The organism is Microcoleus sp. F10-B2 (assembly GCF_036704965.1).
Lineage (GTDB): Bacteria > Cyanobacteriota > Cyanobacteriia > Cyanobacteriales > Microcoleaceae > Microcoleus.
The window spans coordinates 1-48,820 of record NZ_JAUBTB010000027.1; the positions used below are offsets into that span (position 1 = coordinate 1).

39 protein-coding genes are annotated in these 48,820 nt (G+C 44.9%); 17 read left to right on the forward strand and 22 right to left on the reverse strand.

All coding sequences use genetic code 11. The annotated features are described in order from the left end of the window. Positions 1-58: 58 nt before the first annotated feature. From QUA99_RS12745 to QUA99_RS12765, 5 genes are all read right to left on the reverse strand, one after another. A complete protein-coding gene (locus tag QUA99_RS12745) occupies positions 59-373 on the reverse strand; it encodes a hypothetical protein (RefSeq protein WP_333237106.1) in 315 nt (104 codons plus the stop codon). 117 nt (positions 374-490) lie between these two features. Continuing rightward, complete coding sequence (gene ilvN / locus QUA99_RS12750) at positions 491-1,009, reverse strand: acetolactate synthase small subunit (RefSeq protein WP_041622928.1); 519 nt, start codon at positions 1,007-1,009, stop codon at positions 491-493. Positions 1,010-1,460: 451 nt separating this feature from the next. Next, the gene (locus QUA99_RS12755) at positions 1,461-2,273 is read right to left on the reverse strand and encodes a carbon-nitrogen hydrolase family protein (protein ID WP_333219919.1); all 813 of its coding nucleotides are present in this window, start codon (positions 2,271-2,273) and stop codon (positions 1,461-1,463) included. 243 nt (positions 2,274-2,516) lie between these two features. After that, positions 2,517-2,645, reverse strand: coding sequence for a photosystem I reaction center subunit IX (psaJ, locus tag QUA99_RS12760; RefSeq protein ID WP_015174876.1), 129 nt, complete (start codon positions 2,643-2,645; stop codon positions 2,517-2,519). 117 nt (positions 2,646-2,762) lie between these two features. Then, on the reverse strand, positions 2,763-3,251 hold the full coding sequence (locus tag QUA99_RS12765) for a Photosystem I reaction center subunit III (RefSeq protein WP_333237104.1): 489 nt from the start codon (positions 3,249-3,251) through the stop codon (positions 2,763-2,765). 330 nt (positions 3,252-3,581) lie between these two features. Between QUA99_RS12765 and tsaD the strand changes: the two genes are divergently transcribed. After that, on the forward strand, positions 3,582-4,658 hold the full coding sequence (gene tsaD / locus QUA99_RS12770; RefSeq protein WP_333237102.1) for a tRNA (adenosine(37)-N6)-threonylcarbamoyltransferase complex transferase subunit TsaD: 1,077 nt from the start codon (positions 3,582-3,584) through the stop codon (positions 4,656-4,658). Positions 4,659-4,732: 74 nt separating this feature from the next. Continuing rightward, positions 4,733-5,224, forward strand: a complete 492-nt coding sequence (locus QUA99_RS12775; protein WP_333237101.1) for an N-acetyltransferase family protein — start codon at positions 4,733-4,735, stop codon at positions 5,222-5,224. A 101-nt stretch (positions 5,225-5,325) separates the two neighbouring features. Here QUA99_RS12775 and QUA99_RS12780 read toward each other — a convergent pair whose 3' ends face one another. The 6 genes from QUA99_RS12780 to rfbF all read right to left on the reverse strand — a co-directional run bounded on the left by QUA99_RS12780 (position 5,326) and on the right by rfbF (position 11,545). Beyond that, positions 5,326-6,066: an HAD family hydrolase gene (locus tag QUA99_RS12780; RefSeq protein ID WP_333237099.1), complete on the reverse strand. Its 741-nt coding sequence runs from the start codon at positions 6,064-6,066 to the stop codon at positions 5,326-5,328. Between the two features lie 596 nt (positions 6,067-6,662). Beyond that, complete coding sequence (locus tag QUA99_RS12785) at positions 6,663-7,433, reverse strand: metallophosphoesterase family protein (RefSeq protein ID WP_333237097.1); 771 nt, start codon at positions 7,431-7,433, stop codon at positions 6,663-6,665. A gap of 295 nt (positions 7,434-7,728) precedes the next feature. Further along, positions 7,729-8,475 (reverse strand): DUF1995 family protein, encoded by a 747-nt coding sequence (locus QUA99_RS12790; RefSeq protein WP_333237095.1) that lies wholly within the window; start codon positions 8,473-8,475, stop codon positions 7,729-7,731. Positions 8,476-8,652: 177 nt separating this feature from the next. Further along, positions 8,653-9,384 carry a cyclase family protein gene (locus QUA99_RS12795; RefSeq protein ID WP_333237093.1) on the reverse strand — a complete coding sequence of 244 codons (732 nt, stop codon included), beginning with the start codon at positions 9,382-9,384 and terminating at the stop codon, positions 8,653-8,655. A gap of 84 nt (positions 9,385-9,468) precedes the next feature. Next, complete coding sequence (locus tag QUA99_RS12800) at positions 9,469-10,518, reverse strand: acyl-CoA dehydrogenase family protein (protein ID WP_333237091.1); 1,050 nt, start codon at positions 10,516-10,518, stop codon at positions 9,469-9,471. A 253-nt stretch (positions 10,519-10,771) separates the two neighbouring features. Further along, the gene (gene rfbF / locus QUA99_RS12805) at positions 10,772-11,545 is read right to left on the reverse strand and encodes a glucose-1-phosphate cytidylyltransferase (protein WP_333237090.1); all 774 of its coding nucleotides are present in this window, start codon (positions 11,543-11,545) and stop codon (positions 10,772-10,774) included. 355 nt (positions 11,546-11,900) lie between these two features. Between rfbF and QUA99_RS12810 the strand changes: the two genes are divergently transcribed. Next, a complete protein-coding gene (locus QUA99_RS12810; RefSeq protein WP_333237089.1) occupies positions 11,901-12,440 on the forward strand; it encodes an RNase A-like domain-containing protein in 540 nt (179 codons plus the stop codon). After that, positions 12,437-12,736, forward strand: coding sequence for a contact-dependent growth inhibition system immunity protein (locus QUA99_RS12815; protein WP_333237088.1), 300 nt, complete (start codon positions 12,437-12,439; stop codon positions 12,734-12,736). Before QUA99_RS12810 ends, QUA99_RS12815 begins: the two co-directional genes overlap by 4 nt. A gap of 132 nt (positions 12,737-12,868) precedes the next feature. Here QUA99_RS12815 and QUA99_RS12820 read toward each other — a convergent pair whose 3' ends face one another. The 3 genes from QUA99_RS12820 to QUA99_RS12830 all read right to left on the reverse strand — a co-directional run bounded on the left by QUA99_RS12820 (position 12,869) and on the right by QUA99_RS12830 (position 20,521). Then, positions 12,869-14,197 (reverse strand): GH39 family glycosyl hydrolase, encoded by a 1,329-nt coding sequence (locus tag QUA99_RS12820; RefSeq protein ID WP_333237087.1) that lies wholly within the window; start codon positions 14,195-14,197, stop codon positions 12,869-12,871. 85 nt (positions 14,198-14,282) lie between these two features. Next, positions 14,283-17,792 carry a glycosyltransferase gene (locus QUA99_RS12825; RefSeq protein ID WP_333237086.1) on the reverse strand — a complete coding sequence of 1,170 codons (3,510 nt, stop codon included), beginning with the start codon at positions 17,790-17,792 and terminating at the stop codon, positions 14,283-14,285. Positions 17,793-17,953: 161 nt separating this feature from the next. Continuing rightward, positions 17,954-20,521: a glycosyltransferase gene (locus QUA99_RS12830; protein ID WP_333237085.1), complete on the reverse strand. Its 2,568-nt coding sequence runs from the start codon at positions 20,519-20,521 to the stop codon at positions 17,954-17,956. 164 nt (positions 20,522-20,685) lie between these two features. Between QUA99_RS12830 and QUA99_RS12835 the strand changes: the two genes are divergently transcribed. From QUA99_RS12835 to QUA99_RS12845, 3 genes are all read left to right on the forward strand, one after another. Then, the gene (locus QUA99_RS12835; RefSeq protein WP_333237084.1) at positions 20,686-23,004 is read left to right on the forward strand and encodes a tetratricopeptide repeat protein; all 2,319 of its coding nucleotides are present in this window, start codon (positions 20,686-20,688) and stop codon (positions 23,002-23,004) included. A gap of 172 nt (positions 23,005-23,176) precedes the next feature. Further along, positions 23,177-24,469, forward strand: a complete 1,293-nt coding sequence (locus tag QUA99_RS12840; RefSeq protein ID WP_333237083.1) for a response regulator — start codon at positions 23,177-23,179, stop codon at positions 24,467-24,469. A gap of 422 nt (positions 24,470-24,891) precedes the next feature. Beyond that, a complete protein-coding gene (locus tag QUA99_RS12845; RefSeq protein WP_333237082.1) occupies positions 24,892-30,087 on the forward strand; it encodes a PAS domain S-box protein in 5,196 nt (1,731 codons plus the stop codon). Between the two features lie 70 nt (positions 30,088-30,157). Here the strand turns inward: QUA99_RS12845 and QUA99_RS12850 are convergent, their stop codons facing one another. Continuing rightward, positions 30,158-30,721 carry a Uma2 family endonuclease gene (locus QUA99_RS12850; RefSeq protein ID WP_333237081.1) on the reverse strand — a complete coding sequence of 188 codons (564 nt, stop codon included), beginning with the start codon at positions 30,719-30,721 and terminating at the stop codon, positions 30,158-30,160. Positions 30,722-30,884: 163 nt separating this feature from the next. Here QUA99_RS12850 and QUA99_RS12855 point away from each other — a divergent pair, with 163 nt between their 5' ends. Then, the gene (locus QUA99_RS12855) at positions 30,885-32,267 is read left to right on the forward strand and encodes a lipid-A-disaccharide synthase-related protein (protein WP_333237080.1); all 1,383 of its coding nucleotides are present in this window, start codon (positions 30,885-30,887) and stop codon (positions 32,265-32,267) included. Between the two features lie 251 nt (positions 32,268-32,518). Here the strand turns inward: QUA99_RS12855 and QUA99_RS12860 are convergent, their stop codons facing one another. Together QUA99_RS12860 and tnpB are read right to left on the reverse strand one after the other, a co-directional pair. After that, positions 32,519-33,310, reverse strand: a complete 792-nt coding sequence (locus tag QUA99_RS12860; protein WP_333237079.1) for a 2-phosphosulfolactate phosphatase family protein — start codon at positions 33,308-33,310, stop codon at positions 32,519-32,521. Positions 33,311-33,399: 89 nt separating this feature from the next. Beyond that, a complete protein-coding gene (tnpB, locus tag QUA99_RS12865) occupies positions 33,400-34,560 on the reverse strand; it encodes an IS200/IS605 family element RNA-guided endonuclease TnpB (protein WP_333237076.1) in 1,161 nt (386 codons plus the stop codon). Between the two features lie 131 nt (positions 34,561-34,691). Here tnpB and QUA99_RS12870 point away from each other — a divergent pair, with 131 nt between their 5' ends. Beyond that, complete coding sequence (locus QUA99_RS12870) at positions 34,692-35,585, forward strand: EI24 domain-containing protein (protein WP_333237074.1); 894 nt, start codon at positions 34,692-34,694, stop codon at positions 35,583-35,585. 3 nt (positions 35,586-35,588) lie between these two features. Here the strand turns inward: QUA99_RS12870 and QUA99_RS12875 are convergent, their stop codons facing one another. Next, on the reverse strand, positions 35,589-35,840 hold the full coding sequence (locus QUA99_RS12875; protein WP_333237072.1) for a hypothetical protein: 252 nt from the start codon (positions 35,838-35,840) through the stop codon (positions 35,589-35,591). A 300-nt stretch (positions 35,841-36,140) separates the two neighbouring features. Between QUA99_RS12875 and QUA99_RS12880 the strand changes: the two genes are divergently transcribed. From QUA99_RS12880 to QUA99_RS12895, 4 genes are all read left to right on the forward strand, one after another. Continuing rightward, positions 36,141-37,646, forward strand: a complete 1,506-nt coding sequence (locus QUA99_RS12880) for an MBOAT family O-acyltransferase (RefSeq protein WP_333237070.1) — start codon at positions 36,141-36,143, stop codon at positions 37,644-37,646. A gap of 70 nt (positions 37,647-37,716) precedes the next feature. Further along, on the forward strand, positions 37,717-38,574 hold the full coding sequence (locus QUA99_RS12885) for a hypothetical protein (protein WP_333237067.1): 858 nt from the start codon (positions 37,717-37,719) through the stop codon (positions 38,572-38,574). A gap of 312 nt (positions 38,575-38,886) precedes the next feature. Next, positions 38,887-39,618 (forward strand): DUF7873 family protein, encoded by a 732-nt coding sequence (locus QUA99_RS12890; protein WP_333237065.1) that lies wholly within the window; start codon positions 38,887-38,889, stop codon positions 39,616-39,618. 526 nt (positions 39,619-40,144) lie between these two features. Beyond that, the gene (locus tag QUA99_RS12895) at positions 40,145-41,074 is read left to right on the forward strand and encodes a serine/threonine-protein kinase (RefSeq protein WP_333237063.1); all 930 of its coding nucleotides are present in this window, start codon (positions 40,145-40,147) and stop codon (positions 41,072-41,074) included. Here QUA99_RS12895 and QUA99_RS12900 read toward each other — a convergent pair. The 3 genes from QUA99_RS12900 to QUA99_RS12910 form a co-directional block, all read right to left on the reverse strand. Further along, entirely contained in the window at positions 41,068-41,694 is a 627-nt protein-coding gene (locus QUA99_RS12900; protein ID WP_333237061.1) for a DnaJ domain-containing protein, read from the reverse strand. The two genes, QUA99_RS12895 and QUA99_RS12900, sit on opposite strands and share 7 nt — an antisense overlap. Positions 41,695-41,824: 130 nt before the next feature. Further along, positions 41,825-42,418: an ATP-dependent Clp protease proteolytic subunit gene (locus QUA99_RS12905; RefSeq protein WP_172188328.1), complete on the reverse strand. Its 594-nt coding sequence runs from the start codon at positions 42,416-42,418 to the stop codon at positions 41,825-41,827. 299 nt (positions 42,419-42,717) lie between these two features. Next, the gene (locus tag QUA99_RS12910; protein ID WP_333191593.1) at positions 42,718-43,377 is read right to left on the reverse strand and encodes an ATP-dependent Clp protease proteolytic subunit; all 660 of its coding nucleotides are present in this window, start codon (positions 43,375-43,377) and stop codon (positions 42,718-42,720) included. A 72-nt stretch (positions 43,378-43,449) separates the two neighbouring features. On the opposite strand from QUA99_RS12910, the gene QUA99_RS12915 reads away from it, so the two are divergent. The 4 genes from QUA99_RS12915 (at position 43,450) to thrB (ending at position 46,994) form a co-directional block, all read left to right on the forward strand. Further along, positions 43,450-44,685, forward strand: coding sequence for a VWA domain-containing protein (locus tag QUA99_RS12915; protein WP_333237059.1), 1,236 nt, complete (start codon positions 43,450-43,452; stop codon positions 44,683-44,685). Positions 44,686-44,907: 222 nt separating this feature from the next. Then, positions 44,908-45,474 carry a Uma2 family endonuclease gene (locus QUA99_RS12920; protein ID WP_333237057.1) on the forward strand — a complete coding sequence of 189 codons (567 nt, stop codon included), beginning with the start codon at positions 44,908-44,910 and terminating at the stop codon, positions 45,472-45,474. A gap of 3 nt (positions 45,475-45,477) precedes the next feature. Continuing rightward, positions 45,478-45,972, forward strand: a complete 495-nt coding sequence (locus QUA99_RS12925; protein ID WP_333237056.1) for a tetratricopeptide repeat protein — start codon at positions 45,478-45,480, stop codon at positions 45,970-45,972. Positions 45,973-46,061: 89 nt separating this feature from the next. After that, positions 46,062-46,994 (forward strand): homoserine kinase, encoded by a 933-nt coding sequence (gene thrB, locus QUA99_RS12930; RefSeq protein ID WP_333237053.1) that lies wholly within the window; start codon positions 46,062-46,064, stop codon positions 46,992-46,994. Between the two features lie 206 nt (positions 46,995-47,200). Here the strand turns inward: thrB and QUA99_RS12935 are convergent. Continuing rightward, positions 47,201-48,820, reverse strand: a 1,620-nt coding sequence (locus QUA99_RS12935) for an AAA-like domain-containing protein (RefSeq protein ID WP_333237052.1), incomplete at its 5' end; no start/stop codon positions are given.

Genomic DNA, 48,820 nt, shown 5'->3' on the forward strand with positions numbered 1-48,820 from the left:
TAGGGAGTAAGGTTTCATTTTTTCTCCTTCTTGTCACCTCTATTATTGTACCTAATCGTTAAGCAAAGTGCTGTATCAAGACTTCACCACCTCTAATAAATTTAGTTTTTTCATCTTTTTGACTCAGTTTATTACTAGCGAATACATCCATGTAATAAGCTTCATAAATGTCAATTGTTTTGTACAACTCTTGTTTGTTATAAATAAAAAATCTTTTTCCTGTATGTCCTGCTATTTTTATTTCACCGTTTTCTTGAACAGTAAAACTCTCTAGTTGCTCGCTTAAAGAGCTACAAAAAATTTCCAGAAACTCATTTTTTTCTTGAGTATTTAGACCAGGGACTAAAATTATAACTTCATTAGGAACTGCCATAAACTTTTAGACCTTATAATAATAAAAAGTGTCTTTAATTCAAGGTTAACCGTCAACAGTCAACAGTCAACAGTCAACTGCCAACAGTCAACCGTCAACAGTCAACCGTCAACTTCCTTAAACTTTCGCTTCCAAAGACTTGAGAAACTCAGTATTTACCCCCGACTCCCGCGTCAGGGCAATTTTCCCAGTACGAGCAATTTCCTTAATCCCAAATCTATTCAGAACCTGGACGATCGCCACCATTTTACCGGGATCTCCGACAACTTCCAATGTCAGCGTATCATCACCAATATCTACCACTCGCGCTCTAAAAATCTGAGCTAACTCAATTATCTCCGATCGCGTCCCGCTAGCAGCATTAACTTTCAGCAACATCAACTCCCGTTCCACACAGGGAATTTCCGTTATATCCTGAACTTTAAGCACGTTAATCAACTTGTACAGTTGCTTTGTCAACTGCTCGATAATCTGGTCATCTCCGGGTACAACCATCGTAATCCGAGACACTCCCCCTTGTTCCGCCGGGCCAACGGCCAGACTTTCAATATTAAAACCCCGACGGGCAAACAAACCAGCAATTCGAGTGAGGACACCCGCTTCATCTTCAACTAAAACCGAAAGAGTGTGTTTCATTTCTCCAAAAAGACGCATTTCGTGCAATTCTACTTTCGCTAATTCGCCTTTTAGCAGAAGTGCACGGTCATTGAACCTGTATTAAACAATATATAGCAGTTGACAGTTGACAGTTGACAGTTACATATAGCAGTTCGATCGCTTTGTGAGGTACGCCCGCTGTGCCCTATATCCCAGAACTCCTGATGTTACTGAGAAAGGCTCTAGTATCCGACTCAAACCGTTGACGAAGCAAGGGATCGCGGGATCTATTCATGACGTTATTTGTGTCAAGACCGATATAGCGGTTGCTATATTATGTTGTACGAGCAGGTATGGGGTCGATTCTTCAATTCTAAAATTGCTTTCGCATTGTTCGCGATCGCCCTGCAACCTCTAAAATCTAAAATCTAAAATCTAAAATCGATTGACGGGAACTGAAATTTTGAGACCAATCGGTCTCAAAATTCCTTCACAGAAAAACCCGGTGTTGCAGAGATGGCATCTGGCGGCGGACTTGTTCTAGTCTATCGGGATTAATTTCTGCAATCGCCACACCCGGTTCGTCTCCAGCATCCGCCAAAACCACGCCCCAAGGATCTACAATCATCGCGTGACCGTGAGTTTGACGGCGACCGTAGTGGCGGCCAGTTTGTGCGGGGGCGATCGTATAACAAGTATTCTCGATCGCCCTAGCTTGCAACAAAACCTTCCAGTGATCCTTGCCCGTGTAAGCAGTAAACGCCGCCGGGACGAACAAAATATCGGCCCCCTTGTACGACAAATGCCTGTACACTTCCGGGAACCGCACGTCGTAGCACACCGAAAGTCCCAGCGTCCCCAAATCTGGCGACACATAAACCGGCGGCAAATCTTCACCAGCTTTCACAGTGTTCGATTCCCTGTAAGTAATACCGTCTGGCACATTCACGTCGAACAAATGTACTTTTCTGTACCTTGCCACTTCCGTCCCGTTTTGGTCTACCAGCAAAGAGGTATTGTATACCTTCCCCCCCTCCGTCGGCACCGGGAACCCGCCGCCGAGAATCGTTACCTGGAAACGCTGGGCCATTGTTTTGAGGAATTTTTCGCTTAGGAGCCCGATCGCCTCTGCAGAAGCAATCTTTTCCTCCTCTTCTCCCATAAACGAGAAATTTTCTGGTAACGAAACTAACTCTGCACCCCGACGCACTGCCAGGTCGATTAATTCCTCTGCCTGAACCAAATTTTTTTGCAGGTCAGGCAAGCTAGTCATTTGAATTGCTGCGGCGAGATAAGACTTCATCGATTCACAATATTAGTCATTAGTCATTAGTCATTAGCCATTAGTCATTAGTCATTGGGAACTAATTGATAACTAAACAGTTTATATCCTTGGCTTTCACCTATTTAGGCGCTGGTTTTGCACTCACTGCTCTGGTTTGAGAGTTTTGATATTTGAGCTTTGAAATAACTTGATAAATCACCGCTCCAACTTCAAAACTCTCAACTTTTTTCCTAGGTTTGGGAACCTAAATCCACTGATTTTTTATGGCATCGGATGGAAAAGCAAGTCTGGGAAAAAACGGTTGAATTCAATTAAAATTCCTGCCGTTATCACCATCCAAGCTGCTGCCAATACTGGTGCGGTCGAAAGATACTTCAGAAAGTATTGCATGAATACTGCTCCTCAAAAGTCGAGACAACTTAAATTATGCGAACCGATTTTAGATTAAGGGTTTTAGGCTGGGAATTTGTAAACCAACTAAAATCTAAAATCTCAAATCCCAAATTGCTAGCGCGGCGAAACAGTAATTTCGTCGTCCTTCGCAAACATTTCACCGCTGGTGATTGATGTGAGAGCTGCCAGAGGCCATAAAACGCCGCTCAACATCAATGCGACTGCCTTTGGAACATCGATAATAATCTCTTTTTCCTCAGGAGAGTCAGATTTTTTGGCTGCTTGCAGATAAGCGCGGCCCACCCAACCAATCCAACCTGCGATATACAAGAACAGTATGCTAGGAATCAAAAAGTCCCCTGCTTTGCTCAAGTTGCCGTCTACGATTAAGTGCGGGTATCCTTCCGGGCCGCACATAGCTTGAGAATAGCGCTCGAATCTTGCTTTGGCAGATGCGGGGTCGCCATTCGTAGAACGGGCATTTTTAGCCAGTTCCTTGAATTCGGGAGAGTCCTTGCACGGCACTAAATTGTAAGCCGAAGCAACTGGAGCAAAACTGATCCAGACACTCAACACTAAAATTGCAGCAAACAATCGTCGCATGGAATTGTTTCCTTTTGTTACAAAACAATAAGTTTTTGTACAAGCATTTCAACTTGCCGATCTGGAATCCAGATTACCGTGTTTGTTGACAGTCTCAAGTATCCATCATTGATGCGACAAAGCCCAATAAAATGAGGGATTCGCGTTTTCATCGGTCAGTGCTGAGCCAGCAATACCGCGAGGATATTCCTTCATTGCATCAGATGATGGCCTTACCTGTCGATCGGGCAAAAATCCCTTAACAATAACCTGAGTACAGGTAGAGAGGGGGACTCGCGCCGAATTAGTTAAGCTAGCAATAGCTAACCTATCAAATAAAATTACCAGTTAATGGCAACCATTTTCGCAATCGAAACAAGTTGTGACGAAACAGCAGCAGCAATTGTTAAGAATCGTCAAGTTTGCAGCAATGTTGTAGCATCGCAAATTAAAATCCACGAGCAGTATGGCGGAGTAGTGCCGGAAGTGGCTTCGCGGAGTCACCTAGAAATGCTCAATCAGGTAATTGCCCAGTGTCTCGGTGAAGCAAACCTGAGTTGGTCAGAAATTGACGGCATTGCTGCGACTTGTGCCCCCGGTTTAGTAGGTGCATTGTTAGTCGGGCTGACAGCGGCGAAAAGTTTGGCAATAGTCCATCAAAAACCTTTTTTAGGCGTCCACCACCTCGAAGGGCACATCTACGCTTCTTACCTTATCGAACCAGACTTGCAGCCACCGTTTTTGTGTTTGTTAGTTTCCGGGGGACACACCAGCTTGATTTACGTCAAAGATTGCGGTGTTTATGAAACTTTAGGACAAACACGCGACGACGCCGCCGGCGAAGCTTTTGATAAAGTCGCGAGACTGTTGCAGCTAGGATATCCCGGCGGGCCCCTGATGGACAAATTGGCCGCCCTTGGCAATCCCCAAGCATACCCTCTACCAGAAGGCAGAATTTCCTTGCCTGGTGGTGGCTACCATCCTTACGACAGTAGTTTTAGCGGGTTGAAAACGGCAGTTTTGCAATTAGTGCAGAAACTCAAGAAACAAAATAACAATGTCGGTGCTGAAGGCTTGTTGCCTGCCTCTACAGTTAATGATATTGCGGCCAGCTTTCAGGAAACTGTAGCTAAGAGTTTAACAAAAAGAGCGATCGACTGTGCTCTAAATTTCGGGCTTACCACTATTGTAGTCGGCGGCGGAGTTGCAGCAAACAGCGGACTCCGAAAACACTTACAAGCAGCAGCAGCAAAACACAACTTGCGGGTATTGTTTCCGCCATTAAAATATTGTACAGACAACGCCGCAATGATCGGGTGTGCGGCTGCAGAACACTTGCAGCGAGGACACACCTCACCGCTGACTTTGGGAGCAAATTCGCGGATGGCTCTCAGCGATATTATGGAACTGTACAAGAAGAGTCATTAGTTATCAGTCATTAGTCATTAGTTATCAGTCATTAGTTATCAGTCAACAGTCAACAGTCAACAGTTAACCAAACGATGAAAATCCGCGACGCAGTAGAAAGCGATTTGCCAGCAATTGTTCAAATATACAACGCAGCAATACCGGGCAGAATTGCCACAGCAGATTTAAAACCAGTATCAGTCGAAAGCCGCCTCCGGTGGTACAGAGAACACTCCCCCAATTCCTTGCCGATTTGGGTAATCGAATCAGAACAAAATATAGTTGGCTGGCTGAGTTTTCAGCTTTTCTACGGACGTGCAGCCTATCAGCATACAGCAGAAGTTAGCATCTACGTCGCACCCGATCGCCAGCGCTGCGGAATCGGACAAAAATTATTGCAATCGGCAATTGTGCGGAGTCCAGAATTGAAGCTTAAAACTCTCATGGGAATAATTTTTGCTCACAATCAGCCGAGTTTAAGATTGTTTGAGAAATTTGGCTTTCAGCGGTGGGGATATCTGCCGCAAGTTGCCGAACTTGACGGGGTTGAAAGAGATGTCGTAATTCTCGGTTTGCGTTGTTTGTAGGGAAACGGCATTGCCGTGTCCTGATTTGGAGGAAACGGCATTGCCGTTTCCCTACCGTCGGCTTTAACTTTTAATAATGGGTATAAAGATGTGAGGTTTGCTCAATCTGCTAAAATTGTAATTTCATCCAAAGATGCGATCGCCACATCAGCTTTTTCCAAATGGCGAACCTCCGCATTCCCCCAACAAATCCCAATACAGCCCGCCGCCCCCGCATTTTTACCCATCTGAATATCGCCCGCTGAATCTCCCACCATCAAAGTTGCTGCCGGTTCAACTCCGAGTTTCTCACAAGCTTGCAAAAACAATTTCGGGTCTGGTTTATGAAGGGTTGAATCAACTCCCATTTCTAACTGAATGTAGTCGGCTAATGCGTGGTGTTTCACAAATTTTTGCACAGCTTCAGTCGTAGCAGCCGAAAGAATTCCCAGCTTCAAACCCGCTTCCGAAAAATATTTCAGGACTTCCAAACTGCCGACAAATAAAGGAGAAACAGCACTATTTTTAAACATTTCGTCAGCTTCGTCAAAAGCGCGGCGCGCAATAGTTAAAGATTCCAGCCATCCCCTGCCGGTTTCCGCGATGTATCCCGCTGCAACAATCTCATTTTCCCTGCGGCTGCCGACTGCAAGCAAGCCTGCGGGGTCGATGCTGCCGCTTTCGATACCGAAAGCCATTTGTAAAGGCTCTCCAACGCCCGGAATTTGAGCGTCTGCGAGGCGCGATCGCTTAATCCCCAACAGTCTCAAAAACTCCTGAGAATCCTCTAGAGTGCCGTCTTTGTCAAAAATCACGGCTTGGATATTTGAGAATGTAATGCCCCGACATTTAATAGTTACCAAGAATCATAACTCCCGAATTTCTATATTTTTTTCTATTTTCTCATATTGCGCTCTTTTTAGCAATTGTTTTTAGCAATTGTCACTTTATTTTTCGATCGTTGCCCAATAACCGCAGGTGCGTTGCCGCCACCATGAATACAATTCTCCTCATTTATTTAACGTGTCATATTTTTTCCAAAAATAGTCAATTTGCAATCAAATAATGCCCGCTACCAACCTCATACAATAACAGTAAAATACTTAATTAATATTATTTTTGATGAGATATGCCTGTTAATTGCAACTTGTTCAATTGCCATAAAATGCCAAATAAAGTCACGGAAATTCTGTGTGTTTGAATGGCAAAAATTGGTAGTAATTTAGCCAAAATAGAACTTAAGCACGATTGTTTAGAAACCGGGTTTTTTTTACGAAAAGATGCCTTGTAGACCGCCGATTCGGTAAAAAACCCGGTTTCACCGGCCCCGATGCGTCCAGGACTGAATTAAAATTATCACTGATTGTCCTGACTGTGTAGGACTGCCAGGTCTGCATTGATGAATTCGTGTACTGTGAGTTTCAATCCCCTCGGGGGAAGTGGTTTAAGGAAAAGATTGTCAAGCTTTTGAGAATACTTCCTCGCTCATCTCCGGTTCCGGGGGTGCAATCTGCTGCGATTTCAATTGTCTGACAACTTCGTCAAAAGGCAAAATTCGGACTTGATTGTTAAATACATTGACTTGATAAACTCTGCGGTAGCTGAGGTCAAATCCTGTCAGCCAGCCGCTTTTGGGATGATAAGCACCCGTGTCAATATCCAACCAGCCTTCGCCCCTGACTAATTCGCCTGGTCTGACGCCCTCAAAGGTAAAAGTGATGGTGTGACCCGTGATAATTAATTTATTGGGAAAATAGGGTTTCGATATGGTGTGAAATTCTTTGCGAATCCAGCAGAATTGTTCGATCGACTGCTTGTCAATTGGCATATGGGGGTGGACGCCGGCGTGAACCAGCCAGATGTCCCCTAAGTCCAGGTGGGTGGGGAGCGATCGCAGCCACTCTAAGTGTTTGTACGGCATCATCCCTGTATCTCTGTAGCTCGCTACTGTCGCATCGCCGCCGCTGTACAGCCAAGATTGCCACGCTCGCATATCCATCGGCACCGCCGACAAAGCCTCCAGCATCAGTTGTTCGTGGTTCCCCAGCAGAGTTTGGTAGGGGCTTTGCTGGACAAAATCTAATACCTGAGCGCTTTTGGGGCCGCGATCGATTAAGTCTCCCAAAAAATAGACGCGATCGTCCAAGCTGGGGGCCAGTGCCTCTAGCAGGGTCATTAAGCCGTCGTAATGCCCGTGTACGTCCCCAATAACAATGCGCCGGTGCTCCATTGTGTTTATGCGCTTCCCTGACTCAAAAGCCAAATCTTTAGCTTATAGCATCTGATTTTGCTGCTATTTGCCTCCCCTCTTTTACGGTGGAGGGGTGTCACCCATTATACTGCTTTGTATCAGGATTTGGTAAAGATCGCCAGTATCTGTTTCCGTAGCTACCGATCGGTCAGCGGGTAAAAATAAACATAATGTGGGAGGGGGCGGGTTGTGCAAAGGTCAACTGGCTTATAGTATAGATCCTGGGCTTAACCCCCCCTATAATTTCTTGTCAATTGTGCTTTTGCAACTGCTGTTACTGAGTCAAAGCTTTGAGGAATGTCTGGAGTTCTGCCAAAAAACCTTTCTTTTTTAGCGGTTTTGCAGGTGTGGTGGAGTCAGGATCGGCGCTTGGGAGAGAAGCAGCTAAAATCCGCTCTAAATCCTCTCCGACAGGTTTTTGGGCGGTTTCAGAAATTAGTTCGTATTCGTCGTTTGTTTCCAGCCACACTTGCCACGATTGGGGGTAGCAGCGGAATAAAGCCGCACTGTCTAGGGGTCTGATATAGTAGCAGGATTCGATTTTGCTGAGGAATCGATCGCGCAATTGGCGGCCCGCATAGCCTATACCTATGGTGGCAACATCTTCCAGGCGCGGGTTGAGTAGAATTACAGGGCGACCGGCCGCAGCTATGTAAATTTTTTCGACTTGGGCTACTTCTACGGCTGCTGGATTGATCAAAAGAAAAAGTTGATCTTCCGGTGCTATTTTATCTTCAACAGGGGTGCGACTGCTACCCAAATCAGTGACTTTAAAGGGTGTTTCTCCCCAGTCACGGCGCGCGAGGGCTGCCGCACCGGTGTCGGGAAAAAAGACTTTTACTCCGGGGTAGATTTCCTCAAATTCTGGGAGGAATTGTAAGGTGATAGACTGTGCTTGCAGGGCGATTTCTGGAAATACTAATTCGACTTGCAATAGATTTTTGCCGTCCGAGAGGGCAGCGGCGGTGGCAATGCGGGATTGGGCGATCGCCTCGTTGAGATCCTTGGGCAGTTCTGTCATTAATCTTATTGTTTTTACTCGACTTCTCTCAATCTAATTTTACCTGAGATATTGCACTATTCTCAATTACCTATTTAGGAACAGGCAAGATGCCTGTTCCACCAAAAAAATTGACTCTTTGTGGAACAGGCATCTTGCCTGTTCTTGAGCATGGTGCAAGATGTAAGTTTTACCGCATTAAGCAACAAAAGCTAACACCGACACGGGCGAACCGGAACCTCCCAAAAGGCGCAATATTCCTATAACTAAAGTGATTTCAGTCGCAGGTAACAAGTCGAGATTGGCAAGATTTTCCAGCACTATTCGCTGCTTTTCCAATACCAGTTTGTTAACGGCAAAGCTTTCATCTCGCCCGGTATCGACTCCGTGGGTATCGGTTCCAACTCCGGCGACCGAGCGTTCTTCTAGCAAAAATTGAGTTGCTGCTTTGCCAAATCCGGGAAAGTGGCAAATGCCGCCCTCGTCTCGGTTAAAAAATGCTCGCTCATCATCCCATTTTTCTTGCCAGCCTGTATACAATAAAACTAGATTTCCCGGTTCTATAAGTTTGTGCTGCCGTTCCCAATTTAATACATCGTCTATGGTTAAAGTGTAGTCGGGATTGGCAAGACTTTGCTCGCGGATGTCGATCGCAATTGCGGGTAAAACTAGCGACTCCGGCGCATAACTATCAATGCTGGTGCCTCCTGCATAAAAGCTGTTGGGTGCGTTGATGTGAGTGCCGCTGTGTTCTCCCATTGAGAATTTTCGCAGGAAATAGCCGTGTTTTTCTATTTGAGATACAGTTTCAAATTCTGCCGCAGGATCTCCTGCCCAGGTAGGAATATTTGGGTGAATTGCATGGGTTAAGTCTATAATTTGGCTGTAGGCGATCGTTTTTAATTTATTTAAGTTGAAGTTGTTCGTCATCAGGTAAAATAGATATTTTATTTATTAAACACAGTTAATTTTTTGACTTTCTACGCTCAAAATCTAAAATCTAAAATCTAAAATCTAAAATTCGATTAGTCGATCGAGCGTTGCTGCCATCACATCCTTTGTTTGCCCGGAAACAGTATACACCAAAGCTTCTCGATAAACTCTCCCGGCAGGGTGCACAATACCGTTAGCAGCACCGCCAGAAACTGCAACCGCAGCGTGCCCGCAGCGCACCGCTAAATCAATAGCTTGAGCTCGCAGCGCTAATTGTTCTGCTTTTGAGCTATGTTGAGATTGTTGGAAATTCTCTTTTAGCCGATCGAGCTTTTGCTCTAGTTTTTGGCAAGCTGTCGCTATAAAAGGTGAATTTTTAGCAGCCGCCGCTGCTGCAATTACATCCAATCCCGCTCGAATACAGCCAAAAGTACCCGGGACAAAATTCAGTATATTTTTGCTGTCGTTTTCCGAAATCCAGCCGACAGGTTTAACTGAAATTATTTCCGATTCATGCAGCAACCAATTATCGAGAGTTGCTGTTACAGTATTAGTCGAGTTCATGGCGATTAACTGCATGATTTCGCTGAACGCTATTTTACCATATTCGCGTTCAATATTAACAAAAGGCAGCAAACCGAAAACAGCGCGTTCGTCAGGAAGTACCGCAGCTACAATAAACTTTTGAAACAATCCAAAACCTGTTATCCAAGGAACTTTTCCTGACAGTAAATAGCCATCTTTTTCGGGAGTCGCGGTGACGGCAGGATTGCCCGATCGCCTTAAATGCGAAAACCCAATACCCAAGCGTAACTCTTTTTGGGCGATCGCCCGCAAGTATCTGCTTTTTAGCATTTCATTGTCGCTGTTGGCAAGCATGGCAGTTGCGCTGTGGTGCTGAGTTTGCAGAAAAGACAAAGCGCCGGAATATCGAGCCGTCAATTCCTGATATTGATAAAAAATCTCCGGTGCAATTTCAGCCCCGCCCCATTTTTGGGGAACTCGCAATGCTAAGAGCGATCGATCTTCCAATCCAGCAACTGCTGTTTTTAGCGCTTCCGAGTCGCTGTCGATAATATCCGCCTGGGGTGCAACGCACTTTTGTAGGTAATTTTCTGTGCTGTTAAGCATATCTTGGAAATCCATTTTTTATAATTATTTTATAGCAGAGGTAGGGACACGGCAGTGCCGTGTCCCTACTTATTTCCTCGCATTGTGCACCCTTATCAAGAACAGGCTTTCCGGCCTGTTCCACAACAAATAAATTCTATCTATTGTGGAACAGGCTTTCCGACCTGTTCCACAACAAATAAATTCTATCTATTGTGGAACGGGCATCTTGCCCGTTCATAAAATGCTTGTTGAGAATGCAACAATTAACTTTTTACCACACTTTCCAAGGAGCCTTGCCTTCATCCCAAAGTTCGTTTAAATACTTGTATTCTCGATAAGTATCCATCGCAAAGAAGAAGCCATCATGACGGTAAGCCATCAACTGTCCCTCTGCGGCCAAACGCTGCATCGGCTCCTGTTCTAAAATACAATCATCTCCCCCCAAATACTCAAATACCCGGCGGTTAAATATCATATATCCAACACTGATCCAGCCATCGATTTGAGGTTTCTCAGAAAATTCTACTACGCGGCTATCGCTGTCTACATCCAAAATTCCAAAGCGAGAAATCGGGCGAAATGTAGTGACAGTTGCCAGCTTACCGTGAGACTTGTGAAAATCCACAAGTGCCTCAATATCGACATCAGCAACTCCATCGCCGTATGTCACCATGAAATTCTCGCGATCGATATATTTTTCAATCCGTTTGACCCGCCCTCCCGTCAAGCTTTCTGCCCCAGTTTCAGCCAGTGTCACCTTAAAATCTTGTTCGAGATGTTCCTCGTGATAAGTGATGGTATTTTCGCGTCCCAGACAGATCGTAAAGTCATTGTTCATGGCTTCATAATTGAGGAAATATTCTTTAATCATGTTGCCGCGATAGCCCAAGCACACAATAAAGTTTTGGAAACCGTAGTGTGCATAGATCTTCATGATGTGCCAAATAATCGGATGCCCCCCGACATCAACTAAGGGTTTGGGACGAAATTCTGTTTCTTCTCTGAGACGAGTACCGAGACCGCCGGCTAGGATAACTACTTGCATTTTTTCACAGTTTTAAAGATGATCAATTAATTTATCATCAATCATTAGTGATTTTTCAAAAAAATTATTAATATTTTATCACGATCGGTGAAGCTTTGTAAACCACAAAAATCACGAACTATAAATAATCGTAGGTGGTTCGGTGCGCACCGTGTATTTATGAATCATCCTAGGGTGCGGATGGAACACCATGTATTTAAATACTGCGTGCAATTTATAACTAAAAGTAGGGCGTGCACTGCCCACTGTATATCTGAATGTTACGCCTAATTTATAACTGACGAATGGTAGATTATAAAATAGACAAAAAAACAGCAATCATTTATACTAAATTTAAGAAAGAGATTCAACAGCAATGAAAAATCAACTCTATCGCCTAAAAAATTTTTTAGGTGTCCTGTGTGCGATCGCCTCAATAATTATATTATTCCAATCGGCAATACCTGGTGTTTACGCCACGGTTATTGCACCGGAAGGCTCAACTATACCACAAACCACCGTAGCTTTTGTTCCCAACATACCGGGCGGCGGATTAGACTTTCACGAAGCAGCAGGAGGACACACTTTAGAAAGACACGTTGGCAAAACAGAAGCACAACTAGCACAGCGACTCGCAAGCGAAACGAGAATTTCTGCTGCATCTTCTTTTACTGACCGTTCCGTCGCTGAAGCGGCTATTGGAGAAGCAATGAACAGAAATCAAAGTGCGATCGACTCTTGGGTGAAAAGTCGAGGTAATCGTTATACGATCGACTACAACGCCAACAGAATAATTGGCATTACTCTGCGTCGCCGCGCATCCAAAGCAACTTCAGCATCTCGCCTGAGAATCGTCCTCCAGCGCAGCGCCAAATTACCTCCCGGATACTTTATTCTCACAGCCTATCCCCAATGATTCATCAATTTCCTCATTTAACTCAATTTTTCAGTTCCTACTTTCACCAAGACTGGCCGTTAGAAGCTGACACTCCCAGCGATGTAGTGAACAAATACCGCAGCAGCGAACCCCCCGCAAGTGTTGAAGCTGCATCGCAAGAACTCAGCAAACTGCTCGAAATGCAGATCGCCCCAGCCGATTTAGAAGCATTCATCCTCGATGAATTAGGGTGTTACTACGACCCAAAATCAGAAAATCAAACCGTCAGAGAATGGTTGGAATCGGTGCAAAAATCTTTGAAAAATCCCAGCTAAATTTTATATATTTGTAAGAACACGGCTATATATTTGTAAGGACACGGCAGTGCCGTGTCCCTACAATTAATCGCGGTAGGGACACGGCACTGCCGTGTCCTCTATATAATTCCGGTGCCACCAGAAACTATATCACTTGCTAACCGTCAATAAGTAGCCTTCATGGACGTTGAAATTAGGGATAACATAAGCCAAGCTGCCGCTACCCACAGAAAGGTTTTCTTCTTTCACCGTGACAAGCTTTTGCACTGCCCCTTCTTGATTGTTGGGAATTTTTTCTAATTTTAGAGTGATTTTCTGGCCTCTTTGAATACCTAGCTGCTCCAAATTACCCAGGCTTAATGTTACCGTTGTTGCTGAGGAAAAATTGGGATCGAAATAACCTAAAAGTATCTGTGCTTTACCTTCAGGATTTGACTTGCTGGCTAAAGCGACAAGGCGATTGTTATTTGACCAACTCCGCACCCGCGAATTAACTCCGTCAGCATAAGCTTTGTAAGTCCACCAAGCTGCTCTTGGCTCAAAAGTATTAGGCGTGACCATCCCACTCAGCGTATTGTTGAAGCAATTGCTAACTTTATTTGGCCCTTTAGTCTCCCAACAAGCTCTGCAAGCACCGTCAGCTTTTGCATACTCTAAGTTATACAAATAACCTAAGATTTCCCCCGGCTGGTACTGCGCTAAGTTCCCGACAATTTCGTTGACGTAAATTTTTTGCAATTTCAGTTCCTTGTAAGAGGGACTTTGCTGAAAATTGCGTTTAGCATCAATGACATGATCGTCAACAAATAAAATCATCGCGTCGTTAAGTTCGTGCCATGAGAGGAAGTTTACTTCAAGTTTGTTAGCCTTGCAGTAATCCAAAAAAGCTGCGAGATATTCTTTGCTGTAGCGGCCGAGGCTTGGCCCGCCAATCATTGCTGACGGCCCCAATTCTTCCCGCAATATTTTGTAAGCTCTTTTGTAAGTTTCAAAGAATTGTTCTCTGCTTCCCTTCCAAAATGGATCTTTCCAATCTGGTTCATTCCATACATCCCAAATAATTTTCTTGCCTTTATTTTGCTGGGCTAACTGTCGGATGAAGGCTTCCCATGCGGGGTAGTTTTGATAGGGCCAGCCATTGGGATTGGTACCGTAGCCCCACAAGTCGCTAACTACTAACTGAAACTCGGCTCCGCTGGCGATTACTCGATCGTAAAGATCGAGTCTCCCCACCCGCCAAAGTTTCGGCTGCAAGGGTTTGATAGAACTATCCGGCGGTTTTGCGGTGTCGATTCCGTGCAGAATGCCGCTCATGGAAATTGTACCGGTGGCTGGCTGTCCAAAATCAACTGCGACGTTCGATCGCAGTTGGGCAACAGTTGGTTGTTGCCCAAAATATGTTATTAGCAGGACAGTTACCGCAGCTAAGCAAATTGGCAGCAGTTTATTAATAGCTTTGAACTTGAAGGTGAATTGCATATCTTTTCTTTTCTCCATGCTGCGAAGGTTGACTTTGTATGTGTAGCAGCGATTTCACTCGCGGATTTGCTTTTATGAAAAAGTTTTAACCAACAGATGAAACGATTTCAAAACTCTGTATTGATTCCATCAACTGTTGCCATTCTCCTGAGCTAATTAGCGCGGCACTATCAATTTTAATCCCATTTTGGGAAGACAACAACACAAAAACATTCACCCAACTCAAGATAGTTTCTGTTGTAAAAAGTGGCGTGCAAGCCCAAGATGATTGCAAATTCTTAACCATCTCCGACATATCTCCCCTAGCGTAAGCATCCCAAGCTTTCCACACTAAATAATAGTATTTGAGCAGCCTATCCACTTGCTGTATGTGCCTTTGGACTTTCGGACTAATAGATAAACTGTCGCTCTTATTGTCTCTTGCAAGTGCTTGTTCAATTATTTGTCCGTATTCCCGAAGCATCCGTTCTTCTTGGAATAGTTCTTGGGCTCGCGCTTTGCACGCTTGTCCTGCAAGTCGGCGCAATTCGGTATTTTCTGCCCATATTTCCACCGTTTCTACTAACTCTTTTACTGTTCCTTCTGGGTCGATTGTAGGATCGGGGAGCAACTTTCCTGTATCTCCCAATTCTTCAGGAATCCCGCTGACTGCGGTTGCAATTACGGGCAATCCTTTCGCCATTGCTTCCATAATTGCTAGCGGCATTCCCTCTGCTTCGGAAGATAAAATAAAGATGTCGCTGGCGTCTAGCCAATCGGCAATATCCCAGCGCTGTCCTAAGAATTTAACCTGTTCGGTGACTCCTAATTGGCTCGCAGTTGCTCTCAATTCAGGCTCCATATCGTCGTGAGTGGTAGAACCGGGGCCGGCCCACACAAAGTATAGCTGCGGCCAAACTGGACGATTTTTCAGTTGGGCGATCGCCTGCAATTGATACTGATATCCTTTAATTGGAGTCAATCTCGCCGCCGTGAAACAAACGACAGCATCTTCGGGGATTCCTTGTTCTTGGCGCAGGCGTTGGCGGGTTGAAAGATTTGGGGGTTCAAAATAACTGTTCGGCCTGCCATAATAAATAACTTTGCCCCGTTTTAGAGGCACTTTAAAAATTCGTTTGAACAAGTTGAAATTTTCCTGTGAAACTGCTACTACTGCTTTGGCTAAATCGTACTGATAGGAGACAGCATTAAAATAGGGAACTCGATCGCCCCGATCGAAAGTTTCATAATTGCGACCGATATAACCGAGAGTAACTATGTACGGTATGTCCTGCTTAATAGCAACTTGTTTGGCCGCAAAATTGGCCATCGGTGAGCCATCGCTAAATATAATTAAATCCGGTTGAGCCCGGGCATAAACTTTTTCAGCATCTCCTAAATTGTATGAAACTCGCAAAAACTCTTTGATCGTGTCAAAGTCCAGCCAAATATGTTCTATACCTAGCTGTTTTTGTTCGGTAATTAAAGGGTTAGAACTTTGAGTTTGAACGCTAATAACTTGGTAGCCGTCGGCTGCTAATTTACACATCAGCGAGTGGTTGAACTGAGCCAAACCTCCAACTCCGTGGTCTTCGGCGTACAGGAGTACGCGGGATTTTTGCGGTTTGCCAATCGACGAACTATCAACAGGTTGGTATTGAGGAGTATTGTTGGCAGCAAGCACTACGATGTCTTGCCATTCTTTTAAAGTAGTTAAGGCATAAGCATCAAATTCGATACCGTATTCTTGCGAAAAATTTTTAAAACTTTCTAACCATTGAAAAACAGTTTCTGTACCTGTAAAAGGAGTGTAATGAAGAGATTTCTCCAAACACTCGACCATCTCTGCCAAACATCCATCGCGGTACATCCGCCACGCTATCGATACTAAACACCTGTAACGTTCCGCGCCTTTCAACTCGCGGATGTGCTGAGGTAAGTCTGGCCGCGCAAAAAATTTATCCATCATAATTTCCATATTTTTCATTACTTGGGAGCCGCCGGACATGAGATTGCTGTCGTGCTGGCGGTAGCAGGTTAATATTTCTTTTAACCAAACTGACTTGCAACCTTTTAAAGCTAAACGCAAGACAAAATCTAAATCTTCTGTTGGCGGAAAGCGAGGATCGAAACCCCCCAAGCGTTCCCACCACTCGCGCCGCAGCATCATCGCACTCAGCCGCACTGATTTGTACAAAACTAAGCTTTCTAAATCTAATTTGGGTGCTTCTTGCCAAGGCTTTACTCCATAGATGCCTGCGTCCTTTTTGTCAACTATCAGCCAACCTGTCTGCACCAAATCTAATCTGGGGTCAGCGTCAAAGCAAGCAATTTGTTTTTCTAGTTTTTCTGGGAGGAAGAAGTCGTCACTGTCGAGAAAAGCTAAAAATTCGCCTTTGGCTAGTTCGCAGCCGCGATTCCGAGCTATTGCTGCTCCTTGATTTTCTTGATAAACGTACTGAATTACATCGAAGTAAGGCTCTAAAATTTGGCGGGTGTTGTCGGTAGAGCCGTCATCTACGACAATAATTTCCCAGTCTTGGTAAGTTTGGTCGCTCGCACTTTCTACGGCTCTAAGTATATAGCAATCGCAGTTGTATGTCGGGATAATTACGCTGACTCGTACTGCTTTTTTGGGGAGTATGCTAGACATTAATTTTTTCCATTCTGGTAAGTTTCTTAAAGATTGCATAGTTAGGGGAAATCCGTAAGCTTTAGCAATAGCACCCAGACGCTTTATCCAATCTATTACGGTTTTTCTAGCAGAGTAAGGAGTATAAGGAAAAGATTTTTGGTAATACTCAACCGCTGCAACCGGATGACCAGTATAGTACAAGTGCCATGCCATCCATGTCAGTGCTTCGTAGAAAGCAGGATTTTCTAACTCGCGGATGTGCTGTGGTAAATCGGGTTGGCTGAATAAATTTTGTTTTAATTTAATAAACAGATTTGCTTGTTTGAGAGATTTTTGAATTGACACATTTTTGTCATGCTGGCGATAACAGACTGTCACCTGCGGTAGCCAAGCAGCTTCGCAGCCTAATAGAGCTAAACGTAATAGTAAATCGGCATCATCTACGGAATCAAACTCCGAATTAAATCCGCCTACAATTTGTAACCACTTTCGCGAAAACATCATTGCGCTGGGAAGTACGGGCATCTGTACTATCCATGCTTCTAAGTCTAATTTTGGTAAATATTCCCAACATTTGATATCAGAAATTGTCTCTCCTTGCTCGTTAACTAAACGCCAGCCGCTATTGACAATTCCCAAGGAAGGTGATGAACTCCACAGTGCTACCTGTGCTGCCAACTTATCTGGCAAAAAAAAGTCATCTTGATCTAAAAAAGCAATTAATTCACCTTGGGATTCATGAATTCCTCGGTTGCGAGCGGCTGCTACTCCTTGATTTTCTTGATAAAAGTAGCGAATTCTATCAATATAAGGCTGCAACGCTTGGCGAGTGTCGTCCGTTGAGCCGTCGTCTACAACGATAATCTCCCAGTTTGTATAGGTTTGACTCAAGACGCTTTTTACAGCTTGTGCGATGTAGCGATCGCCATTATATGCAGGTATAATTACGCTGACTAGCGGTGTCGAAGTTGGCATTGACATGAGTTTGCTGGATGATAACAAAGGGTTCTGGAACATAACACGGATTGAGACGCGGATACACAGATTTTCGCTCGCTGTTGGGCTGGTAAAATATAATTTTACTGATATTTGCGGCTTTACTGCTGGCAGCAACCTCAATTTAAAATGTCACTTTGGTGTTTTTATGGTAGAGAAAATACAGATTCAAAACCTTGTATACCCTCGACTAATTGTTGCCATTCTGCTGAGTTAGTCAGAAAATATGTATCCAACGGATGCCCTTTTAATGACGAAAAATTTCCAAAACATTCTACCCAGTTCAGCAGCGTTTCTGTACTCAAAAAAGGCGTACACTTTAAAGATTCTTGAAGCGACTGCTGCATCCCGATGAGATCTTCTTGGCAGTAAGCGTGCCACGCCTTCCACACTAAAAAGTTGTAGCGCACCCGGCTTTCTACCTTCGCCATCCACCCCTGCACCTGTTGTTGAGTAACAAATCGATCTTTTTCGCCATCGGAAAGTAAAGCTTTTTCGATCGCCTCAACAGACTCTGCGAGCATCCGCTCCTCTTTGAACAATTTCTCGGCCCGCTGCTTGCAAGCTTTGCCGATTTGGCTGCGCAATTCTGGATTCAGCGCCCAAGCTTCTACAGTTTCCGCCAATTCCCTGGCTGTTCCCTCTGGATCGGTATTCGGATCGGGCAACAACTTCCCAGTATCGCCGAGCCCTTCTGGAATGCCGCCCGCTGCCGAAGCAACTACAGGCAATCCTTTAGCCATCGCTTCCATGACTGCAAAAGAAGGTGCAGCATCGCCGAGAGATGTCAAAACGAAGATGTCGCTAGCATCCAGTAAATCTAAGATATCCCAGCGCTGTCCGATCAATTTCACGCGATCGCTCGCCCCTAATTCCCTAACAGCTTCCCTCAATTCTTTTTCTAGATCGCAATAGCTTCCCTCACCATTTCCTGCCCAGACAAAATACAGTTTAGACCATACAGGAGACTGCTTCAACTGCTTGATTGCTTCGATCTGATATCGATGCCCTTTAACCGGTGCTAATCGAGCAGATGTGAAACAGACAATCGCATCTTCAGGAATTTCTAACTCTTGCCGCAGGCGTTTGCGAGCCGAAGGATTAGGAGGTGCAAAATATTCAGGAGATCGCCCCAAATAAATGACTTGCCCCTTATCTTTGGGTAAATCAAAGTCATCGCACAATAAATTCAAATGTTCATAAGCGCCAACAATCACCGCTCTAGCTTGCAGGCAGTGATACAGCACTCCCTCTCGATAAGGCACTACATCCCCGTAGGCAAAACTTGCGTGATCGGGCATGACTAACCCGATTACCATCATGTATGGTATCCCCATCTGAATAACTACCTGTTTAACTGCAAAATTAGAATAGGGCCAGCCATCGCTAAAAATAATCAGATCGGGTTTATTTTTAGAAAAAATCTCTTGTGCATCCTCCGTATTTCTTAACACCCGCGCTAAATCTCTATGGCTGCTAAAATCCAGCCACAAGTGTTCTATACCTAACTCTCGTTCTCGCTCAACTAACGGGCTAGAATGTTTGGTTTGCACGCAAGTGACTCGATAGCCCAACAAGGCTAACTGACAGAGAATGGCATGGTTGTACTGCGCTAATCCTCCCACGCCCGGATCGTCGGCGTTGTAGAGTAAAATGTGCGATTCCCTAGGGGATAGCTTCGCCGCGCGTGCTTTTGGATGTGTAGAAATAGAACTCTGTTGCGATTCGGGCTGATGGGTCATAACCATCAAAATTATATCTTGCCATTCTCTTAACTGACTCAGTGAATAAGCATCAAAATTGTCACCGTATTCTTCAGAAACGCTCTGAAAAGTTTCCAGCCAATTCAACACTGTTTCTGTGGGCGAAAAAGGGGTATATTGCAATGACTTTTCCAAACACTCTGCCATCTCTGCTAGATGACCGCCGCGATACATCCGCCATGCCATCCACACCAAGCATTGATAGCGTTCCTGTTTTTTTAACTGGCGGATTGACTGAGGCACATCAGGTCTGGCAAAGAATTTTTCCATCAGAATTTCTGTATTCTTCATTAGCGGAAAACCGCTTGACATGAGATTGGTGTCGTGCTGGCGATAACACGTAAGTACCTCTTTTAACCAAACTGATTTGCACCCCTTTAAAGTTAAACGCAAGGCAAAGTCTAAATCTTCCGTAGGCGGAAGCCCAGAATCGAAACCGCCCAAGTATTCCCACCACTTACGCCGCAGTAGCATGGCACTTGGGCGCACACATTTATAGAGAATAAAGCTTTCTAAATTTAATTGAGGCGCTTGCTGCCAAGGCTTTACCGCAGAAATATTTTGCCCTTTTTCATTTACCATGAACCAACCTGTTTGCACCATATCTAATGTGGGGTCAGCATCAAAGCAAGCTACCTGTTTCTCTAGTTTTTCTGGGAGGAAATAGTCATCAGCATCTAAAAAAGCTAAAAACTCGCCTTTGGCTAGCTGGCAAGCACGATTGCGAGCTATTGCTGCTCCTTGATTTTCCTGATAAATGTAGCGAATTCTGTCAGAATAAGGCTGCAATACTTGATGGGTGCTATCTGTCGAACCGTCATCTACAACTATAATCTCTAAATTAGTAAAAGTTTGACCTAGGGCGCTTTCTACCGCTTGCACGATATAGCGGTCGCCATTATATACTGGTATAATTACGCTGATTAGCGGTGTGCGATTGACTGTTGACATTATTTAGCTCGCTGTTAACCTATTATTGTCTAGTTTATATTAATTTCGCTGAGATTTAGCACTATTTATTTGCCAGTCTGCAGAGGTATTTACTTGAATTTGAACTTTGACAAGTTGTACCATACAATAATACATGGAATTATTACTCAACAGGAACGCAAGAAGTGAATTCAGAAACAGCAGCGGTTGATTTTCAACAACAGGCAGAAATATATTTAGCTTTAGGGAAGTTGGATGAGGCGATCGCACTTTGCCAAAAAGTTTTGGCATCTCACCCCAATTCCGCCGAGACTTGCAAGACCCTGGGGAAGGCGCTGCAAGCTCAGGGTAAGCTAGAAGACGCAAGGTATTGGTATAAAGTTGCGATCGCCCTGCAACCGGATTTTGCCGAAGCTTTTGCTAACCTCGGCACTCTCTGCGCTACATTGCAACAGTGGCAAGAGGCGATCGGCTGTTACCAAAAAGCCATCTCCCTGCAACCAAACTTTGCAGGATTTTACCGTAATTTGAGCCGGATATTTACCCAAGTCGGTCAAGCTGAGGAAGCTGCAGACTGTTGGTATCAAGCACTCATGGTGGAACCGATAGAAATAGCCGAAGAATACCTCGATTTAGGTAATACTTTGTTGGCGCAAAACAAGCCAGAAAAAGCGCTGACTTGTTACCACCGCACGATTTATTTAAACCCCAGTTTTTGCGAAGCTTACTGCCAATTAGCCGAAGCTGCTAGCGAGCTAAAAAAGTGGGACGAAGCTATTGTTAACTACCGCAAAGCTATTCAACTCCAGCCGGATATTTCGGAGTTTCATTACAAATTAGGCAATGTTTTGCAAGCCAAGGAACTCTGGTACGAAGCGGAGGCTGCCTACCGGGAAAGTATTGAGTTAAATCCCAATTCTTTTTGGTCTTACTACAATTTAGGCAGTGTGCTGCTCGATTTAGAAAAATGGCAAGAAGCCGTCGTTGCGTACCGCACCGCTGTTGAAATTAACCCGGATTTTTCTTGGTCTTACTACAGCATCGGTGCAGCTTGCGAGCGATTAGAAGAATGGTCTGAATCCGCCGCAGCTTACGAGCGCGCTACTGAATTAGACCAGAATTTTTTCGCAGCTTTTCACAAGTTAGGAGATGCTCTTTTTAAACTAGAAAAGTGGTCAGAAGCTGAGGCTGCATACGAACGGGCGATCGCACTAAATGCGGATTTATTTTGGTCTCATTATAACTTAGCTTTGACTTTAGTTAAGCTTCAAAATTTTGCAGCAGCAACACTCGCTTATCGGCGGGCGATCGCACTCAATCCAGAATTCTCTTGGACTTACCACAATTTAGGAGAAGCGCTGTTAAAAACCCAACAGTGGAAAGCCGCAGCTACCGCTTACCAACGTGCTATTGAACTTAATCCCACTATTTCTTGGTCTTATTACAATTTAGGCGATGCTTGGAGTGAAAGTCACCAATGGAACGATGCTGTTTCCGCCTACCTTTGTGCGCTTCAAATCGAGCCGTCTATACCGGGAATTTACATAAAGTTAGGCGAGGCTCTCATCAAAAGAACTCCGACCGATTTAGACGCAGCAACCAGCTACTATCACCACGAATTGCAGCCACTGCACCCTCCTGAATTTTACTGCGAAATAGCCCAAAATTTTGCCGAGAGCGATCGGCTTAACGCAGCCATAATGTTGTACTTGATGGCATTAGAAATTAGACCAAAAGATCCCGAAATATCCCAAAAATTAGAGGGTATTTTAGAAAAACAGCGTCAAACAGGGGAATCTACTCTATTATTAGAGTTAGAGGCTAAGGATATTCGCGATCGCTACATTGCCCGAGTCGCCAAAGGCAAAACTTTTGCAGAAGTCGGCGGCTTGTGGGGAACTGTCAGCGAAAAAGTATCTGTAGCTAGCAAATACGGTGCAGTTTCTCTGACAATGATTGATGCCATGCCGGCATACCTCGACTGGTGGCAAAATTTTCACGATCGGATGACAAGTTTAAATATTGCTAATTATAATTGTATCAATCGAGATATAACTCAGATTCAGCTTGCAGAAATTGGCGAGCCTTACGATGTAGTTCACTGTGCAGGAGTTTTGTACCATCACCCCCATCCGTTGCAGATTTTAGTTGCCTTGCGTCAGATAACTGGCGAGCATTTAGTTTTCACTTCAGCTATCACCCAAGAAGTTATAGAGAATGAGTTAGGACGCTATGAACTTCCCGCTTCTGGAGTAATGTTTATTCCAGCTTTGGACGACGCAGAACGAGCTATTCTAACAGCCTACTGGCAGCCCTACCTCAACAGCAACCCACTTATAGGGATAACTGAAAAAGCAGTTTTTGACATGAACAATTTGGCGGCGTGCTGGTGGCTGCCGACAGCTACTGCTTTAGAATCTATGTGCAAAGTAGCTGGATTTAAGGTTTTAGATAAAGGATTGACTTGGAACAATAATGCTATGACTCTGCTGCTAGGCATTTGAGGATTGGTAAACGAACAATAACAGTACCGGACGCGCCAAACTGTTAAAAACCAGGTTTCTGAGGGGATTATTCGTTTCCTTCCGCCAATATTCCTACTAGAAACCTGGTATTTTCCGTAATTTATAAATAAAATAGCTGCAAACATCTTTTGTGAAAACAGGAAAATAATTAATGAACAATCACCAACCAGGGACGGCATTAGGCAACATTTTAGTAGTAGACGATACGCCAGAAAACCTGCGCCTGTTGTCTACGATGCTTACTCATCGAGGGTACGCGCCCCGCTGCGTGATTAACGGAAAAATGGCTCTGAGAGCCTGCAATTCTAATCCGCCGGATTTGATTTTGCTCGACATAATGATGCCGGAAATGAACGGCTACGAAGTTTGTCAACACCTGAAATCCGAACCAAAAACTCGCGAAATTCCGGTAATTTTTATCAGCGCTAAAGATGAAGTATTCGACAAAGTAAACGCATTTGCTGTTGGAGCAGTTGACTACATCAGCAAGCCATTTCAGTTTGAAGAAGTGCTCGCCCGCATCGAAAGTCACCTCACCCTGCGGAATTTACAAAAGCAGCTAAAACAACAAAATATGCTGCTTCAAGAAGAAATCAACAGCCGCTTAGCCGTTGAAAAAGCAATTCACGAAAAAAACCAAATTCTGCAACAAGAAATTAGCACCCGCCGCGCCGTTGAAAAAGCTTTGCAAGAGCAAAATTTGCTCCTCCAACAAGAGATATCGAACCGCCAGCGCGCCGAATCTGCTCTCTTAAAATCTAACCAAGAATTGGCGCGTTCAAATGCGGAACTAGAACAATTTGCTTATGTGGCTTCTCACGACTTGCAAGCGCCTTTAGCAACAATTGCTAGTTATGCTCAACTTTTAGAAAAACGCTACAAAGATCAGCTCGACAGCCAAGCTAGTAAGTTTATTGGCAATATCGTTCACGGCTGCACGAGAATGCAAAATTTAATTGACGATTTACTCGAATATTCGCGAGTGGGCAGGAGTCAGAAACCTTTTCAACTGACAGATTGCAATCACGCAGTCGAGCAAGCAATCGCCAACTTGCAATGGGCGATCCGCGACACTCAAGCAGTTGTTACTTACAGCGAATTGCCAGAGGTAATGGGGGATATTTCTCAACTCGTACAGCTATTTCAAAATTTAGTCGGCAATTCGATTAAATATCGCCAAGATGCACCGCCTGTGGTTCATATTACCGCTGATAAACAGGAGAAAGACTGGTTATTTTCTGTCTCGGATAATGGAATTGGGATTGCGACGCAGCATCAAGAACGCATCTTTCAAATTTTCCAGCGGTTGCACACTCAAAAAGAATATTCTGGGACAGGTATTGGTTTAGCAATTTGTCAAAAGATTGTGGAACGTCACGGCGGATCTATTTGGGTGGAGTCGAAGCCGGGGCAAGGTTCAACTTTTTACTTTACTCTCGGTTAATTGAGACATCTTTTCGGCACAATGTAGAAGCTATAAGGCTGCGGAATTTGAATTAAATATTATATTTTAAGGCAAAAGCTAGAAGATACAAGGTAGAAGTTAACACCATTGAAATTTTTAAATTTTTAAATTTTTAAATTTTTAAATTGGGGATGACTTGTGGCTATTGGGGGTTGCGATCGCGAGCCTAAAGTGGCATTTTTTTTTTAACTCGTATAAATTGCAAGTTAGAATAAAAAATGTTTGGCGTTGACAATTTAGTCAGTGCATGGTAAAATTTTAATTCTTAAACACATTTTTTGTAGCGCTCGCTCACACCGCAATGTGAGCGCCGATGTAGGTGTAAGTGCCATTAAATAATTGCCCCGAAAATCACAGGTAAAATTTAAGTTTGTTTAACATTTTTTTGATTAATAATTATTATGAAAGCAGTTTTTAACTTAGCTTTGCCTCCTCTCTGCTTTAAAGTTCTGTTAGTAGAAGACAACCCTCAAGAAGCCGAGCTGATTGAAGATTTGCTGTCAGAAATTGGCGGCCAACAGCGTATACTGCTGACGAAAGTAGAACGGCTCAGTGAAGCGCAGCAGCGATTGAATGAAGAAACTTTTGACATAATTTTATTAGACCTTTCACTGCCAGACAGTCTCGGAATCGAGACGGTTGCTCGGGTACAAGAGTATGGAGTAAATGTGCCGATCGTAGTTTTGACTTCCCAAAATGACGAAGAGCTTGCCCTGCGGTTGATTTCCGTCGGGGTACAGGATTATTTAGTAAAAAGAAAAATCGACGGCGAACTGTTAATTCGATCGCTCCGTTACGCCATAGAACGCCAGAACAGTCAAGATGCTTTGCGAAAAAGTGAAGAAAAATATCGCTCGGTGGTCGAAAATTCCCTGATCGGAATTGCCATCATCGCTCCAATTATTGACAGCGAAGTTCCTCAAAATTGCAACTGGATAGAAGTTAACGATGCGCTGTGCAATTTGTTGGGCTATGAGCGCTATGAACTCGTGCAAAAGAATTGGCTAGAGTTGACTCATCCAGAGGATTTTGATGCCAATTTGAAACAATTGTCTCAGATGTTAGCAGGTGAGAGCGATGGTTGCATCTTAGACAAAAGGTGGCTCAGAAAAGACGGCGAAATAGTTCACACGCGAGTTTCCCTGCGCTGCATCCGCCGCCTGGACGGGTCGATCGACCGGATCATCGAAGTAGTGTTGGACGTGAGCGATCGCTACCGCTACGAAGCCAAACTGAAAGCGTCAGAAGAATTTTTAAACCACACCATAAATGCTACGCCCGACCCAATTTTTGTCAAAGACGAGCAACACCGCTGGATGATATTAAATGATGCTTTTTGTCAGTTGCTCGGCAAATCGCGGCAAGAACTGATCGGCAAATCAGATTATGACTTTTTCCCCAAATCAGAGGCTGATGTTTTTTGGGCAAAAGATGAAGAAGTATTGACAACGGGTATCTGCTTGGAAACTGAGGAAAACTTCACAGATACTGCCGGAAAAGAACACATCATCTCTACCAAAAAAAGCGTATTTAAAACATCGGCTGGCAGTAAAGTAATAGTAGGCATAATTAGAGATTTTACCGAATACAGACGGCAGCAAAAAGCCCTGCAACAAAGCGAAGCTCGATTTCAAAAACTGGTAGCTAACCTGCCGGGAGCAATTTATCAATTACGAAGGTCAGCAACGGGAGAAATATCTTTTCCCTACGTCTCTTCAGGCAGCCGCCAACTGTACGAATTAGAAGCAGAATCAATCGAGCAAAATGCGGAACTGGTTTTCAGCGGAATTCACGCAGACGATCTCTTAGATTTAGAAGCATCGATCGAAATTTCTGCCGCTAGCTTAGAACCTTGGCAGCAGCAGTGGCGGCAGACTTTGCCATCGGGAAAAGTTAAGTGGCTGCAAGGAGCGGCGAGACCGGAAAGGCTCAATAACGAGACAAACTCTGGGAGCGAAGGCGATATTCTCTGGGACGGTTTAGTGATGGATATCACTGAATTAAAGCAGGCACAAACAGAGCGCGACCGCTTTTTTACCATCTCCTTAGACTTGCTTTGTATTGTAGGTTTCGACGGCTGTTTTAAACGTTTAAATCCTGCTTGGTCAACGGTTCTAGGCTACAGTAGTGCTGAACTTTTTGCCAAGCCGATGCTCGAATTTGTCCATCCAGACGATCGGCAAGCTACCGCAGCCGAAGGGGTAAAACTAATAGCAGGTAGCTCCATTATCTCGTTTGAAAACCGCTATCTTTGCAAAGACGGTTCTTACAAATGCCTCCTGTGGACGGCATCGCCATTTAGTGAAGAAGGTTTAATCTACTCAGTCGGTCACGACATTACCTCTCGCAAACAAGCCGAGTCCAAACTTCAGCGACAAGCAGTAGCAATGGCCGCTGCTTATGACGGTATCGCGATCCTCAATGCTAGGGAAGAATATATTTATTCTAATCAGGCTTATCTGCAAATGTACGGCTTTTTAAATTCCTCCGATTTATTGGGTAAAAGTTGGAAAATCCTTTATGAAGAAGCAAAAATTCAAGAAATTGAACGAGAAATCCGCCCGGCTCTCCATGAAAAAGGATACTGTAATATAGAAGCAACAGGTCAGCGGCGAGACGGTACTCTTTTTCCTCAAGAACTGTCGCTGACTATGCTTGCCGGTGGGGAGATAATTTCCATAGTCCGCGATATCACTAATAGAAAACAGGTAGAATCAGCACTGCGAGCGAGCCAGCGCCGCTACCAAACTTTAGCAGAAGCATCGCCAGTTTGCATATTCCACACCGACACCTCGGGAAATTGCCTTTATGTGAATCAGCGGTGGAGCGAAATTACGGGATTAAACCCAGAATTAGCAGCAGGAAAGGGCTGGATAAATGCCATACATTCCGATGATGTAGAGCGGGTGAAAAGTGAATGGCATCGAACAATTATTGACAAAATTCCTTTTAAATCAGAATACCGCTTTCAGCGTCCAGACGGTCGGGTAATTTGGGTGATCGGTCAGGCAATTGCAGAAATCGGAGACAAGCAGGAAATTAAAGGCTATATCGGCACTATTACTGATATTAGCGATCGCAAACAAGCAGAATTAGATTTGTTGCGAGTTACTCAAGCCGTAGAAAGTACCAGCGACGCGATCGGCATTGCTGACTTGACAGGGCGATCGATCTACCACAATCAAGCCTTTGTTCAGCGGTACGGCTACACAGCAGAAGAACTGAACACAGCAGGCGGAGCAACGGCACTTTACCCCCAAAGTCAAGTGCTGGTAGAAATGTTTAAAACAGTCCGTAAAGGCAAATCTTGGCAAGGCGAACTCCAAATCAAAACTAAAAGCAACGAAGTGGTAACGACTTTATTTCGTGCCGACTGCATTAAAGATGAAACTGGCAATTTAATCGGGCTAGTGGGAGTAATTACCGACATCACCGAACGCAAACAAGCTGAGATGGCCCTGCTGCACCAAATAAGGCGAGAACGGCTGGTAGTTGCCATGCTCGATCGCATTCGCTCCTCCCTCAATTTAGAAGAAGTCCTGACAACTGCTGTCGAACAAGTGCGGCAATTTTTGCAAACAGACCGCACAGTTATTTACCGTTTTAATCCCGACTGGAGCGGCTTTGTAGTTGTGGAATCCGTGGCACAAGATAGAATTTCGTTGCTAAGTTTTAACAATATTGATGGCTGTTTTAGAGAAAAATTTGTTGAGATTTATCAACAAGGCTGTATTAGATCTATGGAAGATATTTACCGGGAAAATTTGACGGAATGTCACATGAAATTTCTCGAAGGATTTGAAGTAAAAGCTAACTTAATAGTGCCGATTTTAAAAGCACGAGAAAGCATTTCCCAGACTCAACAGACCGCAGAAAATCAGCTATGGGGACTGCTGATCGCCCAGGATTGCAGCGGCCCCCGTCCCTGGGATTCCTCAGAAATAGAATCCCTCCGGCAATTGTGCGTCCAATTGGCGATCGCGATCCAGCAATCGACGCTATTTGAACAAGCACAAACCGAAATTGCCGATCGCAAACTTGCAGAATCTGCCCTCCAACAAGCCAAAGAAGTCGCAGAAAGCGCCAACCGCGCCAAAAGCGAATTTCTCGCCAACATGAGCCACGAACTCCGCACGCCTTTAAACGGCGTTTTAGGTTACGCTCAAATCCTCAAAACCGACAAAGACTTAAGCTCTGATCAGCAAGAAAGTCTCAGCAATATTCAACAGTGCGGTCAACACCTGCTGATGTTAATCGATGATGTTTTAGACCTTTCCAAAATCGAAGCTAGAAAAATGGAACTCTACCCGGAAGAGTTAAATTTTCTAAATTTCACGAAAAACATTGCCGATCTATTTCAGATGCGGGCATCGCAAAAACAAATTTCCTTCAATTACGAACAAGTATCTCCCCTGCCTACTTGCGTTTGTGTAGATCCAAAAAGATTGCGCCAAATTCTGATAAATTTACTCAGCAATGCCGTTAAGTTTACTAACAGCGGAGGTGTGACTTTTAAAGTCGGCTATGTCGGCACAGGCGCCTGGAGTCGAGGGCAAGGCGAAAATTATGAATTATCGATTTTGAGTTCGGAACTGAAAGAAAATTATATGCGCTTCGCCCACAATGCGAGCGCAGAAAAACACGCTTTAAAAATCCGCTTTCAAGTTGAGGATACCGGCACTGGAATAGACCGAAGCAAGTTAGAAGAAATATTTTTGCCATTCCACCAAGTAAAAGGCAATACATTTGTTGAAGGTACAGGTCTCGGACTCTCAATCAGCCAGAAATTAGCGAAAATGATGGGCAGCGAAATAGGTGTCAACAGCACTTTGGGAAAAGGCAGCACTTTCTGGCTGGATTTAGAATTGCCCGCAGTCCAACGGTACTTGGAGGTGTCTCCTTTGCGGGAAAAACCCTGGCTTGTCGGTTTTGTTGGCAACAAGCGGAAAGTGCTAATCCTGGATGAAAATCAACTAAATCGCGATTTGTTGTGCAGGCTGCTGGGGCGTTTGGGATTTGAAGTTGCCGAAGCACAAAACCGTCAAGAATGCCTCTACAAAGCAGTTGAATTTCAACCGGATGTGATTTTTATCGACTTGGGGATGCCTGTAATGGATGGCGTAGAAACTGCCACAAGACTGCGGGAGTTACCGGAATTAAAAAATGTCGTGTTAATCGCTATGTCAGCTAGCCTTTTGGAGGGGGCGCAGCAAGAGAGAATCCTCGCAGGGTGCAATGATTTTCTTCCCAAGCCGATCGCAGCAAATCACTTTTTGGCACAGTTGCGCGTGCATTTGAGCCTAGAATGGATTTACGGGGAAGCTTCGGAAAACAAAAAGCGCAAAACTCCCAGTTTGTCACCAGCATCGGATTTTCCGGCTTATTCTTCTCTGTTACCTGCGGCTTCTGAGTCGGTAGCACAACTTTTGAAACTCGCAGCTATGGGCGACATTGAAGAATTTTTTGAGGAGAGTGCTAAGCTGGAGTGTTTAGAACCTAAATTAGTACCGTTTGTCTCGAATCTGCGCCAACTTGCTAAGGGATTTCAGCTCAAACAAATTCGGAATGCTTTAAAGCAATATATCGAGGGGCAGTAGTCAGCAGTCAGCAGTCAGCAGTCAGCAGTCAGCATTTATATCATGTGCGGTCGCTCGATCGGATATGATATCACTCTAATAGCCAACCAAATAATTCTCCTACTGTCAGTTGCAATTCCCTGGCAAAAGATGGCATGGGCAATAACTGTTCCGGTTCGTCAAACACCTCCGTTGATTGAGTCTGCCGATATACAAAAACCGATCGATCCTCTGGATCGATTAACCAACCCATTTGAGTTCCGTGTTTGAGACAATGTAAAATATTTTTAGTAACTTTAGTTTGGTTTTGGTCGGGGGAGAGGATTTCAATTGTCCAATCCGGGGCGATCGCAAACACATTTGCCACACCACCATTTTCTTTACGGGGAATGCGCTCCCAAGTGAATACAGTCACGTCCGGAACGATCGCTCGACCGCCAAAAATGCACCGTAGTTCTGGAAATGCTCGCGCCACCTTTTGAGGTTTGAAAGCAGTATTAGCAGCGCTTGTCAACTCGCCTTGAATGACACTATGTTCTCCTTGAGGCATCGGTTTTTGAATGATTTCACCGTCAATGTACTCGCTGGCTGGTTTGGTTTCTGGCAACTTCAGAAACTCTTGGAGTGTCAAAGATTTTGGCAGGGTTTGTACCATCCAATTTTACCTAGAAAATAGAGTTTCATCTGCTATTTTACCCAAAAGTCCCGGACTCGTGCGATCGGCGCTCCACTTACTTCAACATCCGGCTATACCACCTTGCATCCTGCGGCTAATCTTGCTTCTATATATTCAGAGACAGTTTTTGAGAGAGTTGGGATTGAAATTACTTTGCCTCAGTAACGGCCACGGAGAAGACGCGATCGCCCTTCGCATCTTGCGGGAACTGCAACAGCACCCGCATCCCCCAGAATTAGCCGTGTTTCCGCTAGTGGGCGAAGGGCAAGCTTTCGCTCAACTAGAAAACGCCCGCATCATCGGCCCGGTGCAGCGAATGCCTTCGGGCGGCTTTATTTACATGGACGGGAGGGAATTTTTGCGCGATGTTAAAGGCGGTCTGCTTCAGTTGACCCTAGCTCAGTTTAAAGCCATCCGCGCTTGGGTGCGATCGCAACAACAGTCTGGGAATCAAGACGGCGTTATTTTAGCCTGCGGGGATATTGTACCGCTGCTGTTTGCTTGGCTCGGCGGCGCGCCCTACGCCTTTGTGGGTACGGCCAAGTCCGAGTATTATTTGCGCGACGAGAACGGGCCTCTGGCTCGCAAATCCCGGGCTTTTGGTTGGTGGGGTGCGCGATCGGTTTATTTGCCTTGGGAGCGTTGGTTGATGACTCGATCGCGCTGTCGGGCCGTTTTTGCCAGGGACGCGCTAACCGCCGAGACTTTACAAAAGCTGGGAATTCCCGCTTACAATCTCGGAAACCCGATGATGGACGGACTCGAACCGGAAAATCCAGCCGGTTTTTACGGCCCTGACGCAGAGTTTCGGGAAAGGTCGCGATCGCTCGTCATCACCTTACTCCCCGGTTCTAGAGCGCCGGAAGCCTATGCTAATTGGCAGCTAATAGTAGAGGCTGTAGCCGGAATTTTGTTGCTGTTTGCCGAGCGCAAATTGTTATTTTTCGGAGCGATTTCCCCTGAGTTAAATCTAGAAGCTTTGCGACCTATTTTAGAATTTTTCGGCTGGCGACAAGACGGCGAAACTAGAACGCAGCGGCGAGAAGGAAGTATTTTGCGACCTCCTGTTTCCAGCGCTCGAGAAATTCACAAAGAATCTCCTAATTTGCTATTGCCCTTGACATTTGTGCAGAGAAACGCCACGATGATTTTAACTCAGCAAAGTTTTAACGATTGTTTGTACGAAGCCGATTTAGCAATAGCAATGGCAGGAACGGCTACAGAACAATTTGTAGGTTTAGGAAAACCCGCGATCGCCATTCCCGGAAACGGCCCGCAATTTACTCCCGCTTTTGCAGAAGCTCAAAGTCGCCTGTTAGGCCCGTCATTAATTTTAGTCAAACATCCCGCCGAAGTTGCCGCCGCCGTGCAATCTTTGCTCCGCGACCCCGACAGGTTGCAGCTAATCGCTGAAAATGGCTTGCGGCGCATGGGAGAACCCGGTGCCGCAGCCAGAATTGCCGAGTGTTTAATTCAGCGGTTCGGCGGTGAATACAGCAATTCTCAATTGCCGGCAATTCACTAGGGACAAAACATTCTTTTGTCCCTACCGAGTATGTTTAATTCTACTTTCTTTTAAAAAAATCCTGTTCACTAACTAATATCGTTTCCGGTAGCATCGGAATTACTAGCCAAAATTAGGACACGGCACTGCCGTGTCCCTACAATATTATTTTCGGTAGGGACACGGCAATGCCGTGTCCTCTATATCATTCCTACAAATAGAGTGTGCATCTAATCCTGGACTCGCCACCAATACACCACTCGCAGAAAACTTCAATTCGCCGTTTTTTCTGAAGATTGAACCCAGAAATCAGTCTGAGGAATTTTAAAATCAGACTTAACCAAAACTCCCGGTTCTCGCTGCACCGGCAGCACATCTAAAGTATCCGTTTGCGCGCAATATTTTAAATCTTCAATAACACCTAAACCGAGGAGGCGCTGGCCGTGACTGGCCCTTTCCAACAATTCGTGCAACCTATCTTGCCAGTGCAGGTAAAGAGCAATAGCCCCAAATACTTCATCGTTACCAGCAAAATCGCTCGCAGGAATACCGCTTTCTGCCAGCAGGCTTTGGGCGATCGCACCAGCACAAACCGTATCTTCCAACGAATAACTCCCTTCCCAACCAGAACCCACAATCCAAATAGTTTCCGGCTGTTTATTTAACAAAAACTGCACCACAGATTTGCGGTTAATCAAAGCCGCCGTTAACACAGTTGCAGCAGCTTGCACTCGTTCCAGAGCCCGAGTGCCGTTAGTTGTGCTGATAAAAATTCGCTTCCCACTTACCGTTTCTGGCGTGCAGTCGAAGGGGGAATTCCCCATGTCAAATCCGTCAACTTTGCCGCCGCCGCGCTCTCCGGCGCGAATCCGCTTGTCTGCAGGCCATTTTTCGCTCTCGGCCATTAGCTTATCTAAGTCGCTGAAAACTTGAACAGCTTCCGCCCCATTATTCAGGGCCGTTGCCATTGTCGTAGTCGCCCGCAGCACATCAACTGCGATCGCGCAAGCCGGCATTTTGTCGGCTGGCGTAAGTTCCGGGGTATGGTAAATAAAAAGCTTCACTTTTGGGCTACCTGCGATAAATCCTCATCAGCAATAATAAGGGAAAGTGGTTGACAACTCCCCGCCGTAAAACGGCCGAGATTCTTCCTTCATCCAACGTTGCCTCTAAAAGCAGTGCCTTTAGATGGTCTTACACGTCGTCTGGAAGCGTTAGCGAGATGCCCTCCCGCCAAAAGTCGTAAACCTTCATCGCGGATATTCATGGCGGCGTTAATGTCTCTGTCATGTACCGTTTGACATTTGGGACATTGCCAGCTACGAATATCTAAACTCAGGTTATCTAGTTGATGTAAACAGTTACTACAAGTTTTTGAACTGGGGAAAAATCTATCGATTTCGATATAGATTCTTCCCTCCCACTCTGACTTATACTTCAACATGGTGACAAATTGACCCCATCCAGCATCGCTGATTGATTTAGCTAGTTTGGAATTTCTTACCATGTTTCTAACTGCCAGATTTTCGACAATTATGACTTGGTTTTCCTCAACTAATTTACGACTTAGTTTTTGGAGAAAATCTTCACGACATCTGGTGATTTTTGAATGTACTTTAGCAACTTTAATCCGTGCTTTCTTACGATTGCTAGACCCTTGTTGTTTGCGGCTAAGTTGCTTTTGTCTCTTGGCTAGTTTAACTTCATATTTACGGTAATATTTGGGGTTGCCATGCTTAGTCCCGTCGGACGTAATTGCATAATGATTTATCCCCATGTCTATACCAATAGCTTTTCCCTCTGACGATGAAACAGGCTGATCTTTACCATCATCATAGAGACAAGCGGCGTAGTATTCACCTGATGGATTTAGCGATACGGTAACAGATTTTAACTTCCCTTCGAGCAATCGAGATACTTTGCAGTAAACCTTACCTAGTTTTGGCAAGGTGAGATAGTCGCCATCTAATTTAATTCCTTGTGGGAATCGGATAGATTGCTTTTGTCCCTTTTTCTTAAAATTTGGGTATTTAGCCCGTTTCTCAAAAAAGTTCAAAAAACCACTAGACAAATCCAATGCTACTTGCTGTAAACATTGTGAAGGTGGTTCTGTTAACCATTCATATTCTTTTTTTAGCGGAGGTAACAAATTAATGATGTCGTTTCGACTTAAACCCTTACCTGTTGCTTTGTAAGTTTCACTGGTTAGGTTAAGCGCAAAATTGTAAAACCACCGTACACATCCAAACGACTTACCAAGCAATATAGATTGCTCTTGAGTCGGATAGATTCTGTACTTGCAGGCTTTTAACATTGCACTTATCAAACTATATTTGCTATGGTAAGCTAAAGTGAAACCAAAGTAAAGTCCCCCTTGAAGGGGGAGGTTTTAGACCCAATTTTTCGATAATAGAAAATAGAGTCGAGTCCTCAAAAGCAGAAAATATGTCTAAACAGCTCAATTCAAACCCCGCCCCCACCGCCATTGCCGCACCAATTGGACTCCTGGCAGGTTTCACCTATCCTTTGCGAGCTTTCACGCTGATTTTGCAAACTCCCAAGCTGTGGACTTATGTATTAGTTCCCGTGGTGCTAAATTTTATAATTGGTATCGGTCTTTATTTAAGCTTGCTATTTCCCAGTTTGGCAGGGATAGACGTTTTGGTTGCCGATTTGTCCGTCCGATTTAATGCTCTAATTGCGAGTTTTCCAGCTTGGCTGAGCTTTCTCGGCGTGTTAACAGTCGCTTTCGGCTGGCTGCTGCGCGTACTCCTAGTGTCAGGACTTTTGCTGATAATTGGATTTTTGTTAGTGCAGTTTGGCGTGATTTTAGGTTCGCCCTGGTACGGCAAACTTTCCGAACAATTGGAACTGCTGCGGAACGGTCAATTGCCCGCAGAAGCACCAATGAGTTTGGCGAGTAGTTTTCGGGATATTCAAAGGGCGATCGCCTTTGAACTGCGAAAATTACAAATTTTGTTGAGCGTCGGCATACCGCTGCTGCTGCTGAATTTTATCCCGGGAGTCGGCTCTATTCTTAGCAGTTTGGGTGGCGTAGCTTTGGGCGCGACTATTGTCTGTTTGGACTTTTTAGATGCACCTTTGGAGAGGCGCAGGCGACCTTTTCAGGAGAAGTTGGAGATAATTCGGGGGAGTTTGCCTGCCAGCGGGAGTTTTGGTGTGGTTTGTTTGGGTTTGGTGAGCATTCCGCTGTTGAATCTGTTGGCGATTCCGCTGTGCGTGACGGCGGGAACTTTGTTTTTTTGCGATCGCATTTGGCCGGTCCGCTTTGCCCCAGAAGAAACTCATAGCGATCGAGAAACTAACATTACCAATTAAAAACTAGGAAGATGCTTCTTCCTTCGGCTGACTCTGGGAGTTAAGACCCAGAAACGGGCTTAAAAACAGCCAGCTAATGAAGAAAAAGGATCCTGTAAATAGCTGGACAATATCAACCGCCGACAAATATCCGTCAGATAATAGTGCAATAGTTCTATCTGTCAGCCCGAATATCCAAGAGAGAATCCCAAACAGCCAAATGCCTTTTTGGAGCATGGGCAAAAATGCTAAAACTTCGGAGTTTTGCTGGTTCATTGATTTAGCCCTTGTTTGCGAAAAGTCTGATTAACCGGGCACCCCAAGGGCTTAAGGATTTTTGGTGTCTCCTCGGATTCCCTTTGTTATCTATATGTTAAGAAATATTTCCCGATCTGACAACGCGCCCTGGGAGGGATTTCCGCATCTATCTCAAGAAGTAGTCGCAGCGCCAACAAAAAGTAATATTTGCTACACTTTGGTAGGATGCGCGATCGGGATCTAGCCGACTTTTGTCATTAGTCCCAGGCCCTTGATATAGTGACTCACAGGCTACGTAAAAGAGCGAAATCACAAATTATGTTATTTAACAGTATTGAATTTTTAGTATTTTTTGCAATTGTTTTCACCATATATTATTTCCCTCCCTTGCAAACACTGCAAGTTCCCATCCTCATAATTGCGAGCTTTATTTTTTACAGTTGGAGCGCTCCCGCACTGCTACTTATCCTCCTGCTATCAATTATTATCAACGCTACGGCTAGCTTTCAAGTTGCCCGCATTTCCGACAACAAACAGCGATTTTTTTGGGCTTTATCGGGAGTAGTTCTCAACCTATTAATTTTGAGTTTGTTTAAATACGCCGGTTTGCTAACTAACTTTGTTGCGGATGTTTTTAATATTGCTCGAACCGAAGGCAGCATTGCTTATTTATTCTTAAAATTGCCTCTGCCACTCGGCATTTCTTTCTACACATTTGAAGGTATCAGTCTCATCTTAGACGTACTGACTCAAAAAGATACAAACGCAACAGAATCAAACGCTTACGTCTCGCCAAATTTTACCCAAAACCTGCTCACAACCTCATTTTTTATTGGCTTTTTCCCCACTTTACTGTCAGGCCCGATTTTAAAATCTAAGACATTTTATCCCCTGATTGCTCCTAAATATTTTCAAGACATTTCTTGGGATTTCATTTTTAGATCGCTCACAGTCGGCTACTTCCTAAAAATGGTCGTCGCCGACAACTTAAAAGATTATACCTTCTGGATCAGCTTTCCCTACTACCAAGGATTTGGAACTCTTACCAACCTGACGCTGCTGTTCGGCTACTCAATACAAATCTTCGCCGATTTTGCCGGTTACTCCTTAATTGCGATCGGTTTTGCTGCTGCTTTGGGTTACACAATTCCAGAAAATTTCGACTTTCCCTACATCTCCCGTTCCCTCTCCGAATTCTGGAGAAGGTGGCACATTTCCCTCTCAACTTGGCTCAGAGATTATCTATACTTTCCCCTCGGCGGAAACCGCAAAGGAAAAATCAGAACTTATGTTAACTTAATCACAGTAATGACATTAGGAGGACTATGGCACGGGGCTGCTTGGAGTTATGCAGTTTGGGGAATTTATCACGGACTTGGTTTAGCCGTAGAACGCTTTTTTGGCTTAGATAAATCAAAAAAAAAATCGACAGAACTAAATCAAGCAGAAACCAAACCAATCTGGAAGCAATTATTATTTGACACAATTAGTGTTTTAGGAGTTTTCTCTTTTGTTTCCGTGGGATGGCTGCTTTTCAAACTACCTCGATTTGCAGAAGCGGTTGACTTCGCTGTTACTTTAGTTCGCAACTATCAAATCAAGCCCGGTTGGAGTCAAATTATTCCGACGCTAATTTTTTCCATACCCGTAGTAATTTATCACGTTCCTCATTTTCCCACTTGGCAGAATTTGATGAAACAAGATTCAAATAAAAACGCTCAAAAAATCTGGAGCATTTATCAAGATTTAGCTTTAGGAATTATGCTAGCCATGATATTCCTCAACAGCGGCAACTCGAAACAATTTATTTATTTCCAATTCTAAAAGGTGTTCTATGTTTGTTAAATTCCTGTTGCGACCGATTTTGCGACCGGTACTAATTTTTCTGTTTCTAATGAGTTTTTATCAAGTGCTTGTCAGCGGCGGAGTTTTGCCAGCTTCTGACGGAGTTAGCCTGATTCAAAATAATATTGTCAAAGCTCAAAGGTATGTATATCAGGATGATGGCGATCTAAAAATGGTAATCGTAGGTAGTTCCCTAGCTGGCAACATTAATGTAAAACACATTGGAGAGCGCGTAAAAAGCATAGCTTTTGCGGGAGGAGCAAGCCAAACAGGTTTAGAAATAGTTAAAAGAAGTAAAAGCAAGCCTCGGATCGTTTTGGTAGAAATTAATGATACTATTATCCGCAAAATAGATGCCAACTTAGTTGATGATTTGTATCACCCTATTTTTTATTGGCTGCGTCAGTATCTGCCGATGATGAGAGAGGAATACCGTCCCGTTAGCGTTTTTATTGATTATTTAAAAAGTCGCAGGCAGCAATATACAAATCTTTCAAAAGAAAAATTAGACAGCTTAGAAGCTCGAAATCTTACTCCCGAACTAGCGCAAAAAGGCATTCAAATGATAGTGGAGGTGGAAAGCAAACCTTTGTCTACAAACGATACTAATAAAATTAAAAAACAAGCTGAGTTTATTAAAAATCAAATCGCGGAAATAAAAAAAAATAGCGGGGTAAAAGTAGTTTTATTTGACATACCGCTAGAGTCGCGAGTTAACGCTGCAATCAGGAGAAAGCAAGTAGCAGAATTGACGAAAAAGCTGTTTCCGTCCGACCGTTTTGAATGGCTGCCGCCCCCTAAAGAGCGAGAGTGGCGTACCAATGATGGCGTCCACTTGATCCGCAGCGACGCTAGAGATTTTGCCGAGTTTTTGAGAGATAATACTATTTTAGATTTTAGATTTTAGATTTTAGATTTGGCATGATTTATTCCATGATGGGTTTGGATCGCAGGCCTACAGTTGCATTCTTTGTTTGGAGAGAGATAAATTGCTGAGCACGGTAGCGGCGGGATCTCTTGGCACAGCGCCTAGGAAAGAAAGCTTGTAATTTTATTTGAAGTGTGCAATACTACACAATAAGCAAGTTTGGTTCAAGAACGATCGTGAGGTTTGTACTGAGGACTGAAGTCTTCAAAGCCCTAAAAGCCACAGGACAAACAATTTGATTATCAAAATCAACCGGACTTGATGTGAGTTCAGCTTCAATAAAATCGAACAATGCCACGCTTAAATCAGATTATTGCGATCGAAAAAGGTATCAAAAGCCGCTGTGCCCAAGAACTAGCAGAAGCTCAAAAAGCGCTCCAGAAGCCCGCTGTGCTTTCTGGAATCTCCCGCACTTACCGTCCCAAAGACGAAGAAGGCGAACAACTGCCGCCAGAGTCCAAAAAAGTTGAAGTCAAAGCCGAAGAGATTATCCGCAAAACGACTGAAGTTTTGACCAAACTCTTTGACGTAACCGCAACCAAAGATTGGACAAATTGTAGCGCCCGCGCGGACGTAACTGTAGACGGAAACGTGCTTTTGAGCCAAGTTCCCGTCAGCTATTTGCTATTCATTGAAAAGCAGTTAGCAGATTTGCAAGCATTCATCAAAAAACTTCCAGTCTTAGATGCTTCCGAGACTTGGAACTTCGATGCTTCGGCAGACTGCTGGGCCACAGAACCGGTGCAAACTCTCAAGACTTTTAAAACTCCGCGCAATCACGTTAAAGCTGAAGCTACCGAACACCATCCGGCTCAAGTCGATGTTTATTACGAAGATATTACGATCGGCTACTGGCGGACTGTCAAGTTTTCTGGAGCTTTGCCAGCGCGGCGGATCAATGAGTTGCTGCAAAGGGTGGAAATCTTGCAGCAAGCTGTTATGTTCGCCCGCGAAGAAGCTAACAATTCTGAAGTTGAGGAACAGAGAGTAGGAGAGCGAATTTTTCAGTTTATTTTCCGCTAAGTGCTTGCTTTGTTGATAGTTATGGTTTAAGATATAAACAGAGTACAAGTTCAATCTAAAACTTCAACTTAAACCGTACAAATGTGATAGTGCAGGTTCGACTCCTGTCCCTTCTACCCAAAAAAGGGGGGTAGCCCAATTGGCAGAGGCAGCATTGCGTACAAATTCAGCAGCAAGTTATTACTCTAAACTCAGCATTCACCGCCGATCGCTAAAACGAATGTCAGGAAAAATCACATCATCGAGGTTGCTGGCTCATATCCAGCCCCCTCTACCAAACGCAGGGGGGTAGCTCAATCGGTAGAGCGCGATGCTATTAATCTTAAATCCTTGACTTAAATGTGATAGCGTGCGCAAATGGGCGGTAAATATAAACCCAGTAGTAAGGTCAGAACTACTGGGTTTTATGCTAATTTATCAATCAAAGTGATACGACTTCCCAAAAAAGAATGCAAAAGCAAGCTCTAAACCGATACAGCGTCAGTCATTGCCAATCTAAAATCTAAAATCTAAAATCTAAAATGGTATGATTTACTGCATCAATCCTCAATGCGAACAACGCGAAAATCCTGCTGCTGCTCAAAAGTGTCAGGCTTGCGGCACGGATTTGTTAATTGGCGATCGCTACCGCATCCTTAAACCAGTGCGATCGCCCAATCCCGCACGCCCCACAGACATCTTTGAAGTTGAAGATTTGGGAACAGGGGAAAACGAATGGGGCACTGTCAAAATTTTAAAAGTCTTGAAACACACCCACAATCCCGATTTAGTTCGCTTGTTCCAGCAAGAAGCGCGAGCCTTGATTTGGCTGGCTGGAAAGGGCCCAGTTCCCCAAGTCGAACCTGACGGTTATTTCCCAACTAAACTCCCCAATAATTTCCAGAAATTGTCTTGTTTGGTGATGGAAAAAATTTGCGGAGAAAACTTAGCAGAATTCTTAACTAAACAACAGTACATTTCTCAAACGCTCGCTGTTGATTGGCTGCAACAAATGCTTCATATTTTGCAGGAAATCCACAAATATCATTTAGTACATCGGGATATTAAGCCATCCAACCTGATGCTTGCAGCGGATGGGAAATTGAGATTAATTGACTTCGGCGCTGCAACAGAAGCAGAGAGAGATACCGCACCCATAGGTTCTGCTGGATACGCCGCGCCGGAACAAATTGCAGGCAAAGCAGGCGTGCGATCGGACTTTTTTGCCCTGGGGCGTACTTTTGTACATTTATTAACAGGCATAAAGCCGATCGACTTTCCCGTTAATGAAAAAACTGGTAAAATTAATTGGAGGAACCAGGCTGTAGATGTTGACCCGTTACTCCTAGACTCGATCGACGAATTAATGGAACCGCTACCGGAAAACCGACCTGAAAATACCCAAGTTATTTTAGAAAAATTAAAAATTCACGACGCAGACCCCCTGCAAAAGGGGGACGCAACATCGCTTCAATAAATCTCTTCCAACCGGCGAAAATCCCGCTCAACTTCCGCCCACAAAGCCCGATTGTGAGGGTCAGTTTTCACAGCCTTTTTCAAATAAATTCTCGCCTTATCAACCTGCTTTTCTCCGATCAAATGCCGTCCCCAGCGCTGATAGGCGATCGCCTGCCACTGACGCACCTCCAAATCTTCGGGAACCCGCTGGGCCAAACCCTCAATCAAGGCGATCGCCCGCGGGAACCTCTGATATTTCAGCAACTGCTGCAACTCAAAATAAGCATCTTGCTTTAACTTTTGTTCTACCGCCGACAAATCCGCATGAGATTGAACCGCGGCCTCTTTTCGAGTCACCTTAACTGCCTGCGGTTGAGTTTTCACCCCCCGATCCGGCGGTGTCGAAGTAGGCTGCACAGTTGAATTGGCAACTTTCGACTCCGCAACATCGGGGGGGGCAATTTTCACCAGGAACTTATAAGCCTCAGTAATAGCAATAAACTTATTTTTAGCCTGTTCGTTTCCCGGATTCACATCGGGGTGATACTGTCTCGCTAACTGCCGATAAGAGGTCTTAACTTGCGATAAACTCGCGCCAGACCTCAGTCCTAACTGTCGGTAATAATCTGCAATATCCATTTAGCATGAATGAGCGTTGATAATACCATTAAATATGGCAGAATCCTTAAATGTAAAGATTCTGCCAAAATTTACTGCGAACTAGGTTGTAGTGCGAGGGTTGCCCGCACTACGGTCGCGAAAAAATAACTTACGGACGATCTTCGATCACTCTGTCAATCAAGCCGTATTCCTTGGCTTCCTCAGCGGACATGAAATAGTCGCGATCCATGTCCTTCTCGATTTTCTCGATCGGCTTGCCAGTATTCTTAGCATAGATATTATTGAGTTCGTGGCGCAGCCGCAGAATCTCTTTCGCCTCAATCTGAATATCCGTTGCTTGTCCCCGCGTGCCCCCAGAAGGCTGGTGAATCATGATTCGCGAGTGAGGCAAAGCTAACCGTTTTCCTTTCGCACCGGCAGCTAACAGGAAAGAACCCATCGAAGCAGCCAAGCCCACACAAATCGTTACCACGTCCGATTTAATGTGCTGCATGGTATCAAAAATAGCCATGCCTGCCGACACCATTCCGCCTGGGGAATTGATGTACAAAATAATATCCTTACCTGAATCTTCCGAATCGAGATAGAGCATCACAGCGATAATTTGATTGGCAATTTCATCGTCAATGTCCCTGCCCAAGAAAATAATCCGTTCCCGGTAGAGGCGATCGTAGATATTAATCCACTGAGTATCATAACCACCCGGCATTTTGTAGGGAACTTTTGGCACACCTATAGGCATAATTCGGAACTCCGTTTAGTTAGTAATTGGCGATCGGGCAATTGGGCATCGGGCAAACAGGGTATCGGGCATAAAAGCATCGGCCAAACAGGGCATCGGCCAAACAGGGCATCGGGCATTGGTAATTGGGAATCGGTAATTGGGAATTGTTAGTCATAAAAAGACTGTTGAATAACTAATCAGTGTAGAAACTACTAGCCATTAACCCTTCATTCTTACTCATTCCCCATTCCCCATTCCCCATTCCCCATTCCCCATTCCCCATTCCCCATTACCCATTCCCCATTCCCCATTCCCAGTTAGATGACTCCAGCCGGCAGCGGTTTCGGCAATTCTTCCGAACTTTCAAGAACGCGATCGATCAAACCGTATTCTTTAGCTTCATAAGGCGTCATGTACAGCAACCGATCCATATCTTTAGTAATCTTTTCGATCGGTTGGCCAGTACAGCTTGCAAAAATATCAAGCATCGTCGCTTTATTTGCCAGCACTTCCTTAGCCCGAATTTGAATGTCGCTTGCTTGACCCCGCGTGTAAGCCTTGGGTTGGTGCAACACAATAGAAGCATGGGGCAAACTCGCTCGAAAGCCTTTTGTACCAGCCGCTAACAGCATCGCAGACATCCCCATTGCCGAACCGAGGCAAATAGTGTGTACGGGCGGCTTAATGTACCTGATCGTATCGCAGATAGCGAAGGCTTCTGTTTCAAAGCCGACGGGTTCGCCACTGTAACCAGAAGTGCCGGTCGAGTTGATGTAGATTTTGATCGGCTTCTCGGGGTCTTCGTACTGCAAGAACAACAGTTCAGCGATAATCAGTTCTGTTACCGCAGGCACTAGAGGCATACCCAGATAAACGATCCGCTCCTTCAGCAACAGGGATGGCAAATCGGGAGGTGGCGTCCGAGAGTTCCCTTCCCCGTAGTATGGCGATTGCACAGCTTTAATTGGTGTGTTCATATAACCGAAATGTTGCCTGAACTGATGGAGCTATTCTTAAAGAAATAGTAACGCAATCTTTAGGTATCCCGCATGAAAGTTAGTTTGCTCCCGGTTTTAAACGACCCTAACCTTGACGCTGCCGCGCCCTCAACGCAGCGCCAGCTAGCGATTTCGGTGTCTGCGACGGCAAGCTCGATCGACTCCAGCGTACCCTTAAACCTGTGCCTGATTCTCGACCACAGCGGTTCGATGGGCGGACGCCCCTTGGAAACCGTCAAACAAGCCGCCGGACGGTTGCTAGACAGGTTGAAGCCCGGGGATCGCTTTTGCGCGGTGGCTTTCGACCATAAAGCCAAAGTCCTCGTCCCCAATCAAATTGTGGGAGATCCCGCTAGCATTAAACGGCAAATTGAGCAATTGCGATCGGCCGGCGGCACAGCAATTGATGAGGGCATTAAGTTAGGTATTGAAGAGTTGGGTAAAGGCAAAAAAGAAGCTATATCTCAGGCGTTTCTGCTGACTGACGGCGAAAACGAACACGGCGACGACAACCGCTGTTTGAAGTTGGCTAAATTGGCTGCCGACTACAACATGACTTTAAATTCTCTGGGATTTGGCGATAGCTGGAACCAGGATATTTTGGAAAAGATTGCTGACGCTGGCGGCGGTGCTCTGGCTCACATTCAGCGTCCCGAAGATGCGGTTGACGAGTTTAGCAAACTATTTACTCGCATCCAAGGTGTAGGTTTGACTAATGCTTATTTGCTATTTTCACTGATGCCAAAAGTACGGTTAGCCGAGCTCAAACCGATCGCCCAAGTTTCCCCGGATACGATCGAATTACCGGTACAGCAAGAGGGCGATCGTTTTATGGTGCGCTTGGGAGATTTAATGAAGGATATAGAGCGAGTAGTTTTGGCTAATATTTATATTGGACAGTTGCCCGAAGGTACACAGGCGATCGGGCAATTGCAAATTCGCTACGACGATCCGACTGTCGGTCAAGGTTTGCTTTCCGATCCCGTTGCAGTTTCTGCTAATGTCTTGAAAGTTTATCAGCCTGCCCTTAACCAGACGGTGCAGCAGCACATTTTAGCTTTGGCTAAATACCGCCAAACTCAACTGGCAGAAACTAGATTGCAGCAGGGCGATCGCGCCGGCGCAGCTACGATGCTGCAAACTGCCGCTAAAACTGCTCTGCAAATGGGCGATAAAAGTGCCGCAACTGTGCTGCAAACTTCTGCTACTCGCTTGCAGTCTGGCGAACAATTGAGTGAAGCCGATCGCAAGAAAACTCGGATTGCTTCTAAAACTATTTTGAAGTAATCGCGCGATTTGAAATTTTAAATAATTTTAAATTGGGCGATCTAAAAATTCGGCGATGCGAAATCGCCTCTACAAAAACGAAACCCGCCTGGGCGCGGGTTTCAATATTCTGAGTCTCGCCTGCAAAAAGCGAAAGTCAGTGTAGCCCGATTGTTTTAAGCTGTGGATCGTGTAGAAGCTCGATCGTTTAGAATGTTTCTATCACCTATCAAGAGTGCTTGTATGAACCAGACAATATCTGATAAAGTACGCTGGACTACCGCCGATTTAGAGCTATTGCCCGATAACGGCGATCGTTATGAAATTATTGATGGGGAGCTATTTATGACTAGAGCACCGCATTGGGGGCATCAACAGACTTGTGGCAGATTTTTTTCTTGCCTTGATACTTGGTCGATGTCTACTGGCTTGGGACGAGTAGCCATCAATCCCGGCCTTATTTTCAGTGATGCTGATAATGTCATACCTGATGTAGTTTGGGCTAGCAACGAACGCTTGGCTATCTTGCTAGACGAAGCCGGCCATTTAACCGCCGCACCTGAGTTAGTTGTTGAAGTATTATCCCCCGGTGCAGACAATCAGAGACGCGATCGAGATTTGAAACTCAGACTCTATTCGGTGCGAGGAGTGCAGGAATACTGGGTTGTGAATTGGCAATTGCAGCAAATAGAAGTTTATCGCAGGGAACAAGCAAGTTTAAGGCTCATTGCTACACTGTTGAGCAATGATGAACTAACTTCCCCTTTGTTGCCCGGTTTTAGTTGTTCTGTATCTCAAATTTTTGCCTAAATTATGAAATCATCCTTTTACAATTTAATTGCTACTCTAGTAATCTTTACTATCTTTGGTAATATATCCCCTGCTGTCTCTGCTAAATCCTCAGCAATATTAATAGCTCAAAAAACGATTGTTCAAAATCCTGCTGAAGATTTATTCAATAGTGCTTTAGCCAAATCAGAGGCAGGAGATATTCAAGGGGCGATCGCCGATTACACCGAAGCCATCCGCCTCAACCCAAACTACGCCAAAGCCCACAACAAACGCGGCATCATCCGCGGCCGCAACCTTCGAGATTATCCAGCAGCCAAAGCAGATTTCGATCGCGCCATTGAAATTAACCCCAACTACGGCGACGCCTACTACAACCGCGCCAGAGCCCGCGAGTTCTTAGAAGACAAACCGGGGGCTATCGCCGATTATCATAAAGCAGCCGAACTCTATCAAAAAGACGGCAATACCAACGATTATCAAGATGCCCTCAAGCACCTTGAAATGCTGCAAGAATAAATGGCTTTTGAAAACATAGTATAATACCTGCGCTCGGCGTTCATCCGCATTCATCTGCGGTTAAACATTCCAAATCCACCATTCAAAAAATGCCCGAAACTTCCACCGTCACCGTCACCGTACCCGCCACAACCGCCAACCTGGGCCCCGGATTCGACTGCATCGGCGCCGCTTTAAGCCTCTACAACCGCTTCCAATTCTCTCGACTAGAACCCTCAGCAACCGAGAAACTAAAAATTACTGTTACGGGTGAAGAAGCCGCCAAAGTCAAGACAGACGACAGCAATCTCGCTTATCAAGCTTTTCTCAAGTTATACGATCGCCTCCAACAATCGCCGCCGCCCGCAGCGATACATATAGATATGCAAGTGCCGCTGGCTAGAGGCTTGGGAAGTTCCGCTACAGCTATTGTCGGCGGGTTAGTCGGTGCAAATCAATTAGCGGGTGCGCCTTTGAGTCAGGTGGAAGTGATGCAGTTGGCGATCGAACTTGAAGGACATCCCGACAACGTTGTCCCCGCTTTACTGGGAGGATGTCGCCTCGCTGCTAGCAATCCACCGGGCGCTTCCTGGGAAATTTGCGATATTCCGTGGCATCCTAATATTGTGCCGGTGGTAGCCATTCCCGATTTTGAACTTTCTACAGCCGAAGCGCGCCGAGTTTTGCCCGCAGAGTACAGCAGGGCTGATGCGATTTTCAATGCCGCACACCTCGGTTTGCTGGTGCGGGCTTTGGAAACGGGCAATGAAAACTGGCTGCGCTGCGCCCTCCAAGACAAAATTCACCAGCCTTACCGGCAATCTCTGATTCGGGGATATGAAGCGGTGCAACAAGCTGCACTGAATGCAGGGGCTTGTGGAATGGTAATTAGCGGTGCCGGGCCGACGCTTTTGGCTTTAACGGATGCTACTAATGCTGATGCGGTTGTGAGGGAAATGGCGGCTGCTTGGATGGAATTTGGGGTAAAGGCTGATGTAAGGGCGATCGAACTCGACACCCAAGGAGCACAAGTCTCCGGTTAATTATTCCACTCCTGGACGCACAACATCTACATAACCGCCTTTTGTAGGGGCAAAAGTAACAGCACTCTATGGCATCAGAACCGTCAATCATCAATTAACCGCAGGAATGATTGAAATCGGTTCCCCTGCTGTATATTTATCGCCAGGATTAAAACAAATTGGCAAAGTTCGCGTTCTTCTGCCGGAACCACAGCCGCATTTTTTGCCTAAATCCTATTTGATTGACTGTTGGCGAGGTAATCAGCACAGATTTTTTTATCCTCTTCTGTTGCTTTCGGGTTGGTTCTGAGATAATCGCCGATCCAGTTGCAGCCTAATGCCATTAGTTTATCGAAATCCCAAATCCATAGTCTGATGGTTTTGTCACGGCTTGCAGAAGCCAAAGTCAAGCCATCTGGACTAAAGGCGACGCTCCAAACCTCATTGCTATGCCCGGTGAGAGTAGCGATGGGTTTTTGGCTTTCGAGGTGCCACAGTTTGATGGTGTTGTCAAAGCTTGCTGAAGCCAAAGTCAAGCCATCTGGACTAAAAGCGACGCTATAGACCCAATTGCTATGCCCGGTGAGGGTAGCGATGGGTTTTGGGCTTTGCAGGTTCCACAGTTTGATCGTCTTGTCACTGCTTGCAGAAGCCAAAGTCAAGCCATCTGGACTAAAGGCGAGGCTATTGACAGAATTGCTATGCCCGGTGAGGGTAGCGATGGATTTTTGGCTTTGCAGGTTCCACAGTTTGATGGTGTTGTCACGGCTTGCAGAAGCCAAAGTCAAGCCATCTGGACTAAAGGCGAGGCTATTGACATAATTGCTATGCCCTTCCAAATGATTGCGTTCTTTTACTGCGGACACTGCTTGTTGCAGCGCAGCTATCACTCGTCCTCTAATATGTTTTGTCGTCTCGGCGGAAGCATCTAGTTGTTTGAATGCGTACCCGGCCTTCAATGCTTCCAACAGTGCTTGGAATGTCTGTCCTGAACGAAATGATTCATTAGAAAAAGCCGTTTCCTGGATGACATTTGCTAAATTCTGGGCTTGAGTGACTTTATACGTGGCCAATTGCTCTGCTTTAATTAGCGTCTGATTCGCTTGAGTCAAAATTTTATTCGCTTGTTTTTGTGCTTCTAACTCTCGTTCAACTTCCCGTTGTTGTACTTCCCGACTGGCATTTAAAAAGTGATAATCCAAATCGCTCAAACTTTTGCCGACGGCCCAAGTTTGAGCATCTTGCAAGGCTTGACCCCGCAACAGTCGCGATTCATCTTGGCAATCAGACTCTATCCAAGCTTTAAAACTTTCGCTGTAAGGGCGGAGATTCGCTAATTGTTTTTCCACCCAATCTAGGTTGAAAACCGATTGATAAATCCGGTTATAAACTTTAAGTTTGCCAGACTGCTTAACCACCAACCCAGTTAATCGCAGTTCCATTTGTTCGGGACTATCATCAGTCGCTATCTCATTGTGCTGCAAAATTTGCTGATATAGTCCCAATAACCTACTAGCCCGTTGTTCGCTGCGTAAAATGCGATCGCGAATCGTCTTCAAGTGTTCCGGTTCATCCTGTCCTTCCCAATACTCAATCACCTTTTCTCGGACTAAATCTCCTACCCACTCAGCGGGATTTTGAATGGGTGTAGAGTTGGCACTATCGAGCAGTAACTTACAAATTTTTTGTGTTAAAAATGGCTGCCCCCCAGTCCAATATAACACCGCTTCTAACAATGATTGAGAATTTTCTGCTTGAGTTTCTAACCCAACTGCCAAAGGTTGGGCTTCTGCTAATTGAAACCCCGTTAACTCTATCCCTCGACCAATATTAAACGGAGTGCGTCG

What these genes read in the sequence shown, in the direction of transcription:
- QUA99_RS12845 (WP_333237082.1), top strand. Translation starts at nt 24,892, where the DNA reads ATGAAAGCAGTTTTTAACTTAGCTTTGCCTCCTCTCTGCTTTAAAGTT.
- QUA99_RS12915 (WP_333237059.1), top strand. Translation starts at nt 43,450, where the DNA reads ATGAAAGTTAGTTTGCTCCCGGTTTTAAACGACCCTAACCTTGACGCT.
- QUA99_RS12820 (WP_333237087.1), bottom strand. Translation starts at nt 14,197, where the DNA reads ATGCAATTCACCTTCAAGTTCAAAGCTATTAATAAACTGCTGCCAATT.
- QUA99_RS12890 (WP_333237065.1), top strand. Translation starts at nt 38,887, where the DNA reads ATGCCACGCTTAAATCAGATTATTGCGATCGAAAAAGGTATCAAAAGC.
- QUA99_RS12825 (WP_333237086.1), bottom strand. Translation starts at nt 17,792, where the DNA reads ATGTCAATGCCAACTTCGACACCGCTAGTCAGCGTAATTATACCTGCA.
- QUA99_RS12870 (WP_333237074.1), top strand. Translation starts at nt 34,692, where the DNA reads ATGTCTAAACAGCTCAATTCAAACCCCGCCCCCACCGCCATTGCCGCA.
- QUA99_RS12745 (WP_333237106.1), bottom strand. Translation starts at nt 373, where the DNA reads ATGGCAGTTCCTAATGAAGTTATAATTTTAGTCCCTGGTCTAAATACT.
- QUA99_RS12925 (WP_333237056.1), top strand. Translation starts at nt 45,478, where the DNA reads ATGAAATCATCCTTTTACAATTTAATTGCTACTCTAGTAATCTTTACT.
- QUA99_RS12850 (WP_333237081.1), bottom strand. Translation starts at nt 30,721, where the DNA reads ATGGTACAAACCCTGCCAAAATCTTTGACACTCCAAGAGTTTCTGAAG.
- tsaD (WP_333237102.1), top strand. Translation starts at nt 3,582, where the DNA reads ATGGCAACCATTTTCGCAATCGAAACAAGTTGTGACGAAACAGCAGCA.
- QUA99_RS12895 (WP_333237063.1), top strand. Translation starts at nt 40,145, where the DNA reads ATGATTTACTGCATCAATCCTCAATGCGAACAACGCGAAAATCCTGCT.
- QUA99_RS12800 (WP_333237091.1), bottom strand. Translation starts at nt 10,518, where the DNA reads ATGCTTAACAGCACAGAAAATTACCTACAAAAGTGCGTTGCACCCCAG.
- QUA99_RS12885 (WP_333237067.1), top strand. Translation starts at nt 37,717, where the DNA reads ATGAGTTTTTATCAAGTGCTTGTCAGCGGCGGAGTTTTGCCAGCTTCT.
- QUA99_RS12905 (WP_172188328.1), bottom strand. Translation starts at nt 42,418, where the DNA reads ATGCCTATAGGTGTGCCAAAAGTTCCCTACAAAATGCCGGGTGGTTAT.
- QUA99_RS12795 (WP_333237093.1), bottom strand. Translation starts at nt 9,384, where the DNA reads ATGACGAACAACTTCAACTTAAATAAATTAAAAACGATCGCCTACAGC.
- QUA99_RS12815 (WP_333237088.1), top strand. Translation starts at nt 12,437, where the DNA reads ATGATTCATCAATTTCCTCATTTAACTCAATTTTTCAGTTCCTACTTT.
- psaJ (WP_015174876.1), bottom strand. Translation starts at nt 2,645, where the DNA reads ATGCAATACTTTCTGAAGTATCTTTCGACCGCACCAGTATTGGCAGCA.
- thrB (WP_333237053.1), top strand. Translation starts at nt 46,062, where the DNA reads ATGCCCGAAACTTCCACCGTCACCGTCACCGTACCCGCCACAACCGCC.
- QUA99_RS12775 (WP_333237101.1), top strand. Translation starts at nt 4,733, where the DNA reads ATGAAAATCCGCGACGCAGTAGAAAGCGATTTGCCAGCAATTGTTCAA.
- QUA99_RS12765 (WP_333237104.1), bottom strand. Translation starts at nt 3,251, where the DNA reads ATGCGACGATTGTTTGCTGCAATTTTAGTGTTGAGTGTCTGGATCAGT.
- tnpB (WP_333237076.1), bottom strand. Translation starts at nt 34,560, where the DNA reads ATGTTAAAAGCCTGCAAGTACAGAATCTATCCGACTCAAGAGCAATCT.
- QUA99_RS12875 (WP_333237072.1), bottom strand. Translation starts at nt 35,840, where the DNA reads ATGAACCAGCAAAACTCCGAAGTTTTAGCATTTTTGCCCATGCTCCAA.
- QUA99_RS12920 (WP_333237057.1), top strand. Translation starts at nt 44,908, where the DNA reads ATGAACCAGACAATATCTGATAAAGTACGCTGGACTACCGCCGATTTA.
- QUA99_RS12790 (WP_333237095.1), bottom strand. Translation starts at nt 8,475, where the DNA reads ATGACAGAACTGCCCAAGGATCTCAACGAGGCGATCGCCCAATCCCGC.
- QUA99_RS12840 (WP_333237083.1), top strand. Translation starts at nt 23,177, where the DNA reads ATGAACAATCACCAACCAGGGACGGCATTAGGCAACATTTTAGTAGTA.
- ilvN (WP_041622928.1), bottom strand. Translation starts at nt 1,009, where the DNA reads ATGAAACACACTCTTTCGGTTTTAGTTGAAGATGAAGCGGGTGTCCTC.
- rfbF (WP_333237090.1), bottom strand. Translation starts at nt 11,545, where the DNA reads ATGCAAGTAGTTATCCTAGCCGGCGGTCTCGGTACTCGTCTCAGAGAA.
- QUA99_RS12810 (WP_333237089.1), top strand. Translation starts at nt 11,901, where the DNA reads ATGAAAAATCAACTCTATCGCCTAAAAAATTTTTTAGGTGTCCTGTGT.
- QUA99_RS12830 (WP_333237085.1), bottom strand. Translation starts at nt 20,521, where the DNA reads ATGTCAACAGTCAATCGCACACCGCTAATCAGCGTAATTATACCAGTA.
- QUA99_RS12755 (WP_333219919.1), bottom strand. Translation starts at nt 2,273, where the DNA reads ATGAAGTCTTATCTCGCCGCAGCAATTCAAATGACTAGCTTGCCTGAC.
- QUA99_RS12910 (WP_333191593.1), bottom strand. Translation starts at nt 43,377, where the DNA reads ATGAACACACCAATTAAAGCTGTGCAATCGCCATACTACGGGGAAGGG.
- QUA99_RS12880 (WP_333237070.1), top strand. Translation starts at nt 36,141, where the DNA reads ATGTTATTTAACAGTATTGAATTTTTAGTATTTTTTGCAATTGTTTTC.
- QUA99_RS12785 (WP_333237097.1), bottom strand. Translation starts at nt 7,433, where the DNA reads ATGGAGCACCGGCGCATTGTTATTGGGGACGTACACGGGCATTACGAC.
- QUA99_RS12900 (WP_333237061.1), bottom strand. Translation starts at nt 41,694, where the DNA reads ATGGATATTGCAGATTATTACCGACAGTTAGGACTGAGGTCTGGCGCG.